Annotated in this window: 53 protein-coding genes and 2 pseudogenes (2 of these 55 cut by a window edge); 17 read left to right on the top strand and 38 right to left on the bottom strand. The window is 36.0% G+C overall.

Annotation, left to right across the window (positions count from 1 at the left end; translation table 11 throughout):
- The 8 genes from ACIQ7T_RS03950 to ACIQ7T_RS27970 form a co-directional block, all read right to left on the bottom strand.
- On the bottom strand, positions 1-319 hold the 5' portion of the coding sequence (locus ACIQ7T_RS03950; RefSeq protein WP_402868756.1) for an MmcQ/YjbR family DNA-binding protein. It extends 41 nt beyond the left edge of the window; the window shows 319 of its 360 coding nt (coding positions 1-319); it begins with the start codon at positions 317-319; its stop codon lies off the left edge, out of view.
- Positions 320-571: 252 nt separating this feature from the next.
- Positions 572-1,387: a YitT family protein gene (locus tag ACIQ7T_RS03945; protein ID WP_370075999.1), complete on the bottom strand. Its 816-nt coding sequence runs from the start codon at positions 1,385-1,387 to the stop codon at positions 572-574.
- 113 nt (positions 1,388-1,500) lie between these two features.
- Positions 1,501-2,826, bottom strand: a complete 1,326-nt coding sequence (locus tag ACIQ7T_RS03940; RefSeq protein ID WP_402868927.1) for a M48 family metallopeptidase — start codon at positions 2,824-2,826, stop codon at positions 1,501-1,503.
- A 229-nt stretch (positions 2,827-3,055) separates the two neighbouring features.
- Positions 3,056-3,853 carry a hypothetical protein gene (locus ACIQ7T_RS03935; protein WP_402868754.1) on the bottom strand — a complete coding sequence of 266 codons (798 nt, stop codon included), beginning with the start codon at positions 3,851-3,853 and terminating at the stop codon, positions 3,056-3,058.
- The gene (locus ACIQ7T_RS03930) at positions 3,850-4,944 is read right to left on the bottom strand and encodes an MBL fold metallo-hydrolase (RefSeq protein ID WP_402868752.1); all 1,095 of its coding nucleotides are present in this window, start codon (positions 4,942-4,944) and stop codon (positions 3,850-3,852) included. Before ACIQ7T_RS03930 ends, ACIQ7T_RS03935 begins: the two co-directional genes overlap by 4 nt.
- Positions 4,937-6,598, bottom strand: coding sequence for an ABC transporter permease (locus ACIQ7T_RS03925; RefSeq protein ID WP_402868750.1), 1,662 nt, complete (start codon positions 6,596-6,598; stop codon positions 4,937-4,939). The genes ACIQ7T_RS03930 and ACIQ7T_RS03925 overlap by 8 nt, the downstream gene beginning before the upstream one ends.
- A 61-nt stretch (positions 6,599-6,659) precedes the next feature.
- A complete protein-coding gene (locus ACIQ7T_RS03920; RefSeq protein WP_402868748.1) occupies positions 6,660-7,685 on the bottom strand; it encodes an ABC transporter substrate-binding protein in 1,026 nt (341 codons plus the stop codon).
- Positions 7,682-8,647 (bottom strand): ABC transporter ATP-binding protein, encoded by a 966-nt coding sequence (locus ACIQ7T_RS27970; RefSeq protein ID WP_483869454.1) that lies wholly within the window; start codon positions 8,645-8,647, stop codon positions 7,682-7,684. The genes ACIQ7T_RS03920 and ACIQ7T_RS27970 overlap by 4 nt, the downstream gene beginning before the upstream one ends.
- A 137-nt stretch (positions 8,648-8,784) precedes the next feature.
- Here ACIQ7T_RS27970 and ACIQ7T_RS03905 point away from each other — a divergent pair, with 137 nt between their 5' ends.
- The 6 genes from ACIQ7T_RS03905 (at position 8,785) to ACIQ7T_RS03880 (ending at position 14,760) form a co-directional block, all read left to right on the top strand.
- Entirely contained in the window at positions 8,785-9,678 is an 894-nt protein-coding gene (locus tag ACIQ7T_RS03905; protein ID WP_370076009.1) for a LysR family transcriptional regulator, read from the top strand.
- A gap of 79 nt (positions 9,679-9,757) precedes the next feature.
- Positions 9,758-10,207: a PTS sugar transporter subunit IIA gene (locus tag ACIQ7T_RS03900; RefSeq protein ID WP_402868745.1), complete on the top strand. Its 450-nt coding sequence runs from the start codon at positions 9,758-9,760 to the stop codon at positions 10,205-10,207.
- Positions 10,208-10,212: 5 nt separating this feature from the next.
- On the top strand, positions 10,213-10,476 hold the full coding sequence (locus ACIQ7T_RS03895) for a PTS sugar transporter subunit IIB (RefSeq protein WP_386845160.1): 264 nt from the start codon (positions 10,213-10,215) through the stop codon (positions 10,474-10,476).
- Between the two features lie 49 nt (positions 10,477-10,525).
- Entirely contained in the window at positions 10,526-11,794 is a 1,269-nt protein-coding gene (locus ACIQ7T_RS03890) for a PTS ascorbate transporter subunit IIC (RefSeq protein WP_402868743.1), read from the top strand.
- A 321-nt stretch (positions 11,795-12,115) separates the two neighbouring features.
- On the top strand, positions 12,116-13,102 hold the full coding sequence (locus tag ACIQ7T_RS03885) for a BMP family lipoprotein (protein WP_370076017.1): 987 nt from the start codon (positions 12,116-12,118) through the stop codon (positions 13,100-13,102).
- Complete coding sequence (locus ACIQ7T_RS03880; protein ID WP_370076019.1) at positions 13,099-14,760, top strand: methyl-accepting chemotaxis protein; 1,662 nt, start codon at positions 13,099-13,101, stop codon at positions 14,758-14,760. The genes ACIQ7T_RS03885 and ACIQ7T_RS03880 overlap by 4 nt, the downstream gene beginning before the upstream one ends.
- 393 nt (positions 14,761-15,153) lie before the next feature.
- On the opposite strand, the gene menC is transcribed toward ACIQ7T_RS03880, so the two are convergent.
- The 6 genes from menC to ACIQ7T_RS03850 are packed head-to-tail and all read right to left on the bottom strand — an operon-like array spanning position 15,154 to position 21,707.
- A complete protein-coding gene (menC, locus tag ACIQ7T_RS03875) occupies positions 15,154-16,263 on the bottom strand; it encodes an o-succinylbenzoate synthase (protein WP_370076021.1) in 1,110 nt (369 codons plus the stop codon).
- Positions 16,264-16,277: 14 nt separating this feature from the next.
- Positions 16,278-17,252 (bottom strand): ABC transporter ATP-binding protein, encoded by a 975-nt coding sequence (locus ACIQ7T_RS03870; RefSeq protein WP_402868740.1) that lies wholly within the window; start codon positions 17,250-17,252, stop codon positions 16,278-16,280.
- Entirely contained in the window at positions 17,245-18,246 is a 1,002-nt protein-coding gene (locus ACIQ7T_RS03865) for an ABC transporter ATP-binding protein (RefSeq protein ID WP_370076025.1), read from the bottom strand. Before ACIQ7T_RS03865 ends, ACIQ7T_RS03870 begins: the two co-directional genes overlap by 8 nt.
- Positions 18,247-18,264: 18 nt before the next feature.
- Positions 18,265-19,161: an ABC transporter permease gene (locus ACIQ7T_RS03860; RefSeq protein WP_370076027.1), complete on the bottom strand. Its 897-nt coding sequence runs from the start codon at positions 19,159-19,161 to the stop codon at positions 18,265-18,267.
- An 11-nt stretch (positions 19,162-19,172) separates the two neighbouring features.
- The gene (locus tag ACIQ7T_RS03855; RefSeq protein ID WP_370076029.1) at positions 19,173-20,123 is read right to left on the bottom strand and encodes an ABC transporter permease; all 951 of its coding nucleotides are present in this window, start codon (positions 20,121-20,123) and stop codon (positions 19,173-19,175) included.
- 21 nt (positions 20,124-20,144) lie between these two features.
- Positions 20,145-21,707, bottom strand: coding sequence for an ABC transporter substrate-binding protein (locus ACIQ7T_RS03850; RefSeq protein WP_402868737.1), 1,563 nt, complete (start codon positions 21,705-21,707; stop codon positions 20,145-20,147).
- Positions 21,708-21,945: 238 nt separating this feature from the next.
- Here ACIQ7T_RS03850 and ACIQ7T_RS03845 point away from each other — a divergent pair, with 238 nt between their 5' ends.
- On the top strand, positions 21,946-22,806 hold the full coding sequence (locus tag ACIQ7T_RS03845) for a MurR/RpiR family transcriptional regulator (RefSeq protein ID WP_402868735.1): 861 nt from the start codon (positions 21,946-21,948) through the stop codon (positions 22,804-22,806).
- Entirely contained in the window at positions 22,796-23,902 is a 1,107-nt protein-coding gene (locus ACIQ7T_RS03840; RefSeq protein ID WP_370076035.1) for a M20 peptidase aminoacylase family protein, read from the top strand. Before ACIQ7T_RS03845 ends, ACIQ7T_RS03840 begins: the two co-directional genes overlap by 11 nt.
- Positions 23,903-24,180: 278 nt before the next feature.
- Here the strand turns inward: ACIQ7T_RS03840 and ACIQ7T_RS03835 are convergent, their stop codons facing one another.
- Positions 24,181-24,753 carry a helix-turn-helix domain-containing protein gene (locus ACIQ7T_RS03835; protein WP_370076037.1) on the bottom strand — a complete coding sequence of 191 codons (573 nt, stop codon included), beginning with the start codon at positions 24,751-24,753 and terminating at the stop codon, positions 24,181-24,183.
- Positions 24,754-24,837: 84 nt separating this feature from the next.
- Here ACIQ7T_RS03835 and ACIQ7T_RS03830 point away from each other — a divergent pair, with 84 nt between their 5' ends.
- Entirely contained in the window at positions 24,838-25,803 is a 966-nt protein-coding gene (locus ACIQ7T_RS03830) for a DMT family transporter (RefSeq protein WP_402868733.1), read from the top strand.
- A 228-nt stretch (positions 25,804-26,031) separates the two neighbouring features.
- On the opposite strand, the gene ACIQ7T_RS03825 is transcribed toward ACIQ7T_RS03830, so the two are convergent.
- Positions 26,032-26,136 carry a hypothetical protein gene (locus tag ACIQ7T_RS03825; RefSeq protein WP_402868925.1) on the bottom strand — a complete coding sequence of 35 codons (105 nt, stop codon included), beginning with the start codon at positions 26,134-26,136 and terminating at the stop codon, positions 26,032-26,034.
- A gap of 542 nt (positions 26,137-26,678) precedes the next feature.
- On the opposite strand from ACIQ7T_RS03825, the gene ACIQ7T_RS03820 reads away from it, so the two are divergent.
- From ACIQ7T_RS03820 to ACIQ7T_RS03810, 3 genes are all read left to right on the top strand, one after another.
- Positions 26,679-27,959, top strand: a complete 1,281-nt coding sequence (locus ACIQ7T_RS03820; RefSeq protein WP_370076041.1) for an XRE family transcriptional regulator — start codon at positions 26,679-26,681, stop codon at positions 27,957-27,959.
- Positions 27,960-28,213: 254 nt separating this feature from the next.
- A complete protein-coding gene (locus ACIQ7T_RS03815) occupies positions 28,214-28,627 on the top strand; it encodes a hypothetical protein (protein ID WP_402868731.1) in 414 nt (137 codons plus the stop codon).
- 252 nt (positions 28,628-28,879) lie between these two features.
- Positions 28,880-29,332 (top strand): DUF6097 family protein, encoded by a 453-nt coding sequence (locus ACIQ7T_RS03810; RefSeq protein ID WP_402868729.1) that lies wholly within the window; start codon positions 28,880-28,882, stop codon positions 29,330-29,332.
- 318 nt (positions 29,333-29,650) lie between these two features.
- Here ACIQ7T_RS03810 and ACIQ7T_RS03805 read toward each other — a convergent pair.
- The 8 genes and pseudogenes from ACIQ7T_RS03805 to ACIQ7T_RS03770 all read right to left on the bottom strand — a co-directional run.
- Positions 29,651-29,922: pseudogene (locus ACIQ7T_RS03805) on the bottom strand (transposase); the annotation flags it as partial.
- 349 nt (positions 29,923-30,271) lie between these two features.
- The gene (locus ACIQ7T_RS03800; RefSeq protein ID WP_370076051.1) at positions 30,272-30,736 is read right to left on the bottom strand and encodes an ANTAR domain-containing response regulator; all 465 of its coding nucleotides are present in this window, start codon (positions 30,734-30,736) and stop codon (positions 30,272-30,274) included.
- 80 nt (positions 30,737-30,816) lie between these two features.
- Positions 30,817-31,680, bottom strand: coding sequence for an ethanolamine ammonia-lyase subunit EutC (gene eutC, locus ACIQ7T_RS03795; protein ID WP_402868725.1), 864 nt, complete (start codon positions 31,678-31,680; stop codon positions 30,817-30,819).
- Between the two features lie 15 nt (positions 31,681-31,695).
- Positions 31,696-33,057: an ethanolamine ammonia-lyase subunit EutB gene (locus tag ACIQ7T_RS03790; RefSeq protein ID WP_402868923.1), complete on the bottom strand. Its 1,362-nt coding sequence runs from the start codon at positions 33,055-33,057 to the stop codon at positions 31,696-31,698.
- Positions 33,058-33,329: 272 nt separating this feature from the next.
- Positions 33,330-34,421 carry a sensor histidine kinase gene (locus ACIQ7T_RS03785; protein ID WP_402868723.1) on the bottom strand — a complete coding sequence of 364 codons (1,092 nt, stop codon included), beginning with the start codon at positions 34,419-34,421 and terminating at the stop codon, positions 33,330-33,332.
- 291 nt (positions 34,422-34,712) lie between these two features.
- Positions 34,713-36,422, bottom strand: a complete 1,710-nt coding sequence (locus tag ACIQ7T_RS03780) for a methyl-accepting chemotaxis protein (protein ID WP_402868721.1) — start codon at positions 36,420-36,422, stop codon at positions 34,713-34,715.
- 497 nt (positions 36,423-36,919) lie between these two features.
- Positions 36,920-37,144, bottom strand: coding sequence for a GNAT family N-acetyltransferase (locus ACIQ7T_RS03775; RefSeq protein WP_402868921.1), 225 nt, complete (start codon positions 37,142-37,144; stop codon positions 36,920-36,922).
- A gap of 216 nt (positions 37,145-37,360) precedes the next feature.
- A complete protein-coding gene (locus tag ACIQ7T_RS03770; RefSeq protein WP_402868919.1) occupies positions 37,361-38,305 on the bottom strand; it encodes a DMT family transporter in 945 nt (314 codons plus the stop codon).
- 163 nt (positions 38,306-38,468) lie between these two features.
- Here ACIQ7T_RS03770 and ACIQ7T_RS03765 point away from each other — a divergent pair, with 163 nt between their 5' ends.
- Positions 38,469-39,326: a LysR family transcriptional regulator gene (locus tag ACIQ7T_RS03765; protein WP_370076059.1), complete on the top strand. Its 858-nt coding sequence runs from the start codon at positions 38,469-38,471 to the stop codon at positions 39,324-39,326.
- Positions 39,327-39,565: 239 nt separating this feature from the next.
- Here ACIQ7T_RS03765 and ACIQ7T_RS03760 read toward each other — a convergent pair whose 3' ends face one another.
- Together ACIQ7T_RS03760 and ACIQ7T_RS03755 are read right to left on the bottom strand one after the other, a co-directional pair.
- The gene (locus tag ACIQ7T_RS03760; RefSeq protein ID WP_402868719.1) at positions 39,566-39,961 is read right to left on the bottom strand and encodes a VOC family protein; all 396 of its coding nucleotides are present in this window, start codon (positions 39,959-39,961) and stop codon (positions 39,566-39,568) included.
- 171 nt (positions 39,962-40,132) lie between these two features.
- Positions 40,133-41,017 (bottom strand): LysR family transcriptional regulator, encoded by an 885-nt coding sequence (locus ACIQ7T_RS03755; protein WP_402868717.1) that lies wholly within the window; start codon positions 41,015-41,017, stop codon positions 40,133-40,135.
- A gap of 104 nt (positions 41,018-41,121) precedes the next feature.
- Here ACIQ7T_RS03755 and ACIQ7T_RS03750 point away from each other — a divergent pair, with 104 nt between their 5' ends.
- Positions 41,122-41,889, top strand: a complete 768-nt coding sequence (locus ACIQ7T_RS03750; protein WP_370076065.1) for a sulfite exporter TauE/SafE family protein — start codon at positions 41,122-41,124, stop codon at positions 41,887-41,889.
- A gap of 345 nt (positions 41,890-42,234) precedes the next feature.
- Here ACIQ7T_RS03750 and hblA read toward each other — a convergent pair whose 3' ends face one another.
- From hblA to ACIQ7T_RS03720, 6 genes are all read right to left on the bottom strand, one after another.
- Entirely contained in the window at positions 42,235-43,347 is a 1,113-nt protein-coding gene (gene hblA / locus ACIQ7T_RS03745; protein WP_370076067.1) for a hemolysin BL binding component B, read from the bottom strand.
- A gap of 22 nt (positions 43,348-43,369) precedes the next feature.
- Entirely contained in the window at positions 43,370-44,602 is a 1,233-nt protein-coding gene (gene hblD, locus ACIQ7T_RS03740; RefSeq protein WP_402868714.1) for a hemolysin BL lytic component L1, read from the bottom strand.
- Between the two features lie 53 nt (positions 44,603-44,655).
- The gene (gene hblC / locus ACIQ7T_RS03735; protein WP_370076071.1) at positions 44,656-45,975 is read right to left on the bottom strand and encodes a hemolysin BL lytic component L2; all 1,320 of its coding nucleotides are present in this window, start codon (positions 45,973-45,975) and stop codon (positions 44,656-44,658) included.
- A 551-nt stretch (positions 45,976-46,526) separates the two neighbouring features.
- Positions 46,527-47,570, bottom strand: coding sequence for a Fic family protein (locus ACIQ7T_RS03730; protein ID WP_370076073.1), 1,044 nt, complete (start codon positions 47,568-47,570; stop codon positions 46,527-46,529).
- A 458-nt stretch (positions 47,571-48,028) separates the two neighbouring features.
- Entirely contained in the window at positions 48,029-48,958 is a 930-nt protein-coding gene (locus ACIQ7T_RS03725) for a serine hydrolase domain-containing protein (protein WP_402868712.1), read from the bottom strand.
- Positions 48,955-49,500, bottom strand: coding sequence for a serine hydrolase domain-containing protein (locus ACIQ7T_RS03720; RefSeq protein ID WP_402868710.1), 546 nt, complete (start codon positions 49,498-49,500; stop codon positions 48,955-48,957). The genes ACIQ7T_RS03725 and ACIQ7T_RS03720 overlap by 4 nt, the downstream gene beginning before the upstream one ends.
- 415 nt (positions 49,501-49,915) lie before the next feature.
- Here ACIQ7T_RS03720 and ACIQ7T_RS03715 point away from each other — a divergent pair, with 415 nt between their 5' ends.
- Both ACIQ7T_RS03715 and ACIQ7T_RS03710 read left to right on the top strand, forming a co-directional pair.
- Positions 49,916-51,313, top strand: coding sequence for a hypothetical protein (locus ACIQ7T_RS03715; protein WP_402868708.1), 1,398 nt, complete (start codon positions 49,916-49,918; stop codon positions 51,311-51,313).
- 274 nt (positions 51,314-51,587) lie between these two features.
- A complete protein-coding gene (locus ACIQ7T_RS03710; RefSeq protein ID WP_370076078.1) occupies positions 51,588-51,731 on the top strand; it encodes a hypothetical protein in 144 nt (47 codons plus the stop codon).
- Between the two features lie 661 nt (positions 51,732-52,392).
- On the opposite strand, the gene ACIQ7T_RS03705 is transcribed toward ACIQ7T_RS03710, so the two are convergent.
- From ACIQ7T_RS03705 to ACIQ7T_RS03690, 4 genes and pseudogenes are all read right to left on the bottom strand, one after another.
- Positions 52,393-53,349: an acetyl-CoA carboxylase carboxyltransferase subunit alpha gene (locus ACIQ7T_RS03705; protein WP_402868707.1), complete on the bottom strand. Its 957-nt coding sequence runs from the start codon at positions 53,347-53,349 to the stop codon at positions 52,393-52,395.
- Positions 53,342-54,190, bottom strand: coding sequence for an acetyl-CoA carboxylase, carboxyltransferase subunit beta (gene accD / locus ACIQ7T_RS03700; protein WP_402868706.1), 849 nt, complete (start codon positions 54,188-54,190; stop codon positions 53,342-53,344). Before accD ends, ACIQ7T_RS03705 begins: the two co-directional genes overlap by 8 nt.
- Positions 54,191-54,211: 21 nt before the next feature.
- Positions 54,212-54,853 (bottom strand): annotated as a pseudogene (locus ACIQ7T_RS03695) (FadR/GntR family transcriptional regulator).
- Positions 54,854-55,142: 289 nt separating this feature from the next.
- Positions 55,143-55,316 (bottom strand): hypothetical protein, encoded by a 174-nt coding sequence (locus tag ACIQ7T_RS03690; protein ID WP_370076085.1) that lies wholly within the window; start codon positions 55,314-55,316, stop codon positions 55,143-55,145.
- A 221-nt stretch (positions 55,317-55,537) separates the two neighbouring features.
- Here ACIQ7T_RS03690 and ACIQ7T_RS03685 point away from each other — a divergent pair, with 221 nt between their 5' ends.
- Complete coding sequence (locus ACIQ7T_RS03685) at positions 55,538-55,822, top strand: hypothetical protein (protein ID WP_402868704.1); 285 nt, start codon at positions 55,538-55,540, stop codon at positions 55,820-55,822.
- Between the two features lie 235 nt (positions 55,823-56,057).
- Here the strand turns inward: ACIQ7T_RS03685 and ACIQ7T_RS03680 are convergent, their stop codons facing one another.
- Complete coding sequence (locus tag ACIQ7T_RS03680) at positions 56,058-56,438, bottom strand: GntR family transcriptional regulator (protein WP_402868702.1); 381 nt, start codon at positions 56,436-56,438, stop codon at positions 56,058-56,060.
- A protein-coding gene (locus ACIQ7T_RS03675; protein ID WP_402868700.1) for a hypothetical protein crosses the window boundary here: on the bottom strand, positions 56,435-57,671 show its 3' portion. It continues 356 nt past the right edge of the window; the window shows 1,237 of its 1,593 coding nt (coding positions 357-1,593); the start codon falls outside the window, past its right edge; it ends in the stop codon at positions 56,435-56,437. The genes ACIQ7T_RS03680 and ACIQ7T_RS03675 overlap by 4 nt, the downstream gene beginning before the upstream one ends.

The following is a 57,671-nucleotide window of genomic DNA, read 5'->3' as shown; positions in this document are numbered from 1 at the left end:
CGAAAACTAGCTCATACGAATGTTTGATTAAATTTTCAACTAAATCAATAGGTACATCATCTGCATCCATATAGATTGAATTCCAATGTGTTTTATTCATATAGTAACCTGGAATAATACCTTCATAAGCTTCTCTCAACTCTTCGGCTCGATTCGGTTCACATTTTAATGTAAGTACTGGTCTTCCAGTACCATCTCCGCCCATCATCACATACATTTTACCCCCAATATGATAACGATCTGCCTGCCATTCTTCTTTGTAATCATGCGTTGTTCCACGAAGCTTTAGGCAATATGCATGAATTGTTTCTTTGTTCATTATTTAACCCCATTTCTTCCTAATATCAATTATGCCTCGGCATAATTGCGTCCGGAGGCTTTAACTTCTTTCAGCAGGTCCTGCTGAAAGAAGTTAAAAAAACACACGTTCGATTATTTTCATTATAATCAATAACGTGTGTAGAGGAAATAATTATTTTATTTTAAATTAATTTCAGTTTCCGGTAATTTTTGTTCGGGCAGATCGTCGGCCACACGATTTAATTTTTAAAGTGTTATTACAGAACACTTTTTACTTTATGCCTCTATCAAACACACCGATGACCTCGGTAGTTTGCAATACATTGACAAAGGCTTTGGCATCCGCTTCCTTAATCATACCTTTAACCTCGGCAAGCTGATAGCGTGTAATGACGGTAATTAAAACTTTTCGCCCTTCGCCTGAATAAGCACCCTTCGCATCCATAATAGTTACACCTCTATGAAGCTTTTCCAGAAGTTGCTGTTTTACTTCCTCGCCCTTACTCGTAATAATCATAAGAGTCAATTTAATATGACTCGTATGAATAGTGTCGACAACCTTCCCTGTAGCATAAATTGATACGAGTGTCAGTAATGCTGCATCCCAGCTAAAGACGAATCCGGAGATTGCTACAACGATACCATTCATCGCAGAGATTAATGTACCGAGTGGAAAATCTCGTTTACGACTTAACAGCATCGCTATAATATCAAAACCACCAGAAGAACCTGCCGCACGAAAAATCATGCCCAACCCTAAGCCCACAATAACACCACCAAATAATGAGGCAAGAATTGGATCTTGAGTAGCTTTATAAACCGGAATAATATACAAGCTTACCGACAAGACAACTACAGAAAGAATGGTATAGCCAATAAACCGCTTCCCTAGCTTCAAGACCCCTAAAATAAGCAAAGGTAAATTTAACAGTAAATTTAAAACCCCTGTATTCAAGGGTGTAATAATACCAAGCATGATAGCAATCCCGCTTAATCCCCCGCTTAAAATCTCATGTGGAATTAACAAAAGATTGTAGGCACAGGCGACTAATATCGATGAAAGTGTAATAACGACAATATTTCGCATAATAAATCCCCTATCACTAACGAACGAGTTTTGTACTTCTTTCCCTTAGAATACCCAACTTATTCGTTCAAAAAACCTGGAGTATGGCACTATTGAAGTTAAAACAACGACCTTTATTTCTTCTGATGTTCTTTTTTCTGTTCCTCTTTTAACGGCACTTCTTTTAATGGCTCCTCTTTATTCTCTTCAGCCTTTTCAGCTACCTTATAAATACGTTCAAGCATTGGTGGATGTGTATAACGGAACCACTTTACGAGTAACTGCGGATTTACCTCACTCAAACCAGATATCGTTAGCTTCTGGAATGCAGTAATTGCGGACTCGCGATCACCCGTTAGTGAAATCGCATATTGATCAGCTCTATTTTCCTGATATCTTGAAATATAATTCGACAGTGGGCTTGAAGCAAATAATAAAACAGATGTTAACAGTAAAAACAATGGATAAGAGCCTATATCACCAATTTTTTTAATTTTTAATACCTGTCCGTAACGTCCAATGAACCACCTCAAACATTTTGCCGTCAGCCATAGGCCTATCAATGTCAACAGAAGATACCCAGCAATGCCAAAATAAATATGCTTCTCAACATAGTGTCCCATTTCATGTGCCATGATAAATAATATTTCATTATCTGTTAAACGATTTAAGGTTGTATCCCATAGCACAATTCTCGAATTACTGCCAATACCCGTTACATAAGCATTTAAGGCATTTGTTTTTTCTGCCATATTGACTTCATATACGTGCTCTGCTGGTATATTTGCCTGTGCAGCAATAGACAAAATTTTCTCTTCTAGCTCTTTATTTTTTAACGGATAAAAATCATTATATAAAGGATCAATGACTACAGGTTGAATGAACATCACAAATATTGTAAATGGAATCGTTAGAAACCATGCATATAGCCACCATCTTTTGGCACTTTTTTTGATGAGCCAGTAAAGGACAGATACGATAATTAAACTCATGCCAAAGTTAACCCAAAAATCAATAATGCCATCTCGCATCCATGACGAAAACCCTTGTGTACTAATTCCATAAGTTTTGCTTAAATTGTAACGATAATAATCGAGTGGGAATAGTACAACATATAGTAAAAGTGATAATAAGAATAAGTAGCTTGCATTTTGTAACAGCTTCCATTTTGTTTGTGACGTCGCTATCTTTTCAAAGTAACGTGATACGCCCATAATTAAAATCATGAAATAAATTAACCATTCCAAAGGTGTAGCAACAAAGAATAGGAAGTTCCGTATTTTAGAATATTCACCACTTAAGTATAATTCTTTTTCAGACATAAACATCACTGGATCTGCAGCTGTCCCCTGCATCGCTCGTGGTATTGTACCACCACCGCTGTGGAATATATACCAATACATACACAGCACATAAACACCGAATAAAAGTAGCGCGACAATTCCCATTTTTTTCGCTATGTCATTTCCTCCCTTGCTCAACACTAAGTTCGTCCTATAGTAAGTGTAAGCTAAAATGAAAAAGTTAGAACAAATTTTTCTTTGTTTTATTTACCTTCTATTCTACTTCACACCAAAAAGAAAAATACGCTCTACTTCTCCAAACGCGTAACAAGCCATGTAGATGCTAAAGCACCACGGCTTGTTCGCTATTCCTAGAAGTGACGCGAATTTCAAAGAATATTTTTTATTACTTATCCATTACAAATGCCGTTTTGCCACGTTGATCTTCACTTAAATAACCAGCTAATTCTAATCGATCATGCCATTCTTTTTCTATAATAGCAGCCTTTAATGCATCATCCTCTTTCGTTGATAGCTCTACCATAATCTCTCCTTGATATTGCCAAACTTCAACATCCGCCGCATAGCCCGCAAAGCTTCCTTTATATGTTGTTGCCTCTGCAGGACCATATACGACAGCTTCGGATAATGTGTTTTGATACCATGCTTCAGAATCCCAATTTAAAATTTTCTTCGGAACATTTTCTACTATTAATTTTTTTGCCGCATTTGTATCCACTGCATCATAGGAAACTTTAGATGTAGTCTTTAATGATTCTTTACGACTTATGGTGAACGTACGATTGTCACTCTTAACATCCGTTTCAAATTTATAGTTAGACTCTGCTCCAGTGAAGCCATGACTTTCTGTAATAGCAATTGCTTCATCCAGAGGTGTATTTGAAAATCTCTTTTTATAGGTGATATCCATTTTATTGCTTCCTTTGTAGACACGTAAACGGTTGATATAATCCTCATTTAGAAAAGCTTTATTCGGAGTATCAAAGAAATAAATCTTTACTTCATCTTTTTTTGTAGCTTGGAAAACATTAAAAATATCCGATTCGGTGAAAAGCCCAGATTTAATATTGAATTTAATTTCATTCCCTGGCTCGATTGCTGCTTTAGCTTGTGTAGAATCAAATCCAATGATGCTAACAAGTACAATACCGATTAAACAAAAATTTAGTACCCATTTCTTCATGTTATTTCCTCCCTATTCTGTAGTAATTGCAAGATAGTCGTTTCTCTATTCGTTAATGAACTGTGAAAATAGATTGTCTTATGTGCATGTATTTTCTTAGAAAGTGCAATGATATCATCATAATCTGGATGCGTTTTATAAAAAAATTCCTTATGTTGATTTTCGGAAAATTGAATTCTATATTTGCCTTTATTCCAATATCCCGTAAAGATAACCATAGCTGTTGGCTTTTTGTGAAGTAGTTCCATTAATTTCGCTTCATTACGCTCAGGTACAAAATAAATGAAGTTTTCACTTTCTCTTATCTTTGTCAAACATTCTAGTTTAAACTCTTGCAAAATTGTTTTGGTAGACAATAAATTTTCAAATGACTCATAACAATTATCAAATAACGACAACAAATCATTATCTACACGTATCGCTCTTGTTGTATGCTGAAAAAGATAAGTAGCAATATCTGCTGTTTTTCCTGAGAAAGAAGATGGGAAAATGATCGGGTAGCCTGGATTTGCATTGATATATTCCGTCATTTGCTGTAATACTTCTATATTATTAATGCGCTTCTCAACATGGCCGCTATCCATAATGGCTAGATCATAAACAGTCCCGTCCTCTATCGGTAGTGTTGCTTTTAACAAATAGGAATCCACAACATAATCGCCAGAGTAAAATATCACCTCCTCAAAAAAACGAATCTTAAACCAAACGCTTCCTATTAGATGCCCACTGTAGCCCCATTGAAAGGCAAGACATTTACTAACAACTATCCACTTTCCGATTGATTCTGGTTGAAAGGTTTTTGTATGTTGAAAAGACTGTTTTAATTGCTGCGCAGTCATTTTACTCATAATAATCGGCCCTGTGTATCCCCATTGCTCAAGTAAAGGAATAGCACCTATATGATCTGTATGTGAATGGGAAATAAACACTGCATCAAGCTTTGCCACATGAGCTTGTGTTAAATTAGGAGGAGTCTTCTGTCGATTGTTCATCACTCCGCAATCGAGTAAAATAGCATGTCCATTATTTTCAATGAAAAAGCAGTTACGGCCATACTCACCAACCCCACCTAAAATTTCTACATTAAGCATCCGCATGTCCTCCCCATTTTTGTAGCCAATCTAATAGAAACATAAAAATAACGGTCATGACGACTGTAATCACCGCTACAGCCATTCCTACACCAACATTTCCTTGTTCAAATTGACTGTAAATAAATGTTGCGCCAGTCTCTACTGAAGGAGGTAAAATGAGTAATCCAGCGACAAGCTCACGCATCGAGATAATAAACGTCATCATCATTCCAGCAAGAATCCCCTGCATTAATAATGGAATAATGATATGTCGATAAACCGCCCAGCTACTTCGCCCAAAAATAGCCGCTGATTGGAATATTGAAGAATCTAATTGTGATAAAGAGGACTTTATATATTGCACGGAATATGGTAAAAAAAGTACACAATACGTGACTACAACCATTGTCTTTGTGTTATAGATAGTCGCTGGTAGCCACGGTGCATTCCAAAACATGATTAACCCAACTACAAAGACAATTCCAGGAATAATATTAGGCATTAAACTAAAGAAATCTAATACTTGCTGCTTTTTCGTTTCTCCCTTTTTAATGTATAAGGCAATGAACAAGCCAATAATTGCTGTAACGACAGCTGTGATTACTGAGAAAACAACACTATTTAAAAATGCTGACAATCCAGCACTTCCACTTGTAAACACTTCCTGGTAGGAAGCAAAGCTAAAATTCCCTGCCTGCAAACCATCTCCCCTTACTTTCTGCAAAGATGTCACAATAATTGAGAAGTAAGGAATACCGATTGATAGCAAAATGATGATTCCCACAAAGAGCCATGAACCGAATTTGACATACCATTTATCTTCAATCTCGCGATTAGCTGGTGTTTTTCCAGATAGCACACTATATGTATATTTTCGTCCAATAAGATTTTGAAAATACCAGATAACGAGACAAACTGATAGTAAAAATAATGACAGTGATGTCGCCATACTAATATCTACTGGCCATCTTGAAAGGTAAGAGTGAATCTCCGTTGTAAATACTTGAAAGCCAATTCGACTACCAAACGTAGCAGGTGTTCCAAATTCAGCTAGCGTTTTGATGAAAATTAGCAAGCTCCCTAGAACATAGCTAGAAACTACTAAAGGCAGAACTATTTTCATCCAATTTCTCCAAGAACTTCGTCCAAAAATTAATGCAGCATCTAGAAAGGAACCATTGATTCTTAATAGCGTATTTTTCAGCATTAAATATAAAAAAGGAAAAAGATGCAGGCACATAATCAAGACCATTCCAAATAAGGTGAAGAATGATTCAGTCATCCAAGCAGCACTTGGAAATAGTTGTTGAAGAAAACCATTATTTTGCATGAACAATATCCATCCCATGGAGCCAATATACGGAGGTGTCATGAATGGAATGGTTAAAATAATATCTAGCCAATCGTATTTATATAAGCTTGTTTTCGTTCTTATTAACGCCATTGGGAATGCTACAATCGTAGTCCCTAAAACAACTAAAACCCCTAATAATACAGAGTTTCCAAGCGTCTGCCACATTCTTTCATTGGCAAACATTCTGTTAATCTGCGAAACATCTAATTGCCCATCTTTCATAAACGTATAAAATGCAATGGCAATTAACGGTGCGATAGCAAACGTGACGACAAGTGTCAGTAAAAATCCAAAAGTTCGTCTGCCTTCCATAATCATTGACGATTCAATCCTTTCCCTAGAAAAACTTCAAGGAGGCTAAAAAACCTCCCCTAACTACTTAACGAAAAATATCATTGAATTTAGTTAATACTTCAAGCTGCTTCGCTTCTGCATCTTTCCAATTCACGTTTAGCTGAGGAATTTCATTTAAGGCTGCACGATCCTTAACAGGTATATCTTTGTTGCCTGGGAGTAAATAGGCATTTGCTACAAGCTTTTGCCCTTCATCTGACAGTAAAAAATCAAAGTACGCTTTTGCACTTTCTACGTTTTTTGCATCCTTCAAAATACCAACAGCTCGCGGACTGACAACTGTCCCGCTTTTTGGATAAATAATTTCTACTGGCTCACCATCAGCTTTTGCTTTATAGGCCATGTAATCTACCCCTGAAATTGTGGCATTTTTGTCACCAGTAATAACAGCATCTAACGCTTCCTTATTAGCACCATTCACCTGTAAACCATTTTCCTTCCACTTCTCCATCGTAGTCCAAGCTGTTTTTTCAGCTTCTGTATATCCGAATAGGAAGTCTACAGCAGAGCCTGACAAGCTAGGGTCTGGTATATTAATTTTATTTTGCCATTCAGCTTTTGCTAAATCTGTCCATTCTGCCGGAACCTGTTGCGTATTTTTCGTATTATAAGCAATTCCTAATGCTGAGGCACTGTAACCATAGTAATAACCTTCTGCATCTGACCAATCGCTATTGATTTTCTTGGCATTATCAGCGTCTTTATAGCTTTGAAGTTGATCTGTTTCCTTTAAGCCATCCATTGAAGCGACAGAGGCTAGTACGACAACGTCAGCTACAGGGTTATTTTTTTCCGCTTCTAAACGCGATAATATTTTACCTGTTGTTCCTTGGAACATCTCTATTTTTATGCCTGTTTTCTCTTCAAATGCTTGTTGAATATTCGCTGCTAAACCATCTGGACCAGCAGAGTATACCGTTAAAGTTTGTTCTTCTTTTGCGGTTGAACTTGCTTTATCATTCTTCTCTACCTCTTTATTTCCACACCCCGCTAATGCTAATGTTAAAAGAATCCCAGCTGTAGCAAATAGTTTTAACCCTCGTTTTTTCAAAGGTAACCCTCCAATTGATATATTTGTTTTTCATCAATAAAAACTTCAAGCTGTTTACCATGTTCTATCGGTTCTGCTTCGTAAAAGCTCCAGTACTTACCTTCTACCTGTGCTTGCACTAAATAACGATCACCAACAAAGGTACTTTTTACAATCATCGCTTGTTTTGCAATTGTACCTGGTCGTCGTAGTCTGGAAATCCCTTCAGGTCGCACAATATAATTACCTTTATCAAACCAGTTCACTTTACCGATAAAATCTGCTACATACGGTGTTGCTGGAGCGTGATAAATTTCTTCTGGTGTTCCCACTTGTGCAATTCTTCCTGCCTCCATCACGATAATTTGATCTGACATTGCCATTGCCTCTGTTTGATCATGTGTGACAAAAATTGCCTGACAATCTAACTCGTTAATAATATGCATGATTTCATCTTGCATTTTTTCTCTTAGTACTGCGTCGAGTGCTGATAGTGGTTCATCAAATAAAATAAGCTGTGGATTTGTCGCTAGTGCCCTCGCAAGTGCTACTCGTTGCTGCTGTCCTCCCGATAACTCCCCTGGCTTTCGTTTTTCAAAACCCTCCATTTTCACCAATCGCATAACATGCTCCACTCGAGCCGGAATGTCTGACTTTGAAACAATACCCTTCAGGCCAAAAGCAATGTTTTGGAAAATAGTCATATGAGGCCATAATGCAAAATCTTGAAAAACCATTGCCATATTTCGCTTATTTGGTTTTACATTTTTATGGAGTTTGGATGAATAAATAATTGTGTCATCAAAACGGATTTCTCCATTTGTCGGTTGTTCAAGACCTGCCAATACTTTCAATAACGTTGTTTTACCACAGCCTGATTGTCCTAAGATGGTAATGAACTTGCTATCCAGCTCCACATTGATGGGCCATAACGCATGAAACTGTCCATATTTTTTTTCGATATTCGTTAATGAGATTTTCATCATATCCTCCTCGTTAATTACAACTATAAATTCCAGATATTTAGAAAATATTAATCTACTATTAATATCTCGTTAAAAAAAATCTAATAAACTAAAGCAAAACTAAGATTTTTTCTAATTTACTTTAGGAGGATAAAATGAATAACATGAAGTTACAGGCATTTTGCCTACTCGTAGAATTTAAAAAATTAGCTCCTGTTGCCAAAGAGCTAGGTCTTACAGCGCCGACAGTATCCTTTCATATTCGCTCCATTGAAGAGGAATATGGCATCCGTTTATTTCGGACAAATGCAGGTGGATACCGTTTAACAGAAGCGGGAGAAGGGCTCTATCATTATGCTCGCCAAATTGTACAGCTACAAAAAGACATGAATCGCTTTGTCGAAAATCTTTTGGCGGGTAATATTGGCTCCATTCGTCTTGGCGCAAGCGGGCTACCTGCACATATTTTTATGCCGGATATTATTCATCTAGTTTCAACAGCTTACCCAGACATTCGAATATCGCTAGAAGTAAAAACAGCGCCTGAAATTGAACAAAAGGTAGCTCTTCAAGAATTAGATTTCGGGCTAATTATGGAAACAAAACAAGAAAATTCGTCTCTTATATACGAAACAATCGGCGAAGATTCCCTTGTATTAGCATTGAGTCCTACCCATGAGCTTGCAGCAAAAAAGGACATCACAAAAGCAGATGTCCTAAAAAACAAAGTATTATTGCATACATCCTCCAGTTCAACGAATCATTTTATAGAAAAATGGATGGACCCTCACCCATCCATTTATACAATCGAGCTTGATTCTGTCAGTACTATTAAGAAAATGCTTACTTTCGGAAAAACAATTGCATTTTTGTCAGTTGCCCTGATAGAAGATGAGTTAAAATCAGGACTTTTGATCAAAAGAGACTTACACGATGTGACACTTAATAGAAAAATTCAACTTATTTATCCTAAATCTCGTCTAGATAGCAAGATGGATGCGTTTGTAAAAACTGCAATTTATGATTTAGCCAAACAATTAAAAAAATAGCCTCTTATGACATATTTCCATAGTCGACAATAATAACATGGAATGGGGATTGTTTATCCCTATGAAGGGAGGGTTGTATTTGCTAACCGAGTTACTAACAAAAGATACTATACAACTCGCAGATATTGTAAATACTTGGAAGGAAGCTATCCATTTAGCGGCAATTCCACTATTAAAGCACAATAAAATCGAAGAACGCTATATTGAGGCGATGATTCATTCCATTGAAAAGCACGGACCTTATGTAGTCATTACACCAAAAGTAGCGATTCCACATGCACAGCACACAGAAGGCGTCAATGAGCTAGCCATGAGCCTATTAAGCTTACAAAAACCTGTTATGTTTGGACCAGAAAAGCCTGTTTTCTTAATTATTGTCTTAGCGGCCACCGATCATGCGTCGCATCTGCAAGCATTAGTTGACTTAACAAAGATTTTGCAAGAACCCCATCAAATCGACAGCATCATCGCCTGCCAGAATAAAGACGATATTATCAAAGAAATCCAACAAATTGTGGCAAAGGAGTAATCTTGATGAAGATTTTAGTAGTGTGCGGGAATGGCTTAGGCAGTAGTTTTATTATGGAATTGAATGTAAAAAAAGCGTTAACTGAACTTGGAAAAGTTGCAGAATTAACGCATACCGATTTAGCATCTGCCAAGGCAGAGAAAGCGGATATTTATATTGGCGCAGAAGATATTGTCAATCAATTGCCCGAAGAAAGAGGTCACATCGTTAGTATTGTTAATATGATGAGTATTTCTGAAATTAAATTAAAGCTTAAACCTCTGTTATAAAGGATTGAATTTGAATTTAATTAAAAATTGGATAGGATGAGGTGTTAATATGTTAGATGTTATTATGAATGACATTTTAGGAACACCAGCTATTTTAGTCGGCCTATTCGCTTTTGTCGGTTTATTAATCCAAAAAAAATCAGCTTCAACAGTCCTTTCTGGTACGTTAAAAACGGTTATGGGCTTTGTTATACTTGGCGCAGGTGCAAGCGTTTTAATCGGTTCTTTAAATCATTTTAGTAAAATGTTTGATCATGCATTTAATGTCCAAGGAGTTATCCCAAATAATGAAGCGATTGTAGCAGCCGCTCAAACTAGTTTCGGAACAGCTACTGCCATGATTATGGTTTTCGGTATGATTATGAACATATTATTTGCGCGATTTACGCCTTTTAAATATATATTTTTAACTGGTCATCATACATTATTTATGGCGTGTTTAATCGCAGCATCACTGTCTGTCGGCGGTATGAGTGGCACACCTCTTATCATCGTTGGCTCTATTATACTTGGTCTTTGTATGGTCGTATTCCCAGCCATTTTACAACCAACTGTTCGTCAAATAACTGGCAGTGATGATTTTGCTGTTGGTCATTTTGGCAGTGTTGGTTATTATGTATCTGCTAAAATCGGGAAGCTCTTTGGAAACAAAGCTAAATCAACAGAAGACATAAAAGTTCCAAAATCTCTAGGTTTTTTACGGGATACATCTGTAGCTGTGTCCTTAACTATGAGTCTGTTTTTTATTATCGTTGCCCTATTCGCTGGCCAATCCTATATTGAGTCACAGTTATCTGGCGGTTCGAATTTTATCGTCTTTGCCATTATTCAAGCTATTACCTTTGCCGCTGGTGTCTATATCATTTTGGCTGGAGTGCGAATGCTAATTGCCGAGATCATTCCTGCCTTTAAAGGTATTGCAGATAAACTTGTGCCAAACACAAAGCCTGCATTAGACTGCCCTACAATTTTTCCGTTCGCACCGAATGCAGTTATTATTGGCTTCCTGTTTAGCTTTGTAGCAGGCTTAGTGTCCATGTTTATACTCCCCCTCATAGGGCTAAAAGTGATTGTACCTGGGCTTGTGCCACATTTTTTCACGGGTGCGGCTGCAGGAGTATTCGGTAATGCAACTGGTGGTAGCCGCGGTGCTATGGTAGGAGCATTTACCAACGGATTAATTACTAGCTTTATCCCCGCGATTCTACTTATCTTCATGGGTGATATCGGCTACGAAGGAACTACATTTGGCGATTCAGACTTCGGCATTGTAGGAATCATAATTATAAATATATTAAAATTATTTGGTGCGGTTTAATTCATTAGTGTGTCTCGCAAACTCTTTAGATGTTTGCGAGTTTTTTTATTTGCCAAAGAAAAGGGTTAATTTTGCAAAATATATAAATATTTCACAATATACCCCTACCTTTTTCACTATATACATAGAGAAAATCCATTGTGAAACAAACTAAATACTCAGTGATTAGAAAATATCGAAAATGATTTAAACCCATTTTCCTGTAGTAAATTGTAAATAATCTGATAGTATTTAATGGTAAAATAAAAAATCGTTGTCTGACCTCTGACTTAGAATAACTTTTTGCCGATATAAATAATACATACAATGGAGGTATTCATATTGAAAAAATTAATGATTGGCTTTTGCTTAATAGCTTTGTTATTAGCAGGCTGTTCCATTACTCAGCCGGAAAAAGCGCAAGATGACTATAAAATTGGTATCTTACTTTCAGATGCAGGGCTTGGTGATGAATCGTTTAATGACTCAGCTTTTAAAGGGCTTGAGAAAGCACGCGATGAGCTAGGTATTTTGTTTGATTATAAAGAGGCGCCTGATGGCAATTACGAACAGAAGCTAGAGGAACTTGTCGAAGAAAAATATAACGTCATTATTGGTCTAGGCTTCTCTGTACAGGAGGCATTGGAAAAGACTGCGAAGAAATATCCTGATCAACAATTTGTCCTTATTGACGGACAATCAGATGTTGCCAATATCACTTCCATAACCTTTAAAGAGCAAGAAGGTAGCTTTTTACTTGGAATGGTTGCAGCAATGACGAGTAAAACTGGAAAAATAGGATTTATTGGTGGTGTAGATATTCCGGTTATCCATCACTTTGAAAACGGCTTTATTGAGGGAGCTAAATATTTTAATCCAAATATCGAAATTATTAGTGAATATTCTGGCTCATTTGATGATGCCGACGCGGGTGCCGCAATCGCAGAACGTTACATAAAGAACAAATTGGATTTTATTTATCATGCAGCGGGATTCACAGGCTTTGGTGCCATAAAGAAAGCGGAAGAAATGGGCATATATGCGGCCGGAGTTGATATTGATCAATTTTACATTGCAGAAAAAACAGTTGTAACATCAATGTTAAAAAATGTCGACCAAGCTGTTTTTAAAATTGCTAAAACATTAGATGAGGAAGGGAAAATTTCCGAAAAATCGTTGTCATTCGGTTTAGCTGATAATGGAGTAGGCCTAGCGGATATACGTGTTATTAAACTTACACCTGAGCAACAGGCTGCTATTGAAAAAGCAAAAGAAGATATTGTTTCGGGTAAAATAAAAGTTACTGCAGAAAAGGGGAACAGCCAGTGACACTACGAAAAAAATTATTCATGAACATACTTATTCCCATTGTCCTCGCAATGGCTATGATTGGTTTTATTATCGTTCAAACATTTGATATACAAACAACTGCACAAGATGATACAGAACTATTACTGGCAGTGAAAGAACTTGAACAAAGTTTAGTTGTAGCGAGCCAATCTTTAAATAACTACACTTTTTTAGATAGTGAGGCCAATAAAAATGAAGCTCTTTCAACTTTACAAGAAACGAAAGTAAATTTAGAAAAACTCTCAACTATTGCTAAAATAGCTGAGCATCAGGCAATCATCAAAAAAATCGAGGGTAAATACGACGAATTAGAAAAAGCTTCAGAAGCAGGATTTCTTGCTCACAATCATCCTGAGATAAAAAAACAATCAATCAGAATATCCGGTATTTTGAACGATATGTATCTACTGAAAAAAGAAACAAATGAATGGTATAAAGAAACGAATGATTTGGCAACGCAGAAAATTTCTTTTATTACTACATCAACAATAATAGGTAGTATCCTTCTACTTATTGCTACAAGCATTTTTTCGTATGTCGCAACGAAAAGAATTACTAAACCGATTAACCGAATCGTGGATTATGCACAATTGGTGGCTGCAGGGAATTTGACAATTGACACCTCTTCCCTCTCCTATAAGAAAGGTAGTCGCAATGAAGTTGATCAACTGACTGAGAACTTTGCCAAAATGATTGTTAGCTTAAAAACCACCGTACAATCTATTGATCATGTAGGTAAAAATGTTGGTCTATTTACAAAAGATGTCACAAGCTATATTGAAACCGTTAACGAAGGTAGTAAACAAATTGCTACATCAACAGACGAATTGGCAAAGGGAAGCCTAACTATTTCAGAAGATATCCAGTCAACGGCTATCTTGATGAATACGATGGCGGATCAATTTACTACTGTTCAGGAGACAAGTGAACAATCAGCAGTAAACGGTAACAAAGCGCTTACTGCAGTTCAAAATGGTCGTAGCTCACTAGAGAAGCAATCCTCTATTGCGAAGGATATTTCATCCACTTCGATTAATATCAAAGAGGCTGTTACTCAATTCTCTCAATTCACAACAGAAATTGAAGGTGCAGCTAATGCAGTTCACGCGATTGCTGATCAAACAAATCTCTTAGCATTAAATGCTGCAATCGAAGCGGCACGTGCTGGCGAAGCCGGAAAAGGATTCGCCATTGTAGCGAAGGAAGTCAAAAAACTTTCTCATGAAACAGAAAAAGCAACTACTTTCATCTCTTCGATGGTGACACATATACAAGATGGCATTACACTCATTCTTTCTACTGCAGAACATGGACATCAGCTTTCAGAAGAACAATTACAATCGATGACCGATACAGAAAAGTCATTTGAGGCAATTGCAACTCATGTATTAGACATTAATGATCAGTTACAGCACCTTACAAAGGATATGGAGCAAACAAGCGAAATGAGTCAGCAAATGAACAGTGCCATTGAAAACATTTCGGCTATTACGGAAGAAACCGCAGCAGGAACAGAGGAAATATCCGCTTCTACTCAAGAACAGTTAGGATCATTCAAAAAAATTAGTGATAAGGTTTCAGAACTTCAAGAAATGACAAATACATTGTCTGTAGAACTAAAAAAATTCACATTATAAATTTAGTTTTATTTTCGTCAATTATTTCAGACTAATAGGTGCATTAATTAGCGGAATTTTCCCCAGTTTTATTAATGAGAAGACGCTAATATCCGCTAAGCTATTCACGCTTTCCTGCTGGAGAGCGTCGAGCCGCTTACAATAAGATGAAGCAATGGGTAGCAACAACTTTTACACATAAAATTTATATTAACCTTCACAATTTTTGGGTTGTAGTAGCGGGTGAGTTAAATCTGATGGAGCACTAAAGCCTCCCATCTTTATAGTGAACTGCACCCCAATTGTTAGACACAATCTAACAATTGGAGGTGCAGTTTTTGTATGCCTAAATTTAGAGAAGAAATGAAATTAGAAGCTGTTCAAATAACTTTAAAACACGGCATTCGACTTTCATTATGCTTCGTAAATATACTTTTCTATTGTGTATTTTTCGAGTTTGTCTTGTGCAATATTATAACCAATACCTGGTAGATTAGAAACTTGGATATGTCCTTGGTCATCCATGACAATCTCTGGCTCAATAATATCTTCATGCCAATAGCGGGAAGATGGTGCCGTATCACCAGGTATTGTAAAGTTTGACAGTGTTGTAATTGCAATATTATGAGCACGACCAATCCCTGATTCTAGCATACCCCCACACCATACAGGGATTTGATGCTGCTGACATAAATCATGAATCTTTTTAGCCTCGGATAAGCCTCCAACACGCCCTACCTTTATATTAATCACTTTGCAGCTACCTAGTTCAATTGCACGTCTAGCATCATCGTATGAATGGATACTTTCATCTAAGCAAATCGGTGTATTGAGTTCTCTTTGTAATTTTCGATGATCGACAATATCATCATGCTCAAGAGGTTGCTCAATCATCATTAAATTTAATTTATCCATCTCCTTAAATAAGGATAGATCTTCTAACGAGTAGGCAGAATTGGCATCTGCCATTAAAGGTATATCGCCAAAGCGATCACGGATTACACGCAGTACTTCGATATCTTTTCCGGGCTTAATTTTAATTTTTATTTTTTTGAACCCTTGTTTTAAATAACCTTCAATGCTTTCCAGCAATACATTCGTATCATCTTCAATGCCTAGGCTAATGCCAACAGTAATTTCTTTTTTTTCTCCTCCAAGTGCTTGTGCTAAAGGTATGCCCTGCTCTTTTGCATATAAATCCCAAATGGCTGCTTCCACTGCAGATTTCGCCATATTATTGCGACGCACGCGAGCAAACTTCTCATTTATCTCATCTGGATGGTTGAATTCCTGATTAATAACAAGTGGTATTAAAAATTCATCAATAATAGAGAATGCCGTTGAAGCCGTTTCTTCTCCATAATAAGGATAAGCGCTAACAACACATTCTCCATAACCAACATGCTTCTCACCATACGCTTCAATAATTAAGAAAATACGTTCCTGCTGCTTCATAAAACTTGTTTCAAAGGGTGATTTCATAGTCATCTTCATTTTACGAACTATAATTTTTTCAATTTTCATTTCTCAACACTCCCCTACTTGTAATATAAATGACATGCCGTTTTATGGGCAGGTGAATGCTCGACCAACTCTGGCTCTACCGTCCGGCATTTTTCCATTACAAAAGGGCATCTCGTTTGGAAAACACAGCCTGTTGGTGGATTCAATGGAGAAGGGATTTCACCTTTCAGCTTAATCTTTTCACGTTTTATTCGCGGATTGGGCACAGGAATTGCTGATAAAAGTGCTTTTGTATAAGGATGCATTGGGTTGCTAAAAATTTCATCTGTCGTTGTTTCTTCTACGATCTTTCCTAAATACATTACGCCAATTCGATTGGAAATATGGCGTACAACACTTAAGTCATGAGAGATAAACAATAATGTTAGGTTAAATTCTTTTTGTAAATCCTCCAATAAATTCAGCACTTGTGATTGAATAGATACATCTAATGCCGATACAGGCTCATCACAAATAATAATATCTGGATTCATAATAAGTGCGCGTGCTAATCCTATACGCTGACGCTGCCCTCCGGAAAATTCATGTGGAAATCGAAAATAATGTTCATTTTGGAACCCTACCTTATTTAAAATATCCATCACTTTTTGTGTACGCTCTTGCTTTGTGCCAATATGATGTATTTTCAAGGTTTCTTCTAATATTGTTCCGATACGTTTACGTGGGTTTAAAGATGAATAAGGATCTTGAAACACCATTTGCAAACTACGACGAATGGGCATCATTTCTTTTTGTTTAAGCTTATTAATTGTCTGTCCTTGGTAAATTATTTCGCCATCTGTAGGTTCAATGAGCCGCAAAATAGAACGGCCTGTAGTACTTTTTCCGCAACCAGATTCTCCAACTAAGCTATATGTCTCGCCCTTAGTAAGCTCAAAGGACACATTATTGACTGCTTTGACATATCTTTTTTCCTGCCCGACACCACTACTAACAGGAAAGTAGGTTTTTAAGTTTTTTATTTGTAAAATCATTTCTTTGTTATCCATGAATTTTCACCTCCCGCTTCCTCTGAATTTCTTCAAAGTGCCAGCATCTGACTTTACGGTCGCCGTAGCTTTCAAGCTTTGGTAGAGATGTGCGACAATTGTTTGTCTGGAATTCACAGCGTGGAGCAAAGCGACAACCTGTAGGAATTTGACTTAATGTCGGCACCTTTCCTTCAATCACATACAGCTTTTCCTCACGACTTCCTTCTATATTAGGAATTGATTTTAATAAGCCTTGTGTATAGGGATGCAGAGGCTGATCAAAAATCGTTAATACATCACATTCTTCAATGACTTGACCTAAATACATGACTACTACTTTTTCACAAACTTCAGCTACAACGCCTAAATCATGCGTAATCATAATCGTCCCCATATTAAATTCGTCTTTTAACTCTTTGATCAAGTCTAAAATTTGTGATTGCGTTGTCACGTCTAAAGCTGTTGTTGGTTCATCGGCAATTAAAAGTGCTGGCTGACAGCAAAGTGCCATCGCAATCATGACCCGTTGACGCATCCCCCCTGATAGCTGATGAGGAAACTCATCAATCCGTTTCTCTGGTGCTGGAATACCAGTTAATTTCAGCATGTCAATCGCTTTCACGCGGGCCTGTTCTTTTGAAACATTTTGATGAAGGAGGAGGGCTTCCATAATTTGATCACCCACAGTGTAAACTGGGTTTAATGAACTCATCGGATCCTGGAAAATCATAGCAATATCATTACCACGGATTTCTCGCATTTCTTTTGCGGATTTCGCTAATAAATTTTGGCCTTCGAGACGAATTTCACCTTCATACTTTGTATGCTTTTCATCGAGAAGTCGTAAAATTGATTCTGCCGTAACGCTTTTACCACAGCCGGATTCTCCCACTACACCAACGATTTCTCCTTTTTTAACAGTGAAAGAAACATCATCGACAGCTGTTACTTTCTTTTCCTCTGTATCAAAATGAACTTTTAAATGCTCAACTTCAAGTAAAGTATCTGTCATTGTAATAGCACCCCCTTACTACTTCTTCGATTTATTATGCGGATCTAGTAAATCTCGCAATCCATCACCAAATAGATTTAAGCCTAAAACCGTTAACATAATTGCAATTCCTGGGAATACTGTCATCCACCACGCATTGAAAATAACCGTTTTGCCATCATATAATAAATTGCCCCAACTTGGTTCAGGTGCAGGAATCCCGGCTCCTAAAAAGCTAAGTGCAGCCTCTACAATAATGGCATCTGCAAAAATAAAAGTAGCTTGAACAATTAAAGGTGAAATGACATTCGGGAAAATATTCGACCAGATAATACGCGTGCTATTTGCACCTTGTGCCCGCAACGCCTCAATATATGTTTGCTCCTTCACAATTAAAGCAGAGGAACGAATAGTTCTTGCAACAAGTGGTGTAAATACAATCGTTAAAGCGATAATGACATTGACTAAATTTGCACCGAGAGATGCCATAATCGCAATCGCAAGTAAGATGGCTGGAAATGCCATTAGACCGTCAGCAGTACGCATCAATAAGCTATCAAGCTTTTTAAAATAAGCTGCATATAATCCAACAATCGTCCCGAAAATAGAAGTTAACAGTGCGACAGAGAAGCCAATGACTAATGAAACACGTGCCCCATACATAACACGACTAAATAAATCTCGACCATAGTTATCCGTGCCAAAAAAGTGTTCAGTACTTGGCGGTAATAATCGATTCGCGGTATCCAATGTATATGGCGAAGTCGAGATGATAAACGGGGTCAAAATCGTAAACAAAATTATTACTGACATAATAACGGTGCCTGTCAAAGCCAATTTGTTGCTAAAAAACTTCTTTCTAAATAACGTTCGCTGCTTTTGCTTCATCTGCTTCTTAATGGTTGACAGATCATTCATTGAAAGCTCTTGACTCAAATTACTCCCCCCTATCTCTTCCCAACTCGTAAACGTGGATCAACAATACCATATAGTAAATCAATCACTAAATTGATTGTTACGTAGCTAACTGCGATTAACAAAACAACTCCTTGAATCACTTCAAAGTCACGTCGTTCTACTGAGTTAATGATTAATTGACCAATGCCTGGGATATTAAATACCGTTTCAATGACAGCTGCACCAGCTACTAAAGTCCCGAAGGTTTGACCGATAATCGTTAAGATAGGAATAAATGCATTACGTAATGCATGTTTCATTGTAATAACAAATTCCTTTACCCCTTTTGCACGTGCTGTCTTAATGAAATTGGCAGATAAAACTTCCAGCATCGAAGATCGAGTCATACGGGCAATAAGAGCAGCTTGCATTGAACCTAATGCAATGGCAGGTAAAATTAAATAGCGGATATGTACAGCGAAACCTGCAGCTAACGGTTTATAACCTGCAACAGGTAACCAACGTAGCTCCACTCCAAATAATAAAATTAAAAATAAACCGAGCAAAAAGCTTGGAACTGATATGCCAACAAGTGAAACTCCCATAAATGTTTGATCTAAAAATGATCCTCTGAACTTAGCTGACAGTACACCAAGTGGGATAGCTAGTACAATAGCAAACAATTGAGCCATAATGGCCAATGAAAGTGTTGGACCTAAATGCTCAAAAAAAGCCGTTAATACTGGTTTTTTCATAAATAGTGATGTTCCTAAATCGCCATTAACAATAGCCCCTACCCAAGTCACATATTGCTCCAAAATAGGGCGGTTGAGGCCAAGCTCTTCCTGTAGCTTAGCCACATCCTGAGGAGAGGCTTCAGGACCGAGCATAACTGAAGCTGGATCACCAGGCGTTATATGAACTAATAAAAAGACGACAACTGATACAACAAATAACACAGGTATAAGTGACAGTATTCGTTTCAATATAAAGTTCAACATAAGCTCATCCCCCCTTACAAATTATTTCATATTCCATAAAATGATACCTTGCAAGAAATCATAGCCTTCAATGGATGCATCGTATGCTGTTACTGTCGTTTTGTTTCCAAATTTAATAATTGGAACATAGTCATATACTTCAACCATTAAGTCACTGTAATAGCCTTTCGCTTCTTCCTGTGTTGCAGCACCTGCAATTTTGTTTAATAAATCATCAATTTTAGGGCTATTTGTCCAACCTGGCCATTCTCCCTTGGAATCCAAGAACACATATTTATTAGGTACAGGCTCAGTTGGGAAACCAGTAATGAAAATATCGTATGCCTTTTCATCTGTACGACGCTGTTGCACAGTTGGCCAATCATAAATATCAAGCTTTACTTTCATGCCAAGACTTTCTAATTGTTGTTGAACCACAACGGCTGCATTGTAATGGTCTTCATAATCACGTGTCGATAATATGACGATTTCCTCTCCATTATAGCCAGCTTGTTGTAATAGGGATTTTGCCTTTTCTATATTCTTTTGATTGTATTGATCGCTACCAGCATCTGTATACCAGTCTGTTTGATCTTTAATCATTAAATTGTGTTCTAATTCGTAAAATTCAGGACTCGAAAACGCTGCCCTTAAAATTGCTTCTTGATCAAGAGCCGCATTTACAGCTTGACGTGCTTCCTGTTTAGCAAAAAGTCCTGCTCGCTTGTTAAATACAACAGCATTAAAGCCATTATGGTCAATGGAAGTTTTAACAGTTTCAGACTTTTCTAATTGCGCCACATTATCGAACGGTATCGCATTTGCTACTTGGTATTCTCCTGTTTGAATACCAGCAAAACGCGTTGAAGCATCGGTTACAATATTAAAATAAATATTTTTATATTGTGCCTCTTTTTTACCAGCCAATCCGCTTGCTGGGCTATCTACAGCAACATAATCATTAAATTTCTCTAAATGAATATATTGATCATTTTTCCACTCTAAGAATTTATATGGACCTGTCCCAATAAATTCTGTTAAGCCCTCAGCTGTCGTTGAAGCATTTGCTTCTTCCGTTGTAATAATTGCAATTTGACTTGGATCTGCCAATAAATGGAGCGCAATGAATAGTCGCTTCGGCATTACCAATCGCACAACTGAATCATCCACTTTTTCAAATGTTGCATCCGCAAAATAAGATTTTCCTAAACCTGTCGTTGTCATCCAGCGTTGCATAGATGCCACAACATCTTCGGCTGTTAAATCATCACCATTGTGGAATTTAACACCTTGTCTCAATTTAAATGTTATAACTTTACCATCTTCACTTTCCTCCACTGATTCCGCCAACATTGGCACAACCTTCGAATCTTTATCTAGTGTCACTAAAGATTCATAGATATTTCGAGCTACATCACGCGTAGCTACCGCCGTTGTCATCAACGGATCTAACGTTGGTGGCTGCGCATTATAAGCTACCTGTAATTCTGAATAATCTTTATTACTATCTGCTCTTTCACCACCAGCATTATCATCTGAAGAACATGCTGCTAACACAAAAAGCACACTTGCAAACATTACAAATAACCAATTTGCTTTTTTCATGTCAATCCCCCCAAGATTTTATGATGTTAGATCATTAGAAGTATTCACTTTATTTCCTAAAAATTTAAAGTGAACACTTCAATATATATATATTAAGCTAACAAAACTATTCAAAAAATTCAATTATTTTTCTGAAAATATTGAAAATAAAGTTTATTTTGAATATGCTATAATAAAGTAAACGCTTATTTTTTTAGAAAAAAAAAGAATTTCCTTCACTACTAAAGGAGGTATCGGCTTGTACGCATACGAAGCTAAAATACAAGAAAAATTTGATGATTTGTCCCCTACATTAAAACGTGTTGCACTCTTTTTGAAAGAAGATCCGAAGCTATTTGCTTCAAACTCTGCGACGAAAATCGCCAACATGATTGGAGTTAGTGAAACAAGTGTGATTCGATTTGTTTATGCCATCAATTATGGGAGTTTTACTGATTTACAAAATGAAGTACAGGATTCTATTTTTGATTTAAAAAATTCATTGATGAGCTTTTCACACACATTTGCAGAGCAAACTGATCATACAGGTATTGAAGAAGTTATGATTCGTGATCAAATCAATATAAAAAAAACGGCTGAAAATATAGACCCTGAAATGTTTAAAACGGTCGTTAAAAAAATTGCTCTTGCAAGGGAGATTGTTGTATTAGGGAGTGCAGCCTCTTATGGTTTTGCACATTGGTTTAGCTTCACATTGAATACAATAAGAGGGAATAGTCGAATTTTAAATTTATATATGGATGATTTTTCTTACATTAATAACTTAGATGAAAATAGTGTCGTTGTTACCTTTTCTTTTAATCGTTATATGAAACATACGCTTGAAATTACGCAGGAATTAAAGGAACGTGGAGTTTATGTGGTGGGCATCACAGATTCAGATATAGCTCCCATAACTCAAATTGCTGATTCGACTTTTATTACTAAGATGTCACATATGTCTACAATTGACTCTGGTCCTGTCATTTCCTCGTTATTGAATACAATATTGCATCAAATGATTCAAGACTATCCTGAGCAATATGAAAAACAAAAGCAACAATATGAGACTACTTATAAAGACCTATTTTGGAATGAGGGATTACATCATGAAAATTAAGCAAGAACTATTACAACATTTTCATTACTTACATGAAAATGCAGAAGTAAGCTGGAAAGAGGTAAATACAACCCAATATTTGAAAGAAGTACTCAGTGACCTAGGCTATAAGGTGACTACTTTTAATGATTGTACAGGGCTTTATGCAGACCTTGGCCAAGGCCAGCCTATAGTAGCGGTCCGTGCAGATATTGATGCACTATGGCAGGAAGTTGATGGCTGTTTTAAAGCGAATCACTCATGTGGTCACGATGCTCATATGAGTATGGTCCTTGGTGTTGCAAAATGTATGCAGCATGAAAATTTCAAAGGTACGCTACGCCTCGTTTTTCAACCGGCAGAAGAAAAAGGTACTGGCGCTTTGGAAATGATTGAGAAAGGTATTGTGGAGGATGTGGAATACCTATATGGCATCCACCTACGGCCAATCCAAGAAATCCCATTTGGTGTAGCATCACCAGTTATTATACATGGCGCAGGTCAAATGATTGATGGGCAGGTACAAGGAGTCGATAGTCACGGTGCACGCCCTCATTTGACGGTCAATGCTATAGATGTTATGACGACGATCAATGAACAGTTAAATCAAATTCGCATTGATCCGCAAATACCACATTCTATCAAAATGACCTATATTCGTGCTGGAGGTGACAGTCGAAATATTATTCCCGGGAATGGACAATTCGGACTAGATTTACGTGCACAAACGAATGAAGCGATGCAGGAGTTGGTACAAAAATTCAAACAAATCATTGACGGTGTACGTACAACCTTGGGGGCAAGTATTCATTATAGCACCATAACAGCCATGCCTGCTGCTGTTCAAAACGAGCAAGCTATTCAATTTGCACGCACAGGCATTACCGAAGTTATTGGCGAAGAAAATATCATACCCACACTCATCACCTCTGGTGGGGACGATTTTCATTTTTACACAATCAAGAAACCACATTTAAAAGCAACGATGATTGGCCTAGGCTGTAACCTCGCTCCTGGACTCCATCATCCTTATATGAGCTTTGATACAGATGCTCTTGAAATCGGCACAAACATCTTAACTAAAACTGTGCTAGCCACTTTTCGTGCTCAACAATAGATCACGATTTTTATACCTTGATGGAAGCCGTTGCAAAGCATTTGATGAAAGTTAAACAGAAATAGACTGTGGAGAAAAACACAATATTTTTCTCCACCCATTTTGGCTATTTGCACTAAAAGGAGTTGTTGGTTAGCAAGTGCCCTGTAGCAAATCTCTCATAAATTGTCAGTAAGACATACTTGCTTTGCTGAATCCCACTGCTTTTTTCATTGAAACACTTAATTCCACTGGTTCTGTCAATTCCTCTTCCAGCTACTCAAGCGTGATACCTTATTTCAAGATAAATATTTCATTGTTAAATGGAGAACTGCTACTTCATTCCCCGTGTTTTCATAGCTATGCTGTCGATTTGCTTCAAATTGAATAGAATCAAATTCGTTTAATTCGTACATTTCTTGTCCAACTTGAATCGAAATTTTCCCTTTCATTACTGTTACAAATTCAATAGCTCCTTCATGATGAGGTTCTGCCTCATATATGCTATTCGGTTGCAAACAAGCACGATGCATTTCCATCCCAGTTTCTTTTTTGTAACGAAATATAGTTTCTAATCGCCACATTTGATTTTCTTCTATCGTAAATCCCTCTCCGCAACGTGCAACATTTACTATATCTTCTATCACCATAAGCCGTGACAGCGGAATAGATAATCCTTTCGTAATCTTCCAAATGACACCTAATGTAGGATTCGTTTCTCCTCTCTCAATTTTCCCTAACGTTAATTTACTAACACCTGTTTTTTTCGCTAACTCTTCTAAACTTAATTTCTGTTCATTTCGTATTTGTCGTAACAGTTGACCAACTTGCAAAATAACTTCTTTTGTTTGCATATCCTCTTGTTCTTTCATATGAACCCCACCTTTAGTATATTATAGTTTACTTTTTATATAAATAATTATATTATAATATATATTTAGAAAGGAGCGAACGAAATGCGTGCTATCTTATTAGGTATTTTATCATCTGCGTTTTTTTCAGCTACATTTATTATAAATCGAGTTATGAACGTATCAGGAACAAGCTGGGCTTGGACTGCTTCCTTCCGATTTTTATTCGCTTTACCCATTTTATTCTTTATCGTCCTATTTCGCAAAAACCTTCGTCAACTATGGGTAGAAATGGGTAAACACCCTTTGGCATGGCTTGGTTATGGCACAATAGCCGGGGTAGGATTTTATTCCTTATTAAGCTATGCTGCTGTATTTAGTCCTGCATGGCTCGTCGCAGGTACATGGCAAATAACCATTTTAGCTGGTTTGCTATTATCTCCGTTATTTTTTATTACATTGGAGACAAAGTCAGGAGTTAAACGAGTTCGCGGTAAAATTCCTATGCGAAGCTTACTCGTTTCCTTATTTATTTTAACGGGTGTCATTTGTATGCAATTAACAGAAGCTGGAGACATTACTGTTTCTCAATTTTTATCTGGCTTCCTCCCTGTAGTTATCGCTGCATTCTTATATCCTTTCGGTAATAGAAAAATGATGGAAGTCGTTGCTGGTCGCTTAGATACATTTCAACGCGTGTTAGGCATGGCAATTGGTAGCCTTCCTGTCAGTATTATATTAGCGATTTATGGTTGGACTACAACTGGCATACCAACATCTGGGCAAATGATGCAAGGTTTCTTATTAGCATTATGTTCGGGTGTTATCGCCACAATGACATTTTTCTTCGCTACTGACTTAGCGAAAAATAACCTGTCTTTGTTAGGGGCAGTGGAGGCAACACAAGCAGGAACAATGATTTTTACTGTTCTTGGTGAAATCCTTTTTTTAAACGGTTCTTGGCCAGTTGGAGTATCTTTAATCGGAATGATCATTATTATGATCGGAATGATAGCCAACAGTATTTTAAATCGCACTATTCCTGTATCCAAACAAAAGAAAATAGCATAGTTTAAGAGCGTGTTTTAAACCGAAAACTGATTAAAACACGCTACTATGTTTAATAGAAAGCTTTAGGATAAATTAAAAACATAAGATAAGAAAAAAAATCCCGAATAACGTTCAATATTCGGGATTTTTCTTATTATAAAGTTAAACCATCATCAACAAGAACTATTGCTCCTGCCCGTTCAGATGCTAAGAAAGCAACCATTTCTGCTAACATGCATAACGTCCCATTCACATGTTCGGAAGTTCATCTGGAATATAGCCAGTTGTTTCAAACATTTCCGTAACACTATTTGTTAACGCTGTTTGAACACCGCCTGGACAAATAGCATTAATGCGAATACCTTTTTTAACGTATTCTAGCGAAGCGGATTTAGCAAACCAACGACAGCATCATTATTTGCAGAATATGCAGTTAAACTGTGCTTTGATTTTCGTTCCGACTGGTCGCTTTCCTGGGGGCGTCGATCCCTATATACACGGCATACTTTTAACAAATATCATCCACAACTTTTGGCGTGGGCCTCAGATGTGAACATTCTATTAAGAGAGAGCATGTCTTTTCATGAATAAAAACCATGCTCTCTTTAATGTATTATTATAGTTTTATCAAATATATTTTTTTAATATAACAAACTGCGAATTTATGATAAAAGGTAAAATAATAAAGAGACAAGTATGATTACCATTACTTTCATCTATAGAATAAAGTCCAACTTCCCCATAAATTGGTATAATGAATGATTTTCATACGAGGGACCATCGATGTGCCCGATAGCGGGCATTTCCACCCATTTATCCTTATTCTAAGCCTTTTTTTCTATATATTCATGGTATACTTTTACGGAACTTTCGCGGAAAGGAGATTTCTACGCCCTATGTTAAAAGAACGAATCGATTTTTTGTGCAAAAAGAAAAACATCACCCGCAAAGAGCTGGTTGAAGGTTTACTGACGCAAACCCATTTTGCCAATATCCTCGCAGAGCGTTACACTCTTGCCGCTGATTTGGCTGAACATATAGCCTCCCGTCTCAGCGTCTCTCCTGCTTATTTGCTGCAGGCTTCATCTCAATCGCCGGATACATTGGCAAAGGCAGAGAGCATTTTCGAAATGTTATCCCAATCCACTGCATCCATCGATGAACAGCAGGTTAACGATCTGCCGGACCGCGACGATGCTTTAACCGTTGAGTTGACCACAGCCTTAATGAAAGCCGTATATTACCAGCAGCTTAATGACGCGGTAGCTCATGATTATTTGCACCGGAACTATTTGAATTATTACTTGGATAAATACGGGCGTCCTGACGACAATGATCTGCCCCTACCAGCCAAAAAAGCGATGTTTTATTATAAAATCCAACTTTTCAGATCCAAACACCATTACCACGAGGCACTGCTTCAAGCACGAAAACTTGCGGAACTGCTCGCTCCAGGCAGCGAGCCATGGCTGACGGCGCATAATTTCATGCTTGAGGCCTTTATCTATTTGAAACAGTATGATCAGGCGAAACAGACGTTTGAGCAAATGATGAAGCATGTCTATGAACAAAGGCTCTTTCACCGTTTGAGCGGGTTGTATCTCACCTACAGCGGTTATCAGTTTACGGTCGGACTTGTTCAGGAAGCGCTGCTAGCCTTATCCATGGCGGAAGCACATTTGGTTTACACCTCCAATCAGGGCGAAATGATGACATCCATAATGAACAACCGAATTATCATGCAAACGCTGCTAGGCGAATATGACAAAGCCGCATTGGAGATTGACCGCTTTAAAGAAATGATTCGGCACGAACCAGAAGAAATTAGACAGAAGTTCCAACCGCTGCTCGATATTTACCGCTGCGAGTTGGAACTAAACCAAAAGCAATGGGCATTGCTCCCGCAGATGATCAAGGAGCTTGAAAGCAGCGCCGAAACAACCGATCAACAAATGTCGTTGCAATTCTACCAAAGCCAACTCTCGTTTGCGCAGGGGCAGTTCGAACGTTCAATGGAGCATGCCATGGCCTGTTTACCTTATTTTGAGTCCATTCAGCAAACCAACCGCTTGGAGACTCTATATGAGTCGCTTGCCGTCGTCTCTGAGGATGCCAGAAAATACAAGGAATCAGCTGCCTATTACAAGAAGCTAGTTTACCTTCTACGGAGCAAATAATAAACCGGATTTCAGTCGGAAAACCGCAATACGAATGGGCTGTCCCAAACGTTTAAAGGCGGATTTTCCGCTTTTTATTGCAGTAAAGGGTGGATCTTCGCAAAATTTACTCCTTAAACCGGAAGTAAAACCGTTGATTACCGCCACCATATTGTATCCCTTCAAACCCGTTGTCGCCTTTCCATCCACTGTTTACAATTGTGATAGAGACATCGATGAACTCAAAAATACGATTGTAGCGAGGTGCTTAACATATGGGCTGGTTCAGTAAAAAGAAACATGCACAGGACAATTTGGAAAAAGCGGATCAATTATTAAATAAAGGCTTAAGCGGCATGATGATGAAGGGACTCATCCCCAAGCAGCATCGCGAAGCCATAAATCAAAGCATTGAACAGACTAGGCAAGCGCAGATGGCCGCGGGAGGTTCCGTTCCTATCACTGCTACCGCTATCGTCCTTTCGGTACGCGATACCGGAAAACTGATTAATTTTGAACCTGTTGTTATTTTGGAGCTGGAGGTGACGGAAACCCGTGGTAGCCGTTATACGAAAACGCTCGAAACGCTTGTATCCAAATTACAGGTGCCACTGGCCGGGGACCACATCGGACTCGGACAACATCCGGCCAATCCGGCGGAACTCATCTATGTTGGCCTCATGACTTGAATCTGACCCAGGAGGATAATGATGCAAAAAATCTTAACATCACTTGGCATGATTACCGTGCTTGGCGTTTATGGAAAAGCGTTAGCCTCCGGGTTGTAGCCGGACCTCTTCATTTTTAACTTTGTTTATGGCTAAATGAAAAACTAATCAAAAACAATAATGATAAAATTCGGTAAAACCCAATCGACATACAAATCGAAACAACCTTTCATTTATGGTACTATACACTAAAAATTTTTAAATGAGAAAGAAGTGAGGAAACTGAATTACGGAAAAACGATGGTTGAATTTTTTTCTAGCGCGGAAGAACTTAAACAGCTTCACAAAATAATTAATGATTATAACTTACCTATTAAAAGTGAAGATACCTTTGAAAAACAAGTGGTGGAGGTTAGTGAATATTTAAATGAACCTACTTTTATTGAAGCTCGGAATAAAAAACGATCTTTAAACATTATCTCGGGTGTTATTGCATTACCAATCGTTGTCTTTATTGTTTATATGATATTAGGAAAGTTAAAAGTAATAGATCGAGGGGATATCTTTAAAAATGTACTTGATTGGTTTTTAGCTTATCCATGGGCGTTTATTCTGTACGCTTTTGTATTTGCTTCTATTGTAATTGCACATAAATTAATAGAAAAGAAAATGTATTATAAAATATATCCTAATGTAAAGTTTAAATTAATGGACCAATTAAACTAAAATATTGAAAAGCAGTTTTCAACTAACTTTCTCTCCAAATCAATTGAAAAAATACCTTTAAGGAGATAGGAAAGGGTGAGCGCTCTTTCCTATCTCTTATAGTTCCAGTGCTTCGTTTTACAAACTCACCTTTTAGTGAAATATCTTTTAAGTCTGATTCCCACTTAAACCATTCATTTATATTTGCGTATAATGACCAAATTTTGTCTTGCGTAGTATTAACTCCTAGTTCAAAAGTAAATTTTAAACTAATTCCTTCTTTCTATAATAAATATCAACAATAATTTCTAATTTCTTCACCTGAAAAACATTGTTATATAGAATCTTTGTCATCGACCAAGTAGCCCACAACTTTTCTTGAACAGCTTCTTTTACTTTTGGCGTACATACTTGGCACCACAGTTGGATTTATTTTGGTGGTAACGTACTTGTGCTTCGTCAGCTGTACTACCGGCGTGGCGTTTTATTTCTCTGGAAATCGTAGAAGGTTGACGATTTAAGAGTTTCGCTATTTTACGAATCGGATAATCAAGTTCCAGGTATGTTTCTATTTTTACACGTTCTGATATGGTAAGATGGGTATAGCTCATAACGATTCCTCCGTTTGAATGTTGGTGTGGTAACTACATTCTACACGGGGTCGTTATGGGCTTCCTTTATATTGATTTCTGGGTGTTGCACTTAATATTACAATCCGTCATTTTTAAAAAAGTCACTCATTATTTTTCAAATGAGTGACCATGCCCCTTATAATTTCGGTATTTATGGTAGAAGTGTTAAACGACAATTTCTTTTAAGATGAGTGAAATATAACTGTCTACGGTATTTATTAAATATAAATTTCAGAATTTTCCATAAATTTAACAGATATTTTAACAAGATCAACAACTAAAATCCATTAATACTTTGGGTTAATGTAAATATCTACAGCCTAGATAATTACTTCCCATCAAGTTGCCCTTTTGCTCGCTCAATCATCTTGCGCTTTTGAATTTTTTCGTGTGTTAGTTGTAAAGATTGTTTTAGCGTCTGTGTCCTCTTAGCTTGTTGAAGTGCAATCATCACTGCTGGAATTAAGCTAGCTTCAGAAACGGGTTTAACTAGATACCCCATAATATTATCTTGCTTAGACTTTTCTACAAATTCTTTTTGACTGTATGCAGTAATCAATAACACTGGTATATCTAGCTGTCGACCAATAACCTCGCTTGCTTTTAAACCATTAATTTTTGGCATTTCAATATCCATTAACACAAGATCTGGCTTTAACTTAAAAGCGAGTTCAATCGCTCGATCCCCATCTCCTGCTTCCCCGACTACCTCATAGCCGTTAGTCCGAAGCATCATTTTTAAGTCCAGTCTAATAATTGGCTCGTCTTCAGCAATCAGAATCCGTTTTTTCATAAAACATCACAACCTTTCTGGACCCATTGAAAAGTAACTTTACGCCGCATTCATCTCACTACCTATAGTGGTGGGAGATTTCAGCTGAAAGAAGTTAAATTTCTTTGTTGAGCAAAAGTAACTCCTGAACACTTTGCATGAAGCATTTGTTCAATTAAATCAGATAGATAGGCACCAGCTTCAACTGAAGTCAATCCATCTTTATGGATATTTGAAATGACCGTCCGATCAGCTTCAACTGTTTTTTCATTAGGCCTATAAATCATGTATGCGCTCAAGCTTTCATCTGTATTTAGACCTGGCCTTTCACCAATCAATGAAATGACAAGGTCACAATTAACAATAGCAGCTACTTCATCTTGCACCCATACACGCCCTCGCTTAATAAAAAACGGCTTTGCGACACTTATATTTTTTAATTTTAGGCCTTGTATTAAAGCCGGCAGTAAATCAACTACATTTGCTTCTACCGCAAAGGAGCTCAATCCATCACAAACAATAATTTGAACCTCTTTGCCTTTATCGCCGTTCTTTTCAAGATACTTAATAGATTCATCCGATAACTTTCGACCGGCATCTAAATCCATTAAGTAAGTTTTCATATCACAGGCTTTTGTTTCTAGCTTGTGTAAATCCATTTGTTGAAGAAAATCATCACTTACATCTCTTAATACAGCATCCTGTGCAGCTGCATGATCAATTAAAAATTGTAAATAGCTTGTCGTCAACATACGCGTCCCAGTTCGACCAATACCAATACGCGCAGGTGTAATACTTTGCGCCCGCTCAATAGATGCAGCGTTATGCGGCTCCTCTACCCCTTCTATACGTTCTTCCGGAAAATATATAATTTCTTCTTTATTTTGATTGGTTTCAGTTTTTGGCGAATTCATGTTTTTCTTTACTTCTTCCACTACTCTTTGAACAATTTCTTGAATATCCATTTTACTCCTCCCTTCTCAATCAAAAATTGATAAATCTCCCGCTCGTTTCGTCAACTTTCCATTTTCCATTAGGCCCATTTTCTCCAACCACTTTTCAAATTCCCGAAGTGGTCGTAAGCCCAGAATCTCACGCAAACTAGCATCATCGTGATAGCTTGTATCTTGATAATTCAGCATGACATCATCTCCACCTGGTACTCCCATGTAAAAATTAGCTCCTGCTACTGCCGTTATGATACCGGCAACTTCCTGATCATTTTGATCGGCATCCATATGATTTGTATAAGTGGGAGCAATACCCATTGGTAAACCATGTAATTTCCCCATAAATCCATCTTCAAGATCCGCTCTTATTAATTGGCGGCCATCATAAAGTGTCTCCGGTCCAATAAAACCAGAAACAGTATTCACCATGAAAGGTTTCCAGTGACGTGCAAAACCGTAGCTTCTCGATTCAAGGGTTTGCATATCTACCCCAAAATCAGCATTTAAAGATACCTCCGAACCTTGTCCTGTTTCAAAATACATAAAGTTTGGACCTGCAGATGTACCATATCGAGCCATCATTTCATAGCCCTCATCAATAATTTTTTTAGATATACCGAATGCTTCATTCCCTTTTTGTGTACCTGCTAAACTTTGAAACATAAGAGCGATAGGTGCCCCTTGCTTTAAAGCTTCCATTTGTGTTGTTATATGGGCCAAAACACAATTTTGTGTTGGAATTTGCCATTTCTCAATAAATTCATGCGAAAGTGTCAATAGTTTTTTGACGGATTCAACCGTATCCACATTCGGATTTATTCCGATTACGGCATCACCTGCTCCGTAGGACAACCCTTCCTTGATTGAATACAAAATTCCTTCTGGAACATCATTTGGATGATTGGGCTGACAACGAAATGCTAAGCGACCAAGCTCTCCAATTGTAGTATTACAATGTGCTTGATATTTCATTTTCTGTGAAGCAAGAACAAGATCAATGCTTGACATCAGCTTGGCAACAGCTGAAATCATTTCACTCGTTAGTCCCCTAGAAAGTTTCAATAATTGATCTCTACCTGTATCAGATGACAGAATATAATTTCTCAGTTCACCGACAGTCCAACTTTGAATATCCTTGTAAATCGTGTCGCTTATATCATCATAAATCAAACGTGTTACTTCATCGATCTCATACGGAATAACCGGATTCTCATAAATTTCTTTCAGCTGCATCTCACTAAGTACTACTTTAGCTGCCATGCGCTCAAGTGATGATACCGCTGCTACACGCGCCATCACATCGCCAGATTTCGCTTCACTTGCTTTTGCAAGTACCTCCCTTACCGACGAAAACGTATAATGAGTTCCTTTTACCACACAGGACAATTTCATCATTTAACACCCCTTTTTATATGCTAAAGATTGCAATCAAACGAAAAAAAGCGCTTTCACATATCCCTGAAGAAATTTTCTTCGGGCGTGAAAGGCGCCTTTGCCTCAGTTATTATTTTAATTCATTCTACACTACTAGCAAATATTTTGTAAATAGTTCGAAAACAATAACAACATCAATTAAAAATGATATTTATTTTAAAATATACAATTCCTCAAGATTTAAAAAACTTGTAACTGTTTAACTAAAGCTTTAATTAGGAGACCTAGTGTCATTTAGTATTAACTACGGTAGATACTATCGGAAAGGTTATTGAAACTTTTGTCCCTTCCTCAGGAATAGGGAGTGAAAAAACTCCTTGTAGCTTCTCTTCAACTAACATTTCTACAAGCTGTAATCCTAAAGATGATATATCACCTAAAGAAAAAGAATCACCAATTCCACATCCATCATCCGTTACTGTAATCGTAACCATTTGCTTTCGTTGCCTCAAATTTAAAGCAATTTTCCCGTAATTTCGTGAAGGAAAGGTATGCTTAATGCTATTTTGAACTAACTCATTAACAATCAGTGCTACGGCTGTTGCTTGATCTGAAGGACAGCATACAGATTCCCCTTCTACAGACACAGTAATATGTTGACCTGGAATAATGGACGAGGAAACTAATAAAGTAGAAATTTGTTGTATTAAAAGTTTAATATCTGCTTCATCAATTCCACGCTGAGCCAAATAATCATGCACTAAAGCCATACTAGATATACGAGATATACTATCGTGGAATACCTCAGTTACTTCTACCGAGTGAGAACGTTGCATTTGTAACCGTAGCAAACTGGAAATTACCTGTAAATTATTTTTAACGCGATGATGAATTTCCTGAACGACAAAGGATTGAAATACACGTTGCTTGTCTTCACTATTAGCCGCTTTCATAAACTGCTCTATATTTTTTTCATTCTGCGCTACCTGTGAGATATCTCTTTCTTTAATTAATACCGCAATGGTCTCCCCATGCAGGTCTTTTATAGGAACAATATCTTGTTGCATGATTCCGCGCTCTTCGGTAATGCCTCTTGATCCAAAAAGTGGTTTCCCAGTTTTTAAACTAAATAAAACACCCGGCTCCATCTCTTCATATGCAATTTGCCCTAACATACTATTTTTATACAAAGATACTATAGTAGTAGGCTTTGCCTCAGCTACAATTAAAGAGGCGTTATCTTCTTCCAAAAGACAATCTATAAAAATATCTGCTTGGGAAAGATCAGCTATTATTTGAAGGTTTTCAGCCATACCTAAAATAATTTCACACTGTTCATTTGATAAACTTGTAAACCGTTCTAAATCTAAAATTCCCATCATGATATCGCTCCCCTTTCTCCAATTTTCCAAACACTATAGCAAAAATAAAAAGTGTGTTCAATGTGACACAACAAAGTTATCGAATTTTCAAAATAAAACATTTACTACTATGTGGCGCTTTAAGTTTCTGAAAATCCACTTTTTGTTATTGTAGTTAATAATACGAAATTTATGACAGGGTTTACCCCATACGTAAACAAAAAAACTGCTATCCTTAGATAACAGTTTTTTTTGAACAGCCTCCTTACCTCTGGGCTGCACTTTCACACTTAATAGGACAATTCGTCATCATTATACTTCGAACATATTCGTTTTTTCTTGTAAGTCTTCCGCCATTTTAGAAAGTGCAGAAGTAGATGCTGTAATTTCTTGCATGGAGGCTAACTGTTCTTCTGTAGCCGCTGAAATATTTTGTGTTCCTTCTGCAGAACTTTGGGCAATTCCATTGATTTGTTCCATAGATTTGGTCATTTGATTAACTCCTGTAACCATCTGTTGTACTGATGAAGACACCCCTTGAATTTGAACAGATACCTCATTGATGGCATGTTGAATTTTTTTAAAGGATTCACCTGCGATGTTTACATTGTTAATACCTGTTTCCACTTCATTCGTTGTGAATTGCATAGAATCTACCGCTCTATTCGTTTCAGTTTGAATTCCTGTAATTAACTCAGAGATTCTCTGTGCCGATACAGAAGATTCTTCGGCCAATTTTCGCACTTCTTCCGAAACGACCGCAAAGCCTTTTCCGTGTTCTCCTGCTCTTGCCGCTTCAATCGCTGCATTTAGTGCCAGTAGATTGGTTTGTGCTGCAATGCCTGTAATAACTTCAACGATTTGTCCAATCTCTGCCGAACGCTCACCTAAACCACTAATTACATTACTTAGACTACCAATAGAAGTTTGAATGGAGTTCATTTGTTGAACAGCGGTTTTAATAATATCATTTCCATCCACTGAAAGTTGTTCTGCTTGGATAGCAGCCTCTGAAACGTTAGTAGAATTTCTAGCTATTGTTTGAACATCTTGTACCATATGATTAACAACATCTGATGTTTCTATAATTGTTCTAACTTGATCGTCCGAGCCGCTTGCCACCTCTAACGTAACAGACGCGATATGCTCACTTGCCTCACTCGTTTGTTCCGCACTTGCCGAAAGCTCAACCGAAAATGCTGCCATCTGTTCGGATGATTGTTTCACCTGACCAATTAGATCTCGTAATTGAGCAATCATATGGCTAAATGAAGACGTTAAGACTCCTAGTTCATCCTTTGAATCATAGTCTACACTAAAATTTAGTTCTCCTGCTTCCGCTCGTTGAACAGCAAATTTTAATTTTTCAATTGGAGAAATTATATATTTTCGTACACCTATAAAACCGATTGCAACAAACAGAATTCCTAATACAATTGAAATGATTAGGGAGATCGTGATACCTTTACTTGCCTCAGCTTTACTTTCCATATTCAATGTACTTGCATATTTTTTATTCAATTTTGTCAGCTCCAAACCTTTTGACATAATTTCGTCAAATACAGGCTTAGCACTTGAATTAAAGAGATTTATTGCTTCCTCATTCTTATTGGCAAGACTTAGTTGAAAGACTTTCTCCATACTTTCTTTAAAGTTTGGAAATTGCTGAACCAATTCATTTATTATTTTGTCCTCATCCGATTTTAAATTGGCTTCTTTAAGTATTTGAAGATTCTTTTCATTCTCTTCAAAAGCATGCATTACTTCATTATTAATTTGTTTAATAGTTGATTCATCTGTAGAAAGGAAAGAACGATACATATTTGATATAATGACCCGATTATTAAGCCTATAATCAGTCAAAACTATACTTGGTTCTAGACGGTTTTTAAAAATATTCTCTGTATTATTCTCCAAAGATTTCATCGTGATATATCCATTCACTTGAATAATACCAACTGTTAAAATGGCTATAAACATTAATAGGACTAACTTTTTAAATATAGATAGATTGCGTAGCATGGTTAATACGCTCCTTTTTAAATTCAATTTTTAGTGCACATTTTAATGAAAGACAATGAATCGTACATTATCAAAGGTGCGAGCCTCCATGTTTATTTACAACATGGAGCTAACCTGCTTGTCTTGTTTAATCCTATGTTTTCATTATATTGACTTTTCTCTTCGTTTTTCTGATAACCTACTTAAAAATAATAATGAATTCCCCTGCTTTTAGCCCCTCCCAATAACATTAGAAAATTTATTTTTCATACTATTCACAATATATTACGACATATTTCGATATTTTTGAACAAAAAATCGACAAAAAAATACAATTGAGTAAATCAACCTAAATTACTACATTTTTTTTAATGAGTAGTTCTTCAGAAACAGTTTCTAAAATTTTTCTAAAGAAAGAGGGATGTCCCAAAAGTCATTTGCAGACTTTTAGGGCATCCCCAGCGTAGTTACATTCTTTTTATTACTCTCTTAGAAATTTTAACGAAAACTATACTTTGCTAACATTTCTCTCCAAGGAGCCATTCGGGCTTCTTCAAAACCCACACTAGTATACCTTGCTCATTGTTTGGCTGATATCCAAGCCATATGACATCAGTGCAATCATCTCTACTCTGGATGTCTTGAACAATCAACTTCATTGTTCTCTTGCCATAGCCACACCCTTGATATCGCTCATCAATTATAAACCTGTATTTCCAATAGTTTCTACCATCTGAATAAATCCTGTATATTGGCCTAGATACTAATTTTCCACACTAATGTCCTACCCCTTGTCTTGGGCATTAATTAACCTTGATGATAAATGAACAAAATAAAGAGCGTGTTTTAAATCGATAACCGATTAAAACACGCTCTTTATAAAAAAGCTTAATCTATTTTAATTACTACATGCTTAGAAGTTAATTGCGCCAGCAAAGAAAATCATAATTCTTCTAATATTAGACAGCCTGCCGTAATTTTTCTTCCTCTTGTATAACCTGTGGTTTCATGGTTTCTTCTCTACGCTGACATATGTTATTCCAAATAAGAGCTGAAATTACAAGTAGAGTCCCTGCTATATCAAAGACTGTTATTTTATATCCTTGTATCATCATAATGACCAATGTAGTAATTGGAACGAAATTAATGAATAAAATTCCATTAATGGATGATAGGATTTTCACACCATAATTCCAAGTAAGCAATGCTACAATACCTGGCAGTGTCATCATAAACAATAAATCATATTTAATAACAAAAATCGTTTCCATACTTGGGACTGAAACATACCCTTGCATCGTGATGATCATTGTGATGATACCTGTTACAGCTGTGCCAAATACACATGTTAATGTAGAATAGCGGAGAGTTGACCAATCATTAAATGTTTGACCGCCCATTGTATAAATAACCCAACCTACAACTCCAATTAAAATGAATGCTAGCGGAACTAGATTATGTTTCAGTGTAAGAAAGAAACTCATATCGCCTTTTGTAATAACAAAAATAGCTCCAATAAAAGCAATGATCATGCTGCTAATCATATACTTCTTCGGTTTCACTTGTTTATATCCCCAGAGAATAGCAATCGAAATCATCGGCATGAGTGCTTCCATAATCGATGCCACCATAACGCCAGATTTCCCCATTAACATCTGACCTAAGAAAACAAGCACGTTGTAAACAGTAAATGCCATAATCCCCAAAAAGACGAGTAGCTTACCTTTCCCCTCTAAGCGAAACGCTTTTTTTCCTTCTTTCATCCATAATAAAATGACTAATACAATCGATACTGCCCCATATCGAATAATTGAAAAATAGAATGGATTTATATATTCAAGTGCATGATCTGCAACTGGAAACATGGCTCCCCACGACATACTTGCAATTAAACATGCTAGCATGCCTATTATTATTTTACTTTTTCTCACTGTTTTTTTCCTCGTTTCTATACAACTTCTATGAAATTCACAATGAGAATTATAAAAAAGAAAATACATCACGTAAAATGATTGAAAGTGATATTAACTATCATTTATAATGATAGTTTTTAAGGGGGTATACTCAATGGAACTACGAGATTTACAGATTTTCAAAAGCGTTGCAAATTACGGGAGCGTCAGCCATGCTGCAAAAGAATTAAATTATGTACAATCCAATGTAACTGCACGTATTAAGCTATTAGAAAAAGAACTCCAAACGCCGCTTTTTTATCGCCATAAAAAAGGGATGACATTAAATCCAGAAGGGCGAAAAATGCTTGTTTACGTGAATAAAATATTGCTGGATGTCGAAGAAATGAAACAGGTCTTTTTAGATAGTGATACACCGACTGGTACTTTAAAAATCGGTACAGTCGAAACAGTGAGTATATTACCAACTATTCTAGCGTCTTACTATAAGGGCTATCCGAATGTAGACTTAACATTACAAGCTGGTTTAACTGAGGAACTTATTAAAGAAGTAGCGGATCATCAATTAGATGGCGCTTTTATAACTGGACCGATTAAACATCCAGTTTTAGAACAATATGATGTATTTACCGAAAACCTCGTTCTCCTATCACAAAACAAATTATTTCGTATCGAGGAATTTACGTCTACACCAATCCTTGTTTCTAATCAAGGTTGCGGATATCGTTCCAAGCTAGAACTCTGGCTCAAAGATGAAGGTTTACTGCCAAAAAGAATCATGGAATTTAATATATTAGAGACAATTTTGAACAGTGTTGCCATTGGTCTTGGCGTTACACTTGTACCACAATCGGCTGCAGAACATCTTTCTACAACAGGCAAGGTTTATTGTCATCCAATTCCTAAAAAATACGGTACGATTTCAACCGTCTTTATTCGACGAAAAGATGCATATATGACAAATTCGATGGAATGTTTTTTAAAAACAATTGCTGAGCATCAGCATACATAGGATTTTTTAGCCCGAAGAAAGCGCCAACTCGAAGTGACTTTGTTATTGTATCTAAAGGCTAAACGCTTGGTTTTAGTCCCAAGCGTCCTGTTTCCTATCCATCATATATTCATAAACGAATGCAGGCAAAAATTAAAAGACCTACGCTGGTACAATACCAAACTCAGGTCTTTTAATGTAGTTAAAGTCAAATCAATTGAGTGTCTTATGACTGTAAATTTTATTGATCTTAGCAAATGCTATTTTGCATTTTTGTCAGGCTGATGAATTCCGAATATATTGCCTTCAGTATCAATATAGTATCCCTGCCACGCCATTCCAGGAAGAGCATATTTCGGCATTGCCACTGTGCCACCATTCTCAAGAATTTTAGCCTCTGTTACATCGTAATTTTCCACACCCATTGTACAAGCAAATCCGTTTAAGGCCTGGTTCGGTTCCGGAGAAGGACCTTGACGTTGCATTAAAGCACCATCGATTCCATGCTCGTCTTCATTGCCAGTCACTGCTCCAAAGTAAGGCATTCCTGCATAATCACTCCAATCTTGAAATGACCATCCGAATACCTCTCCATAAAATTTCTTTGCACGTTCCATGTCACTTACATGAATTTCAAAATGAACTAATCTTCCCATGATATCCTCCTAAATACTAAAGAATTAAATTACTCACTGTGTTTGAGTACAATTACTATATATTATTATTACAAGGAATGGAAATAAAAAAGTAGAGAAATTATATGCAAAAATCGAGAATAAACATTCTAATGCTTGTTCCCGATTTTGGTTCTATTGCATTTAAGTTAGTTAATTTATAGTGTTTAAATGATCTTTTAAATACTGAATAAATGGATGCTCTTCTATATCTGATTTGCGTGTACAAATAAATAAACTTTGCTGAATATCTGCATGTTCTACATATACCCGAGCTAGTTTCCCATTTGCTATACTTTCCGTCACACTGTAGGACGGTGCTAAAGTCATACCGTACCCTGCTTCTACTACTTTAATCGATTCATGTAAGCCCTGCATTTGAAGTCCTAATTTAGGTAATGGACCGTTAAACGTGTAAAAAACCGACTCCAATAAATCAAGTGTCGAGCTTCCTCGTTCCCGATAAATAAAGTCCTCCTTCGATAATTCATAAATGGAGACAGTTTGATTTGCTAAAGAATGTGATGGGTGAACAACAAACCAAAACGGGATATCTACTATTTTTTCAAACTGTAAATCAGGATGACCAATTTTATTTTGTACGACAAAACCAAAATCTACTTCATAATTAAGAACTTGATCTTCCACAGATTTCACATTGCCCAACGACACAAAAAATTCAATGTGAGGATTAGCAAGCTTATACGCTGCTATAATAGACGGGAGTATATAGTTTGTCGGTATATAGGACGAAGATATATGTATTTTTTCTTCTTTCGCTAAAAATTTACCGAGCTTTTCATCAATTTGTGCTTCTAAATAAAATAAACGCATTCCCTGCTCATACAAAAACTTCCCCTCAGGAGTTAATTGAATGCCACGTCCTTTCCCTTCAATCAATTTTGTTCCTATTTCGCTCTCTAATTTCCGAATTTGAATAGTGACAGCTGGTTGGCTAAGAAGCATTTTATTCGCTGCTGCGGTAATTCCTCCAAGCTTTGCTACATTCGTAAAAATCCTTAATCCATGCAAATTCATTTTATTCACTCCTCCCTATCCATAAATTAAATTTATGAATAAGCAATTTATATATATTTGTTTTATATATAGTTTAGCAGTAATTTAAGTGTAGAGGTGATTTGATGGAAATTTTACTACATGAATGGTTATCAGTAAATGGATTTATTTTATTTACAATCGGCTTACTCGCAGCAGTCATTGGTGTTCTTTTCGGCGCTGCAGGTTTTATCTTGTTGCCTGCAATGTTACTTATTGGCATTCCGATACATACAACTGTAGCAGTTAATAAATTTGCGACAGGAATTTCAGCTCTATCAAATGTCGTATCGTTTGTAATTAAAGGACATTTATCTTTAAAAAAATTCACATCTTTAATTATGATATCTAGTTTAGGAGGTGTATTGGGCGCATTTTTAGCCACTCGATTATCAGAACAAGTCATGAATGTTGTAGCTTGTGTATTCTTAATTTTCGCATTTTTCATTGTGCTTTGCAGTAATAAATTTATGGTAAAGGATATTAAAGAGGCAGAGGAACAACCAATTAATAAACTTATTCCGTTTGCGATTTCAATATATGATGGTGGTTTTGGACCAGGCTCAGCCCTAATGAATGTAACCTATCATCTTAAAAAGCAATATACCTATATAAAAGCAGTTGAGTTAACAAGAATTATTACGTTTTCAAGTTGTACAGGCGCATTTCTCTTTTACTACTTTACGGGTATTGTTAATTGGGGAATCGCTATTCCTGTTTCAATTGGCTCTATCGTTGGCTCGTTCTTAGGTTTAAAAATAATTCCTTATATCAAAACAAAATGGATTCAAATTTCATTACCCATCATTTTTTTCTTGCTAATTGTTCAGGTCGTAACGGATTTATTGATATAACACACTAATTGGCTAATATACTTTCTTTGGCTGGTACATCTGATGGTGTGTAAATTTATCTTACAAGTAAAGACACAAAGTTATTTTGGTTGTTACATCAAAAAAGGTTGGGCAGTTAGTTATGATGAAAGAAAATAACTGTCTGGCCTGAACGATTTTTACATAAAAATATTTCTGTACCACGTTGCGGGTCTATATTAGACATGTAAGTACTACACTAGTTGCTAAGAAAGTGTTCTAATTGCAAAAAAGAAGTCTAAAAAACTAAAATAAAAAAGCTGATTTGGGAAATGAAATATTCCCCAAATCTACTTTTCTATTATAGTAATATATATTGAAAACAGGCTATATTTTCAACTCTTTTATCCCTGCTTTTAATGTATCTGCATCTACTTTTAATGTTCCCCAGCTATCTTTAGCTGATTTCAAGTTAGGTAGTAAAAATTTGAATTTATTTTGTTCCGCTTTTTCAGATGCATTCTCGATGTGTCTCAGAACGCCTGAATATTGAGAGTCTAAATCATTCCATTGTGTAGACATAAAAGTAAGTGCGTTAATAGCATCATCTAGTGCATTGTACATCTCACTAATATTACTATGTGCAATTCCAACTACACGATTTAATGTTGTTTTATAATCAACTGTCTGATTTAATTGTGCTAATAACGGTTCTAATTGACCTAATTGATCTCTTGCTACCCCTAACATAATACCACCAGCAATCCACGTCGGAATAGAGGGCACAGATACTGTTATTATTCCATCAGACTCTAATTTTTTATAGTAGTTTACTGATTCTAAAACTTCTTTTAGTCGCTTTTGATCATCCTCAACTGCAACACCTTGGTTTTTTAAAATCGATTGTAAAAGATCTTTGTTACTGCCAAATGCTCTAACATCTTGTCCAATAGCGTCTCGTAATTTAGTTAATTCTACTATTAATTGTTGTGCATACTTTTGATTTTGTTGAATTTCTTCTCGTAAATCTGTAATCCCTTCTATTAACGTCTCTCCATCTCCTGTATTAATGGCCTCTACAATTATGTCATAATAATTTTCGAATTTTGTATCGTATTCAATAATACCTGTCAATGTATCTATCAGCTGTTTTTTTACTTTTGTATCCCATGTAAGGGCATGTGCTCTAGCATCCTTTTGATCCTGTACTATTTTACCAGGCAAATCTGGATAGCCATTAATCTTAATTCCTTCAAAATTGACATCTGGATTCTTAATTAACATATAAGAATAGGCATTCATAGATTTTGCAAAAAGCCCCGCCTTTTGCAAGGTTTCCTTCATCTTCACTTCGTTTGCTGAAAGAGACGTCTCACTATTGTTAGTTTGCTCAATTTTACTTGTCTCAGCAAATGTTGCTACTGGAGATACTACAGCTGTAGTTGTCAAAGTTAAAAACGTCGATACAGCGAGTACTTTGTAAAGAGATGTTTTATTCATTTTAAATTCCTCCTACTGTATTTCAGTTCTTTTCTTCTTGTTTAAAGGCAATGTCTTTTGCAATAAATTCTGCATCTTGATGAATATCATTCCAACTTTGTTTAGCAGCCTTTAAATCATCAGGTATTAAAGAGAGCTTATGTTCTTGCATTTGATCGATATTATCATATAAATCTTTATAATTCGCCCCCATTATATTCCATTGTTGCTGAATATTCGTCAGAGACATTATTGCTTGATCCACTGTTTGATACAGATATGTTAAAGTGTCTTTAGCGTTAGTAAGAGCAATAACAGCTTGGTTAGCAAAATCAGCTTTCATCGTTAAGTCTCCGATTTTATTCGAAATTTCGTTATAGGAGTTCATATGATTAGAAGCCGTAACACCAGCTGCTGTTCCTAAACCAATACCAGCTGAACCGAGAACTGCAAGGCCTCCTACAACAGCCGGTGTCGCAGTTCCGCCAGTCACAACAATGACTACTCCTCCTGCAATAGTTCCAATAACTAAAACAGCTGCTCCCAAGCCTCCACCAATCGACCATGCTAATACATTGTCAAAATGGGCTTTCTGAGTGGAACGTAGATTCTCAATTTCAGCTTGAAGTTGTGGGATCAATGCCTGTTTTCCCGCTAATATTGCCGTTAATCCACCTTTCCCATCTGGACCGCCTATATTATTTTTAAAATCTATAGTATTTGTATACAGTTTTGTTTTGAAGGCATCTAACATTTTAATTACTTCTGTAACTTCTTTTGAATTTGTATTAATTGTACTGATTAAATCACCTATACCTTCTTTTAAGCCTTCCTTATCTTTCTTTTGTACAGTGTCTATTAATGTGTCGTAATAGTTATTAAATTGTTCATCATAATTGACAATATTACGTGCTGTCTTTTGAATTTTTGGCTTCGCCGTATCTAACCAATAATTCGCATGGATTCGAGATAGGTCCTGATTAAGGTGAATATTTTTGATTAATTCTCCCCCTTCTGAACCTAAATCAATATTGGATAGATTTACATTCGGCTGTTTAATCATTGTTTTTGCGTACAAATCCATTACAAGAATATGTGATCCTGTTTCAGCTAACGCTTTTTTCAGCCCTTCAGGTCCTAATGTATAATAATTTCCTATTTTTTGTTCCTGAGTGATTTGTTCTTGTGCAAGTGCGTGAATAGTACCACTGTTAGCTCCGGTTATAACCGCTGCCAAAGTAGCCACGGTTAACACTTTAAAAGGGAATTTCTTCATATTAATTTCCTCCCAAACTTCGATAGATTTTTATAATTTTAAATTTCAGGATATTAAAATTTATCAGCTTGTTCCTCTAGTTGACTTATTATATTTTTTAATCGTCTTAATGTATCTTTCTGAGTTGTATTGTCAGTAGTATCAGCATTAGTACTTAATTTTGTGACACTATTTTTTATTAAGTTCAAATCTTCTTTATAGCGTTTCAATAGGTCAAGTTCTACATCTACTTGGCTAGCGAATGTATGCAAATCATGTTGCATAAGAAGTAGCATTGATTTTTGTAAATCTGCTATCGTTAGTTTCGTTGTTAAATCATATAATTTTTGATTTTGTTGCTCCAAATCATCTAAATATGCTCGTTGTTCTGCCTTTAAATTATTTACTTCAGCGAAGGTACTATAAGTTTTTTTGATTTTTTCTGGGTCAATTGCTTTCATAAGGTCATACTCTTTCGCTTTTGTAGCTGCAGCTGCAGCAATTTCACCTTTTTTATTTTTCTCAATTGCTTCACGAGCTTCTTTTTTAGCAGCTTCAATCTCTAAAGCAGATTTACCCTTTTCTTTTGCTTCTTGCTCTGCTTTTTCCTCTGCTTCTAAAATAGATTTATTAATTTCTTTTCCTTTGTTATACGCCGCCGCCGCTGTTTGAGCAGCAGGGTCGATAACATCTTTTGCAAGACTATAAATCTCTTGGAATATTTTAAGTCCTTGTACATTTAAAGCTCCCGGAAGGAATGCAATTTGCTGTAAATCATTTTGAATTAATTTTTTAGTATCTAGTAATTCGTCTTTTAGCTTGTCTATCTTCCCTGTTCCCTCTAAACTTAGTACTCCCTGAGCTTTTGTCACATCCGTATCGAGATCTTTAAGTTTTTTTTCAAGCTGTAATTTAAGGTCTGTTAATTCATTAATCTGAAGTTGCACATTTTCTTGATTCGTCATAGTCATTTCTTGAAGGACTTCTAATCTATCCAAAAAACCTTCTTTATCGTCCTTATTATCTACATATCCTTTTAATGTTGGATAATAGTTATTAAATTTAGTGGCAAACCCTTTACTTTTTGAATTTATTAGCATTAATTTTGGATAATGTTCCGATGACCATTCTTTCATATCCTGTTTTATTAGAAATTGCTCTGTGTTTAAAGCTGGTATTTCCTCTAGCTGTACATTAGGGCTTAATAAAGCCTGATCTATATACATTTGAGTCAATTTAGACTGTGCACCTAATTTTCTTAAAGATGAGGAAATAGCTATGTTCTCTTCTTGAATTTCCGCTTGAGCTATAGGTGTTGTAAAAGTATGTATAGGAATAGCCCCCGTAGTAAAAATAGACGTCATCATTAATCCTGTAATAATTTTCTTTTTCATTTTGTTTACCTCCTTAGATGATATTTTTCAAAATCATTTATGTAATTACTTCTTAAGTCCCCTTAATATACTTATAGTTACAGGAAAGATTCTTGCCAAAATAATTCACAATTCCCCTGTAATGTAAATTTTAGGTATAGTCACAGTTTTTAGCAAATCGCAGTAAAAATAATCTATTTTACATGTAAAATAGTTAATTTTCGCTGTAATTTTGATTTTAAAGTAGATTAATATGAACAAAATTAACTTGAAAGTGCCATAATATGGTGAAAATAAGCGGATTGAAGTTACAATATTGACATACTTTTGCCAATGAAATAGAAAATAAATCTTCTATATTTAGACATATTGGTCATGTTAGAAAGGGCGTTTTTTATTGTAAAAAAAGGCAAAACGAATACTTTCGTTGGAATATTTTATTAACGGAAAGCTTTCCATTCCTTGAAAACTAAAAAACCAATTGCCGATTAAAGATTGGCAATTGGTTCTCAGAGTAGATTTCTTGATTTGTTTAGAAAAAACTGATTAGCCCCAACTTCAAAAAGTGTAGATTAAGACTCTACTTTCATCCAGCGCGCATTTCTCCCTTTTGAAATAAGTTTGATTTCACCTAATAGTTGCAAATCAGTTAAAGCTTTACTAATAGTACTTTCAGCTATATCTGGATAAATGCTTCGAATACATTCTTTTGTAAAAGGCTGTTTTTGATTATGAATAAAATTCTGAATTCGCTCTACCTTAGTATGTTTACATATAGAATCCAGTACTCTGCTATGTAGATCTTCATAAGCTTCTAAAATAATAATTAAGAACTCTTTTAACCAGAAGCTAATATTATGCCCATTACAATACCAATTAACCGATGATTTAAATATGGCTTCATAGTATTCTGATTCTCTTTTCTTTATATATTCATCTAAACAAACATATTTTACAAATGTATGTCCGTTTTTTACTAATAGTAATTGCATTAACATAAGTGTTAATCTACCATTACCTTGACTAAAAGGAATTATGCAATAAAAATTCAATATAAAACGAGCTATCAATATAAGTGTAGGCAACTCTTTTTTACGGTTTAATAAATTGTACTGGTTACATAATTGTTCTACTGCCCATGGAATATTTTCAGGTGGAAGAGGACGATAACAAATCGTATGCATCCCTTTTTCGGGAAGTCCAGGGATAGAAAATGGCTTTTGGCGCCATTTTGCTCCATCAGAGGTATTATAATGAATTAATTGGAAATGCAATTCTTGTATAGTATCTGGACTTATAGAAAAAGCACAAGATTTTTTATGTACAAGAGTCAAAGTTTCATAATAACAAAATATCGCATCTTCCGAAATGGATTGGGGGATCATATCATCTATAATAAGTTCTTTTAATCGCTTATTTGAAACTTTTATATCCTCATAAACTGAAACATAGTTTTTTATGTATTGTAGGGGTATAGCTTTTTCAAGGCTAGTGAATATGTCAGGTCTCTGCTCTTTATAAGCGGTCAACATTCCTTTATATTCACTAATTTCACTGACCAAGTTTATTAGTTGTTGCTCACTATTTATGTACGGATTTTCGAAATAATTTCTCATTTTGTTCCTCCTGTTACTATCTCTCAATGCTCTATTACAATATTTTTTTTGTTTTTAGGAATTCCTAATGTTATTCGAATAACATCCGGTTTAATAGAGCTTTAACTTTCTAAAGAAAGAGGATTAATTTATTATTTAAATTTTTGTATAAAGGCGTTGAAATTACTTTTTATTTCAAAAAGTGGATGCATCGTAAATATAGACGTTAGACATTGGACTTATTAAATATCGGAATATTATCTTTTAAATGTACTGATTTTTATTATTTTTTGTGACATTTTTTATATATTTTTTCTTCCCGCTATATAATCATCCATTTTTAACGAAAGCGAGTTATTCCATTATGTTGAATACAAGTTAATAACACGCTTCAACTAAACCTGCTTCGTTCGTTCAATTTACTTCAACAAAAAGAGCGTTAATCCCTTGTTGGATCAACGCTTTAATTTCTAATTAAACTATACCGATTGGATCTGTTTAACCTTTTGAATTATTAGGATTTTCAAGAATAAAACTAAAGAGAACAATGTATGTACTATACTAAATATAATCAGTCCTGATGTGACATCTGGTTCTTTTTTAAAGTTGAATAACGAAGGAACTCCCACGTAAAAAGGTAGTAAAACGTAAATGTAATACATTACTCCAAAGTATAATACTAGTAAGGAAATGATCACACAAAATCTACTGAAACTTGGTTTTGCAAAAGCTACCCTATGTCTTCCTTTTTCTAAATTATAGAATGTTGATCCTAATACAAAGGTTAAAATAATACAAAGGAAGATTGTGATACCAAGAATTATCTTAGCGGCAGAATTCACCTTTGGAAAATCCTTATCTAATAAAGGTTTAGGGGTTCCTCCTTCCACTATTCTAAATAAATTAAATCCAGAATGGTATGTTATATCTTGTTTCGAATTTGATAAGAGAACAAGACCAAAGGATTTATCAGAAGAAAGGACCATCGTGGAAGTGAAGCCTGGTAACCCACCCTCCATATACATATTATGAGGATATACATACCAATTGTACCCTACGCCATATCTATTAGCTTTGAATATTTCTGTAATACTATTTGAACGAATCAGATTACCCGTAGGAGTTATTCCTTCGTTGAGTAGACACATCATAAACTTTGCTAAATCTGTGGCATTTGAGGATAGCCCAGCCGAACTAGATGTAGCGTAGACTAGCTTTTCCTCATAAGGTTTAATTTTATCCCATTGATAGCGATGCCCCCTTGCCGTATTGGAAAGGTGATGATTATCAAATGTAAAATACCCTGTTCTTTTCATTCCAAGAGGCTTAAAAATATTTTCAACCATATATTTTGTAAAAGGGACACCTGAAACTTCCTCAATAATTATTTGCAACAAATCTGTATTCATATTGGTGTATTCAAAAGTTTCACCAGGTTTTGCTCACTAATTTGATCTATAATCTTCCGGCGATCTATACTTTTAACATCATGAACATTGAGACGACTTGGCAAACCACTCGAATGATTAAGTAAATGTTTAATAGTAATTTGATTTGACATTAAAGCATCTCTTGTCTTAAACCAAGGAAGATAGTCAACAACAGGATCTTCAATACTTAAAAACCCTTTCTCCTGAAGCTGTATAATAGCTAATGTGGTAAACACTTTAGAAAGCGATCCTAAGTTAAAGTTTGTATTTTCGTCAATCTGCTGGGTAACTTCTCGTATATCTAAAATTCCAAAACCTTTAGAATAAATAATCCCATTAGAATCAACTAGCGCAAACGCCATCCCCGGAATATCATGTGTTTTCATGTTGCTCTCAATTTCAACTTCAATCAGTTTTATTTTCTCATCCCTATCACTTATTGTTGCCGAAACTTTATCTGTAGACATTATTAGTAAAATACAGAGAATGCTATTAATTAACACTATAATCTTTTTAATCATACTTCCCCCTACTCTTTAATATCAAACCACTCTACACCTAGTAATGATTTAACTACTGTACGAAGTATCAAAAGATTTTTTTAGGAATCTTTTTCGATAAAAAAATAAACAATGCTGCGAACTTGGACTATTACTGATGTTGCAACATTGTTTTCTTATTATGAATTGTTTTTTTCGATTCCGTTTAATTTATTATGTTGTTGCTGTTGACGTTGTTGTTTAGAAAGTTCTTTTATTGAAGCAGGTAATAAATATTTATTCACCGCATCAGCAAGCTTTTCTGCTACCTCTCCTTTATTATATATTATTATTACTTTTTCAATTTTCTACTTAAGTCGAAATTTTTCAAAATCATCACCATCTTTTTTCCCCTTCATATTCTATAGAATCAGGTCGAATATTGAGGGGGAAACGCATGGGGATTGAATTGACGGCTCTCCATTGGATTTACATTGTTTTTATTGTCCTTATCATTGGCTTTATGGTTAAACGTCGCGACACCACCCTCATTTGCGTACTAGGCATATTTATGTTAGCAATCGTTGCTACAGGCGATTTAACTTCGTCCATCAGTGGTATTTTTAACAGCTTTATTTATGCCATCACTGAGCTTTTGTCGACTATTCTCATTATTTCTATTATCGTAGCCATGAGCCGAGTGATGATGGCCTCGGGTATCAATGAAGTCATGATTGCTCCTTTTACGAAAATCATAAAAACACCCGCTTTAGCTTATTGGACGATTGGTCTATTAATGATGTGTATCTCTTGGTTTTTCTGGCCTTCGCCTGCTGTTGCACTTTTAGGGGCAGTTTTGTTACCTGTTGCTCTACGTGCGGGCTTACCAGCACTTGGTGTGGCGATGGCGATGAATTTATTTGGTCACGGAATCGCTCTATCGAGTGATTTTGTTATACAAGGAGCTCCGAAGCTAACGGCTGATGCTGCTGGTATTCCAGTTAGTGAGGTAATGACTGCTAGTATTCCCCTTGTTATTACAATGGGCGTGGTTACTACGGTAGTCGCTTATATTTTATTACAACGTGATATGAAGCGTGGATCAGCGAATTTATATGCTACAAACGACACAAATGAAGGTGTAGAACAAGTAATTACTGAAAATCTGCTAACACTCGGACAAAAACGCTTTTTCGCAGTACTCATTCCAATTGCCTTTGTACTCGATGTCATTGCCATGTCTATCTTAAAATTACAAGGCGGAGATGCAACAGCTTTAATAGGAGGGACATCTGTCTTTATCCTACTATTACTTTGCGTTGTAGCTCACAAAAAACAAGGGCTTGAAAAGACAACAAGCTATTTCATTCAAGGTTTCCAATTCGGATTTAAAGTGTTTGGACCGGTTATTCCAATCGCAGCCTTTTTCTATCTAGGAGATTCCGGATTTACACAAATTATTGGTGACTACTTACCAGCCGCTTCACATGGTATCGTCAATGATCTCGGTGTGGGTCTAGCTGCGGTAGTTCCATTAACAAAAGGAATTGCAGTCGTCACTTTAGCAGTCGTTGGCGCTATTACAGGCTTAGATGGTTCTGGCTTCTCAGGTATTTCCTTAGCAGGTTCCGTCGGTAGTTTGTTTGGCAATGCAATTGGTGGAGGTACCGCAACTTTAACAGCTTTAGGACAAATAACAGCTATTTTTGTAGGAGGCGGTACATTAATTCCCTGGGCATTAATCCCGGCTGCTGCAATATGCAATGTTAGCCCATTCGAACTTGCAAGGCGTAATTTATTGCCAGTGGCGATTGGCCTTGTGATTACAACTATTGTGGCGATGTTTTTAATATAGCATTGTAAAAGTAAGGAACTCCAAAGGATAATATATGGTAAATAGTATAATAAAATAAAACTAGACCTTATATTTAGAGGATTTGAGTTTGATTATATATAATCAAACTTTATAATCAAACTTTTATTGTGGTCTTTTAATAAGGCTGTTTTCGTAAAGATTGTTGCTCTTCAACTAAACCAGCTAATAGTTTATCAAAGTTCAATTTATAATTACATATTTAACTAAATTAGTTTATTATTGATTATATATGATAAATTAAGTAGGTGTGAAAATGGATTTACTGATAGCATTCTTAGTATTTGTGGTAGGTTTTGAGCTTTATGATGCTATAAGAAAAGTGGATAATAATATCTTAGAGCAAGCAGAAGAGATAAAAAAATTAAGCGAAGAATTAGCAAAAGGTACTAATAATTAAAACTTCCTCTTCAACTAACAGGTGCTGTAGTTAAATATTCGATTTTCGAAATATAAAACATAAAAACAGAGTTGATTCCACATATTTTGTAGATTAACTCTGTTTTTATGTTTTAATTGCAACAATCTTTTAGAAAACAGCCTTTAATAAAGATTGATAATTTTCTTATTCCACAATCGGGCCATTTAACGGAATAAGCCTTGGGGTATTCCTAGTAACAGGGGATGGACCTTGTTCCACAAATGTACGGCTTAGCTGAACAAATAGTGCAGAGTTTTCTCGTATTGTGCAATAAATATTAAGTATTCTACTTATAATTGTTTAGTTTATAATGATTTTAAGGAGCTGATTTTTATATTAAATGTTAAAAATACAAGTACATCCGTTTTTGATGTTGGTTTGGAATAAAGTTTGATTAATAGTTTGTTGCAAACGTTGATTTATAATAGAAGAAACCCACGCATTTTGAAAAAAGTTTGATCAAAATGCGTGGGTTTTATTTAAATGCGAAGTTATTTTTATCAAACTATATTATAAATGATCAATCTTTTTTACAAACTACAACTCTTTTTTCTTCCATCATTAGGATATTAATTTATTTAAGAAACAATTTTTATCTCTTTACGAACAAATTCACATGTCCAAAAACCTAAAAATGAATTTAAACTTCTGTATATTGTCCAATCTTTCTGAATTTCTCATAGCGATCTTCAATTAATTGTTCGCCATTTAGAGAATTCAATGCTTTTAGTGTGACGCTTATACATTCTTTTATATAAGATGCTTGCTTCGCAACATTGCGGTGTGCTCCACCAGTTATTTCAGGGATTATTCCATCAATAACGTCGAGCTCTTTTAAGTCAGGTGCTGTTATACGCATTGCTTCTGCAGCTTGCTTCCCTAGGCTACCATCTCGCCATAAGATCGATGCAGCCCCTTCAGGCGAGATAACCGAATACGTTGAGTTCTCTAACATAAAGACGCGATTAGCTACCCCTAATGCAATGGCACCCCCACTTCCGCCTTCCCCAATAACAATACTAATAACTGGTACTGTTAGAATCGCCATTTCAGAGAGAATTCTAGCAATGGCTTCACTTGGGCCGCGTTCCTCGGCTGCCTTACCCGGATAGGCTCCTTTTGTATCAATAAAACAAATAATTGGGCGCTTAAATTTCTCAGCTTGCTTCATTAAGCGTAATGCCTTACGATATCCTTCAGGGTGTGGCATACCAAAATTTCGTCGAATATTTTCTTTAGTTGATTTTCCGCGTTGATGTCCAACAATTGTTACGGGCTGTCCTTCAAAGAGAGCAATTCCTCCAAGAATAGCTGCATCATCACCAAACGTACGATCTCCATGTAACTCAATAAAGTTTTCACACATAGCTTCTATATATTGTAAAGTTGTTGGTCGTTCTGGATGTCTAGCAACCTGTACACGATCCCATGGCTTCATATTGGCATAAATAGATTGTTCTAGCTGTGTTAGACGTGTTTCAAGCTTTTCGATTTCGCCTGTCATATCTACATCTGCCTCTGTAGCAATCGTTTTTAATTCATCAATTTTTTCTCGTAATTGTATTACTGGTTCTTCAAAAGCTAAATTTTTAGACATGTTGCACACCGCCTTTTGTATGCATTTTTACAAGCATTACTACTTGATTTCGTAAATCCTTCCGATGGAAAACTGCATCAAGCTGACCATGCTCTAGTAAAAACTCTGACTTTTGGAAATCATTTGGTAATTTTTCTCTTAATGTTTCTTCAATGACACGGCGACCAGCAAAGCCAATCAATGCTTGTGGTTCAGCAATATTAATATCTCCAACAGAGGCAAAGCTTGCTGAAACGCCACCGTATGTAGGATGCGTCATGATCGAAATAAATAATAGTCCTTCTTCACTATGACGTTTTAACGCCACACTCGTTTTTACCATTTGCATTAATGATAGAATACCTTCTTGCATGCGCGCTCCACCACTAGCAGTAAAAATAATAACCGGTACACGTAATTCAGTAGCTTTTTCAACGGCACGTGTGATTTTTTCTCCTACAACGGAGCCCATTGAGCCCATACGGAAATGAGAATCCATAATGGCTACAACAATTTCTTCTCCATCAAGAGTACCTAACCCAGTCAGTACAGCTTCGCTTAATCCCGTTTGTTGTTTAGCCACTGAAATTTTTTCTACATAATCAGGGAAATTAAGTGGATTACTTGTTTGTAAATGATCATCCATTGAAACAAATGAACCTTCATCTAAGAAATATGCTACGCGCTCCTGTGCAGTCATTTTGAAATGATGGTCGCATTTTGTACACACTTTATGATTTTTTTCTAATTCCTTTGTTAACTGAATGTGACGGCATTCTGGACATTTTGTCATAAGTCCTTCTGGAAATCCCTTTTCCTGTCCGTCCTCTTTCTTTTTACTAAATAAGCTACGTATTGCCATGTTTTACTCCCCCTTTGTTGTCTAAATGCCTTGTTCAGCATTCATCCACTGTTCGTAAGCTTTTAATGCTTCTTTTTCATAGCCAAGCTGCATCGATTTCAACATAGTTTGAATGATTAATTTTTCTTCTTCTGTTGAGTTTCGATTTAAACGGTCACCGGTATAAACTGCTAACTGAAATCAGACTTTTAGTGAAAGACGATTTCCTGACGTGATGATTATTTCTCGTAAAACATCCCGACAATTAATCGTACTTTCTATCTCTAGCTTTACAAAAAAACTGCCCCACACTGGTAGTGTTCGCAGAGTCTCTGTACAACTTATAACGCGAATGGCTTCCTTTTCATGAATTTGTCGCGTTAATTCGACATCCTTTTTTGATTTTTCATCTTCTAATATAAACATCGACAATATTTCTACGAGCTGATGCTTTTGTGTAGAAGCTAGAAACATACCTTCCCCATGTCTCGTTTCGATAAGACCTAATAACTCTAAACTTCGCAATGCCTCTCTCACAGAGGATCGCCCGACACCTAGACGTTCTGAAAGGACTCGTTCGGAAGGTAACTTTTCACCAGCCTGTATTTTTTCTATTTTAATAAGTTGTCGTAATTGTTGGACGATATCTAAAAACACTTTCTTTTGTTCGGTTTTTTTATCCATACGATCAACTCCTCGGTCAATCTATTCGCCTTGGAATAATTATTGCTGTCGCTTTCCTTTCGCGCAGATAAACAATGCATCCAAAGGCTTTATCTTCATTCAGTAGGTGTTTGGATACCTACTATAAAGAAACAAAATCCACCACCTTCAGATGATGGCGTCTCTTACTGAATGAATTCAAAAGTGGTCTGGCCACTTTTGAATTTGGCTTTATCTTACAAAATAATTATTTGAAAGTAAAGAAAAAACTGCATAAAAATTTATGCAGTTTCTAAAATTCCCTTCAATTTCATATTCTTTTCGTCGTTTGTGCATGTTTTATTTTCACTTGAGGTCTACCAAAGCGCTTTTCAAGCGTTCTCTCAATGTAAAGCAATTCATCTTCTAGTAACAGCTCTTGAACAAGATGAAAAACTTGCGGGAATAAGGTTACAGATACCGTTCCAAACTCATCCTGAAGCATGTAAACGGCGACCTACAAGGAAAGCACGTACCTGGCATCGTCCGGACGTGGCCCACTGAGCCAATACCCAGGGTTATTAATCGTAACTTTTTTATAATCGTCGCGACTTTATTTTAAACATCGTATCTTTTTTATAAACATCGCAACTTTATTTCAATTCTACATTTGAAGATATTATTATTACTAATTTAACAGGTTACATCACCATCGCTGATGTAAACATGTGGTTTAATTCGTTTGAGCAAACATGCTATTCGTTTATTAAACAAGAAAAAAAGTATAAGTTGTTAGTTAACCGTAAAGGTTATACCCCAGAACATTTTTCTGTACAAAAATTATGGAAAGACAAATTTTTCTCAAATGGTATATTAGACAACACTATTGCAGTTGCTTTTTTAATAGAAGAAGGGGATATTCTAAATCACCTGGAACAGTCTAATACTAAAGATAATGTTATATTCTCTAGTAACTATGATCAATTAATTGACTGGCTTTCTAAATATTAATAAAGACTTTCTAAATATTAATAAAGAAATTCTATTTCTAAGTTACTAAAAGATAACTTTTTATATTGCACAGTTGTGTCAAAAGTACGCTTTATGAAATAAAGTGGATTATTTCAGTGACCTTGATAAATTTGGTAGTCTCTTATTTTTTATATCCCCCACATCCAAATGGATTTGACTATAAAAATTTGAAAGAGATGGCTTCTGTATATTGCAGAAGTCACCTCTTTTTCTTTTAAGGCTCAATATAATATTTTCGCAAATTCTCATGAAACATCTGCTGTAGTTGATGTTCGCTAATCCCTAAAACATAAGCTTCACACATTATCTGTTCGACCATTATAGCTATTTGTTGAAGGTTAACACCCTTTGCTTCAGCAGACTTTTTAACAATTGCTTTTGAGCTAGGTTTTATATCGATTATTCCTTTCTTCTGAAGCTCCTTGTAGCTTTTATGGACGGTATGAAGATTGAGGTTTGTTTTAGCTGCTAAATCACGAATGGAGGGCAACAGGTCACCATTTTGCAAATTTCCTGTCGCTATTTCACAAAGTAGTTGCTGGGTTAACTGCTGATAAAAAGGAATTTTACTCATTGGATCTATTCTTAAATTCAATTGTTCACGTATCCTTTCATATTCTTTCCTTCAAAAAACTTTTTATAGATTACTGTAAATGTACATAGAGTTACAATTACCAAAATAATTAGGGCTGTCATCGCTGGAGAAACATTGAAAGTAAGCAAGCTGAAATGAAGAAGCGCAACAACAATCAATAATGGTAGTCCATATAGCAGGCTTATTAATACTGTAGGATTTGATTTTATTGCTTCAGATGGATTAGACCATTCAAGTAATGGATGCCTTCTATCATAGAGCGGGGACAATAAATTATACGTAATGACTAATAATAATGTAATCAATAAATGTAGTCCCGTAATAATATCGCCTCTACCAAATAGCATGTAAATGATATAGCTTATTACAGCCGATATTGTGCCGATGCATGATGAAGTCATAACTTTTGCCATGTAAATTTTTTGTGGATCAAATGGCAACGTCATGCTAGATGCATAGTATTTCCCCTCTCTTGAATAGGGAGTTCCACTAATATTGTTCATACAACTCATGAACAAAACCATATAGACAAAAAGAAAAGATTCATTGTTAATCATCCATTCAGCCTTTAAAATGTTCGTCTGTAAAGTTAGAAAAATGATTGTACAAATTGGCGTTAAAATAATCCCTAAAATAGCTTGCATTTTAAAGTATGGTTCAGACTGGATAATCCAATATTCACGTTGCAAATAATTGAGCAAACTACTTTGAATATCCCTCCCCCAAACTTTGGTCGTTTTTTCTATTCTACTTACAAGCAAGCCATGTTCATAATACTTAGACGCAATCATTTTTATAGTTGCATTAAACAATAAATAACATAGAGCGAATACTAGGATGAAATAGATCAAACTTTTTGTAGTAGTCAATGGCAAAAGCGTCTTCACCAATGAATGTTGCATTGCAAAACGATAACCTAAATCGAGAAAATCTGAAATTGAAGCACTTAAGGAAGATATTGTTGAAGTATCTAATTTCGCTAAAACATTGCTGATTGCATGATAATTTTTTATTAGAAAGTACAATATTGGGCTTATTCCAATACCAAATATAAGAGTCATCCTAACAAGCAAATACACGGATGTATTGATAAATACACTGCGATAATGATTCAAAATGGATAATAAAAATAGAAGGAACAGTACAATTAATACATTCATGATCAGTAAAAATGCAATTGATTTTACTGCGACAGCTAGCTTAAACTCTATCAGTAATATGAAAAACGTCGGT

Source organism: Lysinibacillus sp. NPDC096212 (assembly GCF_044763105.1).
Lineage (GTDB): Bacteria > Bacillota > Bacilli > Bacillales_A > Planococcaceae > Lysinibacillus.
This window is presented reverse-complemented; position numbering and strand designations above follow the sequence as displayed.

Coding starts and splice junctions, on each gene's coding strand:
- hblA (WP_370076067.1), bottom strand. CDS start 43,347: ATGAATAAAACATCTCTTTACAAAGTACTCGCTGTATCGACGTTTTTA.
- ACIQ7T_RS03815 (WP_402868731.1), top strand. CDS start 28,214: ATGGGCTGGTTCAGTAAAAAGAAACATGCACAGGACAATTTGGAAAAA.
- ACIQ7T_RS27970 (WP_483869454.1), bottom strand. CDS start 8,647: ATGAAAATCTCATTAACGAATATCGAAAAAAAATATGGACAGTTTCAT.
- ACIQ7T_RS03890 (WP_402868743.1), top strand. CDS start 10,526: ATGTTAGATGTTATTATGAATGACATTTTAGGAACACCAGCTATTTTA.
- accD (WP_402868706.1), bottom strand. CDS start 54,190: ATGGCAATACGTAGCTTATTTAGTAAAAAGAAAGAGGACGGACAGGAA.
- ACIQ7T_RS03830 (WP_402868733.1), top strand. CDS start 24,838: ATGCGTGCTATCTTATTAGGTATTTTATCATCTGCGTTTTTTTCAGCT.
- ACIQ7T_RS03820 (WP_370076041.1), top strand. CDS start 26,679: ATGTTAAAAGAACGAATCGATTTTTTGTGCAAAAAGAAAAACATCACC.
- ACIQ7T_RS03835 (WP_370076037.1), bottom strand. CDS start 24,753: ATGAAAGAACAAGAGGATATGCAAACAAAAGAAGTTATTTTGCAAGTT.
- ACIQ7T_RS03770 (WP_402868919.1), bottom strand. CDS start 38,305: ATGCTAGCATGTTTAATTGCAAGTATGTCGTGGGGAGCCATGTTTCCA.
- ACIQ7T_RS03725 (WP_402868712.1), bottom strand. CDS start 48,958: ATGAATACAGATTTGTTGCAAATAATTATTGAGGAAGTTTCAGGTGTC.
- eutC (WP_402868725.1), bottom strand. CDS start 31,680: ATGGATATTCAAGAAATTGTTCAAAGAGTAGTGGAAGAAGTAAAGAAA.
- hblC (WP_370076071.1), bottom strand. CDS start 45,975: ATGAAAAAGAAAATTATTACAGGATTAATGATGACGTCTATTTTTACT.
- ACIQ7T_RS03685 (WP_402868704.1), top strand. CDS start 55,538: ATGTGGTTTAATTCGTTTGAGCAAACATGCTATTCGTTTATTAAACAA.
- ACIQ7T_RS03895 (WP_386845160.1), top strand. CDS start 10,213: ATGAAGATTTTAGTAGTGTGCGGGAATGGCTTAGGCAGTAGTTTTATT.
- ACIQ7T_RS03785 (WP_402868723.1), bottom strand. CDS start 34,421: ATGATGGGAATTTTAGATTTAGAACGGTTTACAAGTTTATCAAATGAA.
- ACIQ7T_RS03945 (WP_370075999.1), bottom strand. CDS start 1,387: ATGCGAAATATTGTCGTTATTACACTTTCATCGATATTAGTCGCCTGT.
- ACIQ7T_RS03715 (WP_402868708.1), top strand. CDS start 49,916: ATGGGGATTGAATTGACGGCTCTCCATTGGATTTACATTGTTTTTATT.
- ACIQ7T_RS03690 (WP_370076085.1), bottom strand. CDS start 55,316: ATGCTTCAGGATGAGTTTGGAACGGTATCTGTAACCTTATTCCCGCAA.
- ACIQ7T_RS03790 (WP_402868923.1), bottom strand. CDS start 33,057: ATGAAATTGTCCTGTGTGGTAAAAGGAACTCATTATACGTTTTCGTCG.
- ACIQ7T_RS03870 (WP_402868740.1), bottom strand. CDS start 17,252: ATGGATAACAAAGAAATGATTTTACAAATAAAAAACTTAAAAACCTAC.
- ACIQ7T_RS03905 (WP_370076009.1), top strand. CDS start 8,785: ATGAATAACATGAAGTTACAGGCATTTTGCCTACTCGTAGAATTTAAA.
- ACIQ7T_RS03840 (WP_370076035.1), top strand. CDS start 22,796: ATGAAAATTAAGCAAGAACTATTACAACATTTTCATTACTTACATGAA.
- ACIQ7T_RS03800 (WP_370076051.1), bottom strand. CDS start 30,736: ATGAAAAAACGGATTCTGATTGCTGAAGACGAGCCAATTATTAGACTG.
- ACIQ7T_RS03755 (WP_402868717.1), bottom strand. CDS start 41,017: ATGAATTTGCATGGATTAAGGATTTTTACGAATGTAGCAAAGCTTGGA.
- ACIQ7T_RS03850 (WP_402868737.1), bottom strand. CDS start 21,707: ATGAAAAAAGCAAATTGGTTATTTGTAATGTTTGCAAGTGTGCTTTTT.
- ACIQ7T_RS03705 (WP_402868707.1), bottom strand. CDS start 53,349: ATGTCTAAAAATTTAGCTTTTGAAGAACCAGTAATACAATTACGAGAA.
- hblD (WP_402868714.1), bottom strand. CDS start 44,602: ATGAAGAAATTCCCTTTTAAAGTGTTAACCGTGGCTACTTTGGCAGCG.
- ACIQ7T_RS03720 (WP_402868710.1), bottom strand. CDS start 49,500: ATGATTAAAAAGATTATAGTGTTAATTAATAGCATTCTCTGTATTTTA.
- ACIQ7T_RS03750 (WP_370076065.1), top strand. CDS start 41,122: ATGGAAATTTTACTACATGAATGGTTATCAGTAAATGGATTTATTTTA.
- ACIQ7T_RS03865 (WP_370076025.1), bottom strand. CDS start 18,246: ATGACAGATACTTTACTTGAAGTTGAGCATTTAAAAGTTCATTTTGAT.
- ACIQ7T_RS03935 (WP_402868754.1), bottom strand. CDS start 3,853: ATGAAGAAATGGGTACTAAATTTTTGTTTAATCGGTATTGTACTTGTT.
- menC (WP_370076021.1), bottom strand. CDS start 16,263: ATGAAAATTGAAAAAATTATAGTTCGTAAAATGAAGATGACTATGAAA.
- ACIQ7T_RS03730 (WP_370076073.1), bottom strand. CDS start 47,570: ATGAGAAATTATTTCGAAAATCCGTACATAAATAGTGAGCAACAACTA.
- ACIQ7T_RS03760 (WP_402868719.1), bottom strand. CDS start 39,961: ATGGGAAGATTAGTTCATTTTGAAATTCATGTAAGTGACATGGAACGT.
- ACIQ7T_RS03925 (WP_402868750.1), bottom strand. CDS start 6,598: ATGATTATGGAAGGCAGACGAACTTTTGGATTTTTACTGACACTTGTC.
- ACIQ7T_RS03855 (WP_370076029.1), bottom strand. CDS start 20,123: ATGTTGAACTTTATATTGAAACGAATACTGTCACTTATACCTGTGTTA.
- ACIQ7T_RS03780 (WP_402868721.1), bottom strand. CDS start 36,422: ATGCTACGCAATCTATCTATATTTAAAAAGTTAGTCCTATTAATGTTT.
- ACIQ7T_RS03710 (WP_370076078.1), top strand. CDS start 51,588: ATGGATTTACTGATAGCATTCTTAGTATTTGTGGTAGGTTTTGAGCTT.
- ACIQ7T_RS03765 (WP_370076059.1), top strand. CDS start 38,469: ATGGAACTACGAGATTTACAGATTTTCAAAAGCGTTGCAAATTACGGG.
- ACIQ7T_RS03930 (WP_402868752.1), bottom strand. CDS start 4,944: ATGCTTAATGTAGAAATTTTAGGTGGGGTTGGTGAGTATGGCCGTAAC.